A 57,089-nucleotide genomic window follows, 5' to 3' on the forward strand; every position below is an offset into this window, starting at 1 on the left:
GGCCTGCTGAGAGCAACAGTGAGGTCAAAGCAAGAGTTCGTTTCATCGTCAGCTCCATTTCACATATATCCGGTATCCGCCGGGCAATCCTTCGCAAATAAACTCCCTTCCATTGACGCGGGCATGGAGTTTATTGTGGACAGGAAAATGTCTATGGACGCAAAGCAGTGTAAATCTCGTTCAAAGGTAAACCATTATTTCCGGTACAAAATGGCCTGTGAATACCACTGTCCCGTTATGATGGTTTCGTCGATCATAATGATGACGTAATAATCTGCTTTGGCAGCGACGGCCTGTGCTTTTATTGCCGCTTCTGCGTCATCCGGAGAGCCGCGAACCAGCGCGGAGATGGTGCCCATTCGTTGTAATCCTTCCGTCTGATTACGACGAATCTCCTGTGGATGATCGGCGACCGGTGGAGCGGGTTGCGGCGTTCCCTGCAGCGCGCTACAGCCACTGAGCAGAAACACCAGCAATAAAGCAGCAAACCTGCGCATAACCATATCTCGTTTCCTGATAGCCATAGTGTAGTTGTCTGTGAATTTAGTTTTGGGGGAATGTTCCCGAAGTGTTATCTGGGACGTATATTTCGAATGAAAATGACGTGAAAGCGTAACCCAGTTCTCAACATTATGAATCATACATTCGCACAGGGTCGACAATGATTGAAATTGAAATACGCCACCTCGGCGACCATGAAATTTTACACGCGATGCCAGCGGGTAAACGTGATAAACCGCTGCCTGTTGTGGTTTTTTATCATGGGTTTACCTCATCGAAGATGGTTTACAGTTATTTTGCGGTCGCGCTGGCGCAGGCGGGTTTCCGCGTGGTGATGCCGGATGCACCCGACCACGGCGCACGCTTTTTGGGTAACGAACAGGCGCGTCTTGGGCAGTTCTGGCAGATTCTGCACGGGAGTCTGACCGAGTTTGCCGGGCTACGCGATGCGCTGTATGAGGCAGGGCTGGTGGCCGACAATCGTCTGGCCGTGGCTGGAGCGTCGATGGGCGGTATGACGGCGCTGGGGATTATGACGCATCATCCTGAAGTGAAGTCTGTCGCCTGCCTGATGGGCTCGGGCTATTTTACGTCGCTGGCGAAGACGCTCTTTCCCCCTCAGGATTTAGCGGAAATCACCGCGACGCTCGAAGAGTGGGAAGTGACCCGGGCATTGCCGCGCCTGGCCGATCGCCCGCTGCTGCTGTGGCACGGTGACGCGGATGATGTGGTCCCGCCCGAGGGAACCTTCCGCCTGCAGCAGGCGTTAATGAATGCAGGACTGGACGGTAATCTGACCTGTCTGTGGGAACCGGGCGTCCGTCACCGCATCACGCCAACGGCGCTGGATGCCACGGTAGCGTTTTTCCGCCAGCACCTTTAAACGCGCAGCACTTTTACGCCCTGATCTTCCAGCTTCTGGAGGATCTCAGGGTTGGCGCCTTTGCCGGTGATCACCATGTCGATCTGTTCGGCACGGCTGAATAACATCCCTGCGCGCTCGCCCACTTTGCTGCTGTCGACCAGCACAACGAGCTTGCCCACAACGTTAAGCATGTTTTGCTCCGCCATCGCGGTCAGCATATCGGTTTTATACAGGCCATCTGCCGTCAGGCCTTTGCCGCTGGTAAACATCCAGTGCCCGGCATAGAGACTGTTTTCGCTGTCCTGAGGGCTAAGGGTGATGGACTGGCTTTTGTTGTACTGCCCGCCCATGATCACCACGCTCTCATGCTCCTGGTCGATGAGATAGTTCGCGAGCGGTAAGTAGTTGGTGATGATTTGCACCGGCTTGCCGCACATTTCACGGCCCAGCAGAAACGCCGTGGAGCCGCAGTTGATGACCACGCTCTCGCCGGGATTCACCAGCTGCGATGCGGCTCTGGCAATCCGCACTTTTTCATCATGATTCTGCGCCTGATGAATATTCATCGGAGACCAGCGAGGGCGCTGCTGGCTGATCGCTTCCGCGCCGTTGCGGACCTTTTTCAGCTTGCCGCTTTCATCCAGCTTGTTGATATCCCGCCGCGCCGTTGCCGGGGAGATGCCTAAACGTTCGATCACTTTCTCGACGGTGATAAACCCGGTTTGCGCCAGGAGTTCCAGGAGAATTTGATGCCGTTGCGCTTCCGTCATGAGCTATTCCGATAAGAATTGATTTGAAAAGATGATATTTGAAATAGCGTGAAATTACTAAAAGAAATATGACTTCGCCAGACATCATGTCTGGCGATGCGGCTGCACAATCAGAGGAAGGACTTGAACGGCAGGTCTGGCTCAATGGTGAAGCAATCATCGAAACCACGTGGGTAGTGATATTCGAAATTATCTTTGTCCAGTGGCCAGGTGAACTTGCCGCCGACCTGCCAGATGAACGGCTTGAAGCCATACTTCAGGCGGTCTTTTTTCATTTCCCACAGTACGCGGATCTCCTGCGGATCGGCCTGGAAGTTTGACCAGATATCGTGGTGGAACGGAATCACCACTTTGGTATTCAGCGCTTCCGCCATGCGCAGCATGTCGGCGCTGGTCATTTTGTCGGTAATACCGCGCGGGTTCTCGCCGTAGGAGCCCAGCGCCACGTCAATCTGATGCTCGTTACCGTGCTTCGCGTAGTAGTTGGAGTAGTGAGAGTCGCCGCTGTGATACAGGGAGCCGCCAGGGGTTTTAAACAGATAGTTAACCGCGCGCTCATCCATACCGTCCGGCAGTACACCCGCGGCTTTCTGATCGGCAGGCAGGGTGATCAGTGCTGTACGGTCAAAGGCGTCCAGCGCGTGAATTTCAATATCTTTAATTTTCACCACGTCCCCAGGCTTCATCACGATGCAGCGCTCTTTCGGCACGCCCCAGCCGATCCACAGATCCACGCAGGTCTGTGGCCCGATAAACGGCACATCGTCAGCACAGTTTTGCATCACCGCAGCCGCCACGTTCACGTCGATATGATCGTTGTGATCGTGAGTAGAAAGGACGGCGTCGATCTGGCGAATGGCAAACGGATCGAGCACAAACGGTGTGGTACGCAGGTTCGGCTGCAGTTTTTCTACGCCCGCCATGCGCTGCATCTGATGGCCTTTTTTCATCAGCGGGTTGCCGTGGCTCTGCTTGCCGGTGCCGCACCAGAAATCGACGCAGATGTTGGCACCACCTTCTGATTTCAGCCAGATACCGGTACAGCCCAGCCACCACATTGCAAAGGTACCAGGAGCAACCTGTTCCTGCTCGATCTCTTCATTCAGCCAGCTGCCCCACTCCGGGAAGGTGCTCAGAATCCATGACTCACGGGTGATGGTGTTCACTTTACTCATCGTTTTGGCTCCTTATTTAATCAAAAGTAATCACATTGTGATTTGTTGTGATTAATGCTGGCACCATTTGATGCGCTTTGCAATGGCAAAAATGCGGAATTTTATCTGCGCAACTTCACGTACTCTGCACTTATTCCTTGTTAGACTATCCAGTATTAAACATTAATTGCATGAATTATAAAGGTTAATTTATTTCTCATGTACGGTAGTGAAAATCATTACTAACACCATGGAAATAAATTGCGTGATACGTCACAAATAATCAAATGCAATCTTGTGGTGATTATTTGTGATTAATAGAGTGATGACACCAACCACACAGGGATTGCCCCTCGTGTTCTCATTTCTGGAGAGAGTTATGGAGATCCTCTACAACGTCTTTACCGTGTTCTTTAATCAGGTAATGACCAACGCCCCGCTGCTGCTGGGTATCGTGACGTGTCTGGGTTATATCCTGCTGCGCAAAAGCGTCAGCGTGATTATTAAAGGCACCATCAAAACCATTATCGGTTTCATGCTGTTGCAGGCGGGGTCAGGCATTCTGACCAGCACCTTTAAGCCGGTCGTCGCCAAAATGTCGGAAGTGTATGGCATCAACGGTGCCATCTCTGACACATACGCCTCAATGATGGCGACCATTGAACGCATGGGTGATGCCTATAGCTGGGTGGGGTATGCGGTGCTGCTCGCCCTGGCGCTGAACATCATTTACGTGCTTCTGCGCCGTATTACCGGTATTCGCACCATCATGCTCACCGGCCACATCATGTTCCAGCAGGCGGGGCTGATCGCGGTTTCTCTCTATATCTTCGGCTACCCAATGTGGACCACGATTATCTGCACCGCGGTGCTGGTCTCGCTCTACTGGGGTATCACCTCCAACATGATGTACAAGCCTACTCAGGAAGTGACTGACGGCTGCGGTTTCTCCATCGGCCATCAGCAGCAGTTTGCCTCCTGGATTGCCTATAAAGTTGCACCGTACCTGGGCAAAAAAGAAGAGAGCGTTGAAGACCTCAAGCTGCCGGGCTGGCTGAATATTTTCCATGACAACATCGTTTCAACCGCGATTGTGATGACCATCTTCTTCGGCGCCATTTTGCTCTCCTTCGGTATTGACGTTGTTCAGGCGATGGCGGGTAAAACGCACTGGACGGTTTATATCCTGCAGACCGGCTTCTCCTTCGCGGTGGCCATTTTCATCATCACTCAGGGCGTGCGTATGTTTGTCGCCGAACTGTCGGAAGCCTTCAACGGTATTTCCCAGCGCCTGATCCCAGGCGCGGTGCTGGCGATTGACTGTGCCGCTATCTACAGCTTCGCGCCAAACGCGGTGGTCTGGGGCTTTATGTGGGGCACCATCGGCCAGCTGATTGCGGTGGGCATCCTGGTCGGCTGCGGCTCCTCAATCCTGATTATTCCTGGCTTTATCCCGATGTTCTTCTCCAACGCCACCATCGGCGTCTTCGCTAACCACTTCGGCGGCTGGCGCGCGGCGCTCAAGATCTGCCTGGTCATGGGCATGGTGGAAATCTTTGGTTGCGTGTGGGCGGTGAAGCTCACCGGTATGAGTGCCTGGATGGGCATGGCGGACTGGTCAATTCTGGCACCGCCGATGATGCAGGGCTTTGCCTCCGTCGGGGTGGTCTTTATGGCCGTCATCATCCTGATTGCTCTGGCTTATATGTTCTTCGCTGGCCGTTCGCTGCGAGCTGAAGAAGATGCGGAAAAACAAACAGCAGAAGTCTCTGCTCATTAAGGAGTTTCGATTATGACCGTACGTATCCTGGCTGTGTGTGGCAATGGGCAAGGCAGCTCCATGATCATGAAGATGAAAGTGGACCAGTTTTTAACCCAGTCAAACATCGACCACACGGTGAACAGCTGCGCGGTGGGTGAATACAAAAGTGAACTCAACGGCGCGGACATCATCATCGCCTCTACCCATATCGCCGGCGAAATTAGCGTGTCGGGCAATAAATATGTGGTGGGCGTGCGCAACATGCTGTCGCCTGCGGATTTCGGACCAAAACTGCTGGAAGTGATCAAAGAGCACTTCCCACAAGACGTGAAGTAAGGACGCCACATGAAACTACGTGATTCGCTGGCAGAGAATAACTCCATCCTTTTACAGGCTGAGGCCAGCACCTGGCAGGAAGCGGTGAAGCTGAGCGTGGATCTGCTGGTTAAGGCTGACGTTGTCGAGCCGCGTTACTACCAGGCCATTCTTGATGGCGTGGCGCAGCACGGCCCTTACTTTGTGATTGCGCCAGGGCTGGCAATGCCGCATGGGCGTCCTGAAGAGGGCGTGAAGAAAACCGGCTTCGCGCTGGTGACGCTGAAAACGCCACTGGTGTTCAACCACGAAGATAACGATCCGGTCGATATCCTGATCACCATGGCCGCGGTCGATGCTAACACCCACCAGGAGGTCGGCATCATGCAGATCGTCAATCTGTTTGATGACGAAGCTAATTTCGACCGTTTACGCGCCTGCCGTACCGAGCAGGACGTGCTGGATTTAATTGATAACGCCACAGCGGCGGCAGTCTAAGAGGAATTGAACATGTCATTACCTATGTTGCAGGTTGCGCTGGATAACCAAACTCTGTCCCACGCTTACGAAACCACCCGCCTGATCGCGGAAGAAGTCGATATCATCGAAGTGGGCACCATTCTCTGCGTAGGCGAGGGCGTGCGCGCCGTTCGCGATCTGAAGGCGCTCTATCCGCATAAAATCGTGCTGGCAGATGCCAAAATTGCCGACGCAGGTAAAATCCTCTCCCGCATGTGCTTCGAAGCGAATGCTGACTGGGTCACCGTGATCTGCTGTGCGGATATCAACACCGCCAAAGGCGCGCTGGACGTGGCAAAAGAGTTTAACGGCGACGTGCAGATTGAGTTGACCGGCTTCTGGACCTGGGAGCAGGCGCAGGAGTGGCGCGATGCGGGCATTCAGCAGGTGGTGTACCACCGCAGCCGCGATGCGCAGGCCGCAGGCGTGGCGTGGGGCGAAGCGGATATCAGCGCGATCAAACGTCTGGCCGATATGGGCTTCAAAGTCACCGTCACCGGCGGTCTGGCGCTGGAAGATCTGCCGCTGTTCAAGGGAATCCCGATTCACGTCTTTATTGCCGGTCGCAGCATTCGTGATGCGGCGTCTCCGGTGGAAGCGGCGCGTCAGTTCAAACGCTCAATCGCTCAGCTTTGGGGCTAAGGAGCGGGTATGTTGTCAAAACAGGTCCCGCTTGGCATCTATGAAAAGGCACTCCCTGCGGGGGAGTGCTGGCTGGAGCGGTTACAGCTGGCAAAACAGCTGGGTTTCGATTTTGTCGAAATGTCCGTGGATGAGACGGACGAGCGTCTCTCTCGCCTCGACTGGAGCCGCGAACAGCGCCTGGCGCTGGTGAGCGCCGTTGCTGAAACGGGTGTGCGCGTGCCGTCCATGTGCCTGAGCGCCCACCGTCGTTTTCCGCTCGGCAGCGAAGACGATGCTATACGTGCGCAGGGGCTGGAGATCATGCGTAAAGCCATTCGCTTTGCGCAGGATGTCGGTATCCGCGTGATCCAGCTGGCGGGTTATGACGTTTACTATCAGGAAGCCAACGATGAAACGCGCCGTCGTTTCCGTGACGGCCTGAAAGAGAGCGTTGAGATGGCCAGCCGCGCGCAGGTCACGCTGGCGATGGAGATCATGGACTACCCGTTAATGAACTCCATCAGCAAGGCGCTGGGCTACGCGCACTATCTGAATAACCCGTGGTTCCAGCTTTATCCCGATATCGGCAACCTGTCAGCATGGGATAACGACGTGCAGATGGAGCTGCAGGCAGGCATGGGGCATATCGTGGCGGTGCACGTCAAAGATACCCGTCCTGGAGTGTTTAAAAACGTACCGTTCGGCACCGGGGTGGTGGATTTTGAACGGTGCTTCGAAACGCTCAAAGAGACAGGCTATTGCGGGCCTTACCTGATTGAGATGTGGAGCGAGACGTCGGACAACCCGGCAGCGGAAGTGGCGAAGGCGCGGGACTGGGTGCGCGAACGTATGGCGCGGGCAGGGTTGCTGGAGGCTGAACATGCTTAAGCTTAAACAGCAGGTCTTTGAAGCCAATATGGATCTGCCGCGCTATGGCCTGGTCACCTTCACCTGGGGCAACGTCAGTGCTATCGATCGCGAGCAGGGGCTAATCGTGATTAAGCCGAGCGGTGTGGCGTATGACACCATGAAAGCAGACGATATGGTGGTGGTGGATCTCGACGGAAACGTCGTGGAGGGAAAATGGCGTCCCTCTTCAGATACCGCAACCCATCTGGCGCTGTACCAGCGCTATCCGTCCCTTGGCGGCGTGGTGCATACCCACTCCACGCACGCGACGGCCTGGGCCCAGGCCGGGCTGCCCATCCCGGCGCTGGGCACGACCCACGCGGACTACTTCTTTGGCGACATCCCCTGCACGCGGGCATTAACGCAGGATGAAGTGGAAGGTGAATACGAGCTCAACACCGGAAAGGTGATTATCGATACGCTGGGAGAATGTGAGCCGCTGCATACGCCGGGTATTGTGGTCTATCAGCACGGCCCGTTCGCCTGGGGAAAAGATGCCCACGACGCCGTCCATAATGCGGTCGTCATGGAGGAGGTGGCACGCATGGCGTGGATTGCCCGTGGCATCAACCCACAGCTTCAGGGCATGGATGATTACCTGATGAACAAGCATTTCATGCGCAAGCACGGCCCGAATGCCTACTACGGGCAGAAGTGAATAAGCGCTCTGGAATACCTAAAAACAGTTGTAACCGGTGGTATTCCGGAGCCATTCACAAAAAAAAGCCCCCGGGCAGGGGGCAACGTCAACTATGGCTATGTTCTCGTTGTTGGCTTTCCTGGTGCTAGCGTTAATGCGTTATCGGTAAATATCTGCACTGGCGTGCATGTTGCCGTTGCTGCCGGGCTCACGGGTTAACATCACGTGGTAATAGGTTGCGCCCTGCGCATCGGTTTCTTCATTAAGGGCCTGATCTGCTTCACTTTCCGTGGCGAAATTATGATTGATGTAAATGACGCCCAAGCTTTGCACATCATCCATGTTTCTGGCCTGTCGGCTGTCTATCTTGATGGCTGCCATCGCGTTTGCACTGAGCAAAAGCGCCGCCACTATGGCTAATGCGATTTTTTTCATGATATGCGCTCCACGACTGCGTGCTGCGAGAGGGGGGATGCTCCTTCTTTAATTCAGGTGATCTCTGATTAAAGTGTAATCACTCATCCGGCGGGGATGCGTGACCATTTCTGATGCAGTTGTTCAAAAAAACAACGCTTCCGGGTGTGACCAATTTTAAATCACCCACTTAGACCCGCTTCGCGCTTTGTGCGAATTATTTGTGCAATCAGCTTGAGTTTCCAGGGGCGCGCAAGTATTATGACGCGTCAATTTTTCAGCCGACCTTTAACACGTTCCTTGCCTCCCCGGGCCTCGGCTGACCCAGACAGGAGGCTGAATAATCCGTAAGGAGCAATTCGATGCGTCATTACGAAATCGTTTTTATGGTCCATCCTGACCAGAGCGAACAGGTTCCGGGTATGATCGAGCGTTACTCTGCTGCCATCACTGGTGCAGAAGGTACGATCCACCGTCTGGAAGACTGGGGCCGCCGTCAGCTGGCTTACCCGATCAACAAACTGCACAAAGCACACTACGTTCTGATGAACGTTGAAGCGCCGCAGGAAGTGATCGATGAGCTGGAAACTACCTTCCGCTTCAACGATGCCGTTATCCGCAGCATGGTTATGCGTACCAAAAACGCAGTTACCGAAGCATCTCCGATGGTTAAAGCGAAAGACGAGCGCCGTGAGCGTCGCGATGATTTCGCAAACGAAACCGCAGATGATTCTGATGCTGGGGATTCTGAAGAGTAATTTCTGATGACCAACCGTCTGGCGTTGTCCGGCATCGTATGCAGGGCTCCCCTTCGAAAGGTCAGTCCATCAGGAATTCCGCATTGCCAGTTCGTGCTTGAGCATCGTTCTGTGCAAGAGGAAGCCGGGTTTCACCGGCAGGCGTGGTGCCAAATGCCCGTTATTATTAGCGGACACGAAAACCAGGCCATTACTCACAGTTTAACGGTCGGTAGCGCAGTAATCGTTCAGGGGTTCATCTCTTGCCACAAGGCAAAGAACGGCCTGAGCAAAATGGTTCTGCATGCCGAGCAGATTGATTTGATAGATTCTGGAGACTAGCCATATGGCACGTTATTTCCGTCGTCGCAAGTTCTGCCGTTTCACCGCGGAAGGCGTTCAAGAGATCGACTATAAAGATATCGCAACGCTGAAAAACTACATCACCGAAAGCGGTAAGATTGTCCCAAGCCGTATCACCGGTACTCGTGCAAAATACCAGCGTCAGCTGGCTCGCGCTATCAAACGCGCTCGCTACCTGTCCCTGCTGCCGTACACTGATCGTCATCAGTAATCGGGCACGGTCCATTAATACGACTTTAAGAGGATAAGGTAATGCAAGTTATTCTGCTTGATAAAGTAGCAAACCTGGGCAGCCTGGGTGATCAGGTTAACGTTAAAGCGGGTTACGCACGTAACTTCCTGGTTCCACAGGGTAAAGCTGTTCCAGCTACCAAGAAAAACGTAGAGTTTTTCGAAGCACGTCGCGCTGAACTGGAAGCCAAACTGGCTGACGTTCTGGCGGCTGCTAACGCTCGCGCTGAAGCAATCAACGCACTGGGCACCGTTACCATCGCGTCTAAATCTGGCGACGAAGGTAAACTGTTCGGTTCCATCGGTACCCGCGATATCGCTGATGCAGTATCTGCTGCAGGCGTTAAAGTGGCTAAGAGCGAAGTTCGTCTGCCGAACGGCGTTCTGCGTACCACTGGTGAGCACGAAGTTGACTTCCAGGTTCACAGCGAAGTGTTCGCTAAACTGGTTGTTAACGTTGTAGCTGAGTAATTTTTTACTCTGCTCACGTTGAAACGCCGGCCTTGTGCCGGCGTTTTGCGTTTTAGAGATCCGGGCTCTTAACGCGCCCTGATAAAACTGCCGTCTGGCTGGCGGGTAAACAGTACCTGTTGTCCACTTCCCGTATCAATCGTTAACCCTGTCACCACCCCGCTGGCATTCTGGCGAATCTGTACCATCTGACCATTCTGCAGGTTACTGAGCGGTTTACCCGCACCTTCCACCTTCGCCATGGCATACACGTCGGTTGGCGGCAGGTTGTGGTCGCGGAACAGCTGTGCCAGGGTTTTGCCCGGCTCTACGCGATAGGAGCGCCACTGTTGCTCAATGCCGGTGGGCTGCTGCGTCTGAGGCTGAGACGGGGCGGCGGCTTGATCCTGCGGCTGTTCATCCTGAATGGGCTCTGGCTCAACCGGCGCAACCTGACCCGGATCGTTAGACGGGGAGACGAGCTGCGTCTGCATCGGCTGTGCGTCAGGCTGCGGCCGCGTCTGCGACTGAATGTCCAGTTGGGCATTGCGGGTGACGGGTGCGGTATCGACATCATCGCCCCCGGAAGGAAGCAGGAAGCCCACAATCACCATCAGCGCACCAATGATGATCCCTCTGCGATGCAGAGGAGGCAGCGGGTCCATGATGCGAAAATTGTCCGGCGCCTGCCAGATTTTCGCCAGGGTAGGTTTCAGTTCAAATCGCCCGGGCATGGCACTCCTCCTGCTCCGCGTATTTTTTATCCTGTGCCCCGAAGTATAGTTTGCTAACTGCCTGAACGGCGTAGTAAACCCGACATCCGTGACATCAGTTCGGGATTAATCCTGGTTATCTCTATTGTTTCTGTTTCGTCGCGGTTTGTCACCTTAACTTCAGACAAAGTTTTACCCATAAGGGCATGGCTGATATGCTGCCCGCTACTTTAAATGTGATGGAAGGAAAACCCATGACCACCCCGACTTTTGACACTATCGAAGCGCAGGCAAGTTACGGTATCGGCTTGCAGGTAGGACAGCAGCTGAGCGAATCCGGCCTGGAAGGTCTGTTACCAGAAGCGCTGGTGGCGGGTATCGCTGACGCGCTGGAAGGCAAACAGCCTGCCGTTCCGGTTGACGTCGTGCACCGTGCGCTGCGTGAAATCCACGAACGTGCTGACGCCGTGCGTCGTGCGCGCTTTGAAGAGATGGCCGCCGAAGGTGTGAAATATCTGGAAGAGAACCGCGAGCGTGAAGGCGTGAACAGCACCGAGTCTGGTCTGCAGTTCCGCGTGATCAATCAGGGCGACGGCGCAATCCCGGCGCGTACCGACCACGTTCGCGTGCACTACACCGGTAAGCTGATCGACGGTACCGTCTTCGACAGCTCCGTGGCGCGCGGCGAACCGGCTGAGTTCCCGGTAAATGGCGTTATCGCAGGCTGGATCGAAGCCCTGACCCTGATGCCAGTGGGTTCCAAATGGGAACTGACTATCCCGCATAACCTGGCCTACGGCGAGCGCGGCGCTGGCGCGTCCATCCCGCCATTCAGCACCCTGGTCTTTGAAGTCGAGCTGCTGGAAATTCTGTAATCGAATTTTCTTATTTCCTCTCCCCGGTTGGGGAGAGGAAAATAGTGTAAAAACCTATAGTTACGGTGCTATCAACATTTTATCTTGCAAACGAAACTGTTGCGTGTATTTTTGTGAGCTGTTTCGCGCTGTATGAGTGATATGACACTCACTTTCAACATATTATTAACATAATATCTAAATCATAGTATTCATCCCGCCGATTCTTACCTAATATCGATTAGCCCTTACAAGGGAACGTCATCTTTTGACGTATTTAAAGGCCAGAAGAGCCTTAACAACACAGACAGGCATAAACAGGAAAATATCACATGGTAGATCAGGTCAAAGTCGTCGCCGACGAAGAGGCGTCGTCCGAACAGTCGCTACGGCGCAATCTCACAAACCGTCATATTCAGCTCATTGCGATTGGGGGTGCCATCGGTACCGGGCTGTTTATGGGGTCAGGCAAAACCATCAGTCTCGCCGGACCGTCAATCATATTCGTTTATATGATTATCGGTTTTATGCTGTTCTTCGTGATGCGTGCAATGGGTGAACTGCTGCTCTCGAACCTTGAATACAAATCCTTCAGCGACTTCGCTTCAGACCTGCTCGGGCCATGGGCGGGCTATTTTACCGGCTGGACCTACTGGTTCTGCTGGGTCGTCACCGGTATGGCGGACGTCGTAGCGATTACCGCCTATGCGCAGTTCTGGTTCCCGGGGCTGTCGGACTGGGTGGCCTCGCTGGCGGTTATTGTGCTGCTGCTGAGCCTGAACCTCGCCACCGTCAAAATGTTCGGTGAGATGGAGTTCTGGTTTGCGATGATCAAAATCGTGGCCATTGTCGGGCTCATCGTGGTGGGTCTGGTAATGGTACTTACCCACTTCCAGTCACCAACCGGCGTTCAGGCGTCGTTTACCCATCTGTGGAATGACGGCGGCTGGTTCCCGAAAGGCATCAGCGGCTTCTTTGCTGGTTTCCAGATTGCGGTGTTCGCGTTTGTGGGCATTGAACTGGTGGGCACCACGGCAGCGGAGACCAAAGATCCCGAGAAGTCTCTCCCGCGCGCCATCAACTCCATTCCGGTGCGTATCATCATGTTCTACGTCTTCGCGCTGGTCATCATTATGTCCGTGACGCCGTGGAGCTCCGTGGTACCTACCAAGAGCCCGTTCGTTGAGCTGTTCGTGCTGGTAGGCCTGCCTGCTGCCGCGAGCCTGATTAACTTCGTGGTGCTGACCTCTGCTGCCTCGTCTGCCAACAGCGGCGTATTCTCCACCAGCCGTATGCTGTTTGGTCTGGCGCAGGAAGGCGTGGCACCGAGCGCGTTCGCCAAGCTCTCTAAGCGTGCGGTACCGGCAAAAGGGTTGACCTTCTCCTGCATGTGCCTGCTGGGCGGTGTGGTGATGCTCTACGTGAACCCAAGCGTGATTGGCGCGTTCACCATGATCACCACGGTCTCTGCGATCCTGTTTATGTTCGTCTGGACCATCATCCTCTGTTCATACCTTGTGTACCGCAAGCAGCGTCCACACCTGCATGAAAAATCGATCTACAAGATGCCGCTGGGCAAGCTAATGTGCTGGGTGTGCATGGCGTTCTTCGTCTTCGTGCTGGTTCTGCTGACGCTGGAAGATGATACCCGCCAGGCACTCATCGTCACGCCGCTGTGGTTTATCGCGCTGGGGCTGGGCTGGGTGTTTATCGGTAAGAAACGGATGGCAGGCGTAAGGTAAAAGCAAAACGGCAACGTCAGTTGCCGTTTTTAGTTTTTGCACCCTCTCCCTGTGGGAGAGGGTCGGGGTGAGGGCATCAGGCCGCAGCGGCCTTTTTTATTCCCCCGCTAAAGCCCGCGGGAACAAAACGTTGTTCTCAAGACTGATGTGTTCCATCAGGTCGTCGATCGTTTCGTTAATGCCGTTGTACATCGCTTTCCACGTTGTGCACGCTTCTGGCGGCGGCGTGACGTTGTGGGTGGTGTGTTTGATCACTTCCAGCAGTTCACCCGCGTCATCGTGCTCGCTTTCCATCACGCTGATGGGTCCCATCGCCTGGCTTCCCATTCCCTGTTTAATCATCGGGAAGAGGATCTGCTCTTCTTTCATCATGTGGCTGGAAAGCTCTTCGTGCAGCAGGGTCAGGTACTTTGCCAGACCGCGCGGTACGGAAGGTTTGTCGGCATGGACGCGCTCGACTTTGGTCGCCTGCAGGATCAGCTCCGGCAGCTGTTCACGGTGACGGTCATGGTATCGCACGAGGATATGGTCGATGATTTCCGCGAGCGGAGCGGTTCGCCAGTCTTTGTCGACGGGCTGCTCGGCCAGCTGCGCCAGTTCTGCTTCAATCACCTCAACGTCCAGCTCTTTGCGTGAAGCCGCACGCGCCAGGGTTTGCTTACCGCCGCAGCAGTAATCCATATCGTATTTACGGAACAGCGCAGAAGCGCGAGGAATGGAGAGCGCCAGCTCGCCAAGGGGTTGGTCGCGAAAGGCCATAGCAGTTACCTCGTCATCAATAATATAAGATGCATATTAAATGCATCTTTAAGCCGGCGCTATAACCCTTTAGAGGGACGGGAAAAAGTGAGATGCAGATCACAAAAAAATATCCGATTTAACTCTCTGAATGGGCTCAGGAAAGTGGTTTCGAAACTTTTTAAAGGTGGAGAAACAGTAAACAACCCGCTGCGCCTGCCGATATATCCACGTCAGACAAACCTGCATATAACAAAGGCAACGCATGTTTAAACGTATAAAAGTCATTACCCTTTTGATTTCGGTGCTGCTCGTGCTCGGCATCATGCAAGTGATTTCCGCCGGTATCTTTATCAACGCCCTGAACAACGATAAAGACAACTTCACCGTGGCGCAGCTCTCCAGCAAGAACGTGGCGGAGTTTACCGATGCGTGGATCAGTCTGAACCAGGCGCGCGTCACCCTGAACCGCGGGATGCTGCGCCTGCAAAGCAGCATGGCCTCTCAAATTAACGGCGGTCAGCTGAATGAGCTGGTGACCACGGCGAAAAATCTGCTGACTGAAGCGCAGGTTCATTACGATAAATACTATGCCTTGCCGAATACGCCAGGCCTGGATGAGAACCTGACTAATCGCCTTGAGGAGCAGTACCGTAATTACTCTACAACGCTGACGCAAATGAACGTTCTGCTGAGCCAGGGTAATCTGGAAGATATGTTCAAGCAGAATGCCGAACAAAAACAAAACGCGATGCAGGCGGTTTATCGTGAATGGCGTGAAGCGCAGGCCGCGCTCACCGATAAAGGCATTCAGGATAACGAAAGTGATTACAAGCACATCCTGTGGATCCTCTCTGCGGTCATGCTGCTGGTGATTGTGGTGATTATCTCCAGCTGGATTGCTATGCGCCGCGTGCTGCTGCTGCCGCTGGAAGAGGTGATTAACCATATTCGCGCCATTGCGGCAGGGGATTTAACCCAGCCGATTCAGGCTGACGGTAAAAATGAGATGGCCATCCTGGCGCGCAACGTTCAGGAGATGCAAACCTCGCTGGCGAACACGGTGGGCGTGGTGCGTGAAGGCGCAGATACGATTTACACCGGTGCAGGCGAAATCTCTGCGGGCAGTAACGATCTCTCTTCCCGTACCGAGCAGCAGGCCGCTTCTCTTGAAGAAACGGCAGCCAGCATGGAACAGCTGACAGCAACCGTGAAGCAGAACGCCGATAACGCGCGTCAGGCGTCCCGTCTGGCGCTGGACGCCTCCTCAACGGCGAAGAAGGGCGGTAACGTGGTTGAAGGCGTCGTACGTACGATGGATGAGATCGCCACCAGTTCCAGCAAAATCGCGCAAATTACTAACGTGATCGACGGTATTGCCTTCCAGACGAACATTCTGGCGTTGAACGCGGCGGTGGAAGCGGCGCGCGCGGGCGAGCAGGGCCGCGGTTTTGCGGTGGTGGCAGGGGAAGTGCGTACCCTCGCGCAGCGCAGCGCTCAGGCGGCGAAAGAGATCAAAGCGCTTATTGATGATTCCGGTGAGCGCGTGAACGCGGGCTCGCAGCTGGTTAACGAAGCCGGCGCCACGATGGCCGAGATCGTCAATGCGGTTACCCGCGTCACCGACATCATGGGCGAAATTGCCTCGGCCTCTGACGAGCAGAGCCGCGGTATCGACCAGGTGGGCCAGGCGGTAGCCGAGATGGACCGCGTGACCCAGCAGAACGCCTCGCTGGTGGAGGAGTCTGCGGCCGCAGCGGCTGCGCTGGAAGATCAGGCTGCACGCCTGAACGAAGCGGTAGCGGTGTTCAAAATCACCCGCAATCAGATGGTTAAAGCGGCACCGGTGAAAACCTATGTGCCAAAATCGCAGCCTGTAGCCGCGGCGTCAGAAGGGAACTGGGAAACGTTTTAAGGGCTTGCCCGGTGGCGGCTAGCCACCCGGCAAAATCACATCTCCGACGCCGGAACAACCCTCGGTTTTTCCGGCTTCGCTCTCACTGCCATCACCACCCCCACGACCAACAGCGCGATCCCGCAGGCCGTGAATAACGGCGGCACGCTCTGGCGCATCAGGAAGGTATAAAGCAGTCCGGCCAGGGTTTCGAAGACAATCAGCGGCCCTAAGATCACCGTCGGCAGCTTCTGGCTGGCAATGTTCCAGCACAGCGCGCCCACCCATGAACACAGCACCGCAATCGCCACCATCAGGCCGATAAACACCCACGGTCTTGGCCCGAAGGGCTGGGTGAAGTCCGGCTGCTGATGGCCCAGCCAGAGGCATGCGCCGAGATATCCCACGACGGATACGGGCAGCGTGACCAGCGCCTGCGCCGTTGCCCACATCATCGGATGCTTGTCCGGATTCTCACGCAGCCAGCGCGCATTGCGCAGGGCATACCATGCCCAGCACGCCACGGAAATGAACGCCAGCAGAATGCCAGAACCGTAACGCCACAGGTCAACATCCGCCTGCCCATGACGCAGCTCGGCAATATTGACGCATATCAGCCCCAGGGCGGTGCAGATCAGCGCCGGTGCCATTTTTGACCACGCCAGTTTGCCATCGCGGTGGCTGTAGAGCAGGTTAGCAAAGACGGGGATGACGACCGGCAGCGTGCCGATAATCATGGTCGATACCGGCGCACCGGTACGCTGAATGGCACTCGCGAGGCATACGTAATAGATGAGATTGCCCATCATGGTCAGCGCCAGCGCGGTCCCCCAGTCCTGACGGCTGAGCTGACGCAAGCGCGCCCGTCCCAGCCACGCCAGGGGCAGGGCAATCAGCCCCAGCGCCAGATAACGGCCGGTCGACTGCAGTATTGCCGGATACTCGGGTACGATCAGCGGGCCGACAAAAATCAGCCCCCACATCATCCCGGCCAGCAGGGCATACAACACTCCACTAATCATTTTTCCATCCACAGGTATTTACGCTGTTCTCAGTGTAGGTGGGGCAAATGCGCGCGTATTGTATGAGGTTGCGCATTAGCGCCGGGTGACCTGCTTCTGGTAGCGCACGGGGGTAATGCCGTAGCGGTGGGTAAACGCGCGGGTGAGATGCGACTGATCGGTCAGCCCGGTTGCGGCGGCGACCTCTGCCGCGGGCATGCCGTGCGTGAGGAACGCTTTGGCGCGCCAGAGGCGAATGGCCATCAGCATCTGATGTGGCGTCACGTGAAAATGGGCTTTGAACTGGCGCTGGAAATGATACGGGCTGAGTGAAACGACGCTGGCGAGCTCGTCCAGCGTCAGAGCGCGCATATAGTTGTCATGCAGATACTCGCGTACCCGTTCAAAGCGGTGCGCACCTTCCTGAACCCGCGGCGCGTGATGAGCAAACGGCTGGAAGGTTTCAATCAGATCCAGCAGTAATCCTTTTTGCGCAAGCGGATCGTCCGTGTGCCACAGGCCGTAAATGAGCCTGCCGATTTGCTGCGAGCGCAGCGGGTCATGACGCGTTACGTCGCTAAACCACCAGTGCCGGAGGCCGGTCACCTCTTCCAGCAGGTCGGGTTCGATATAGACCATCCGGTAGCGCCAGCCGCCCTCGGTGGCGGATTCGCCGGTGTGGATCTCGTCCGGGTTCATGGTAACGACGGATTTTTCCGCCGCGAGATGCTGTGTCCCGCGATAGCGAAAGCGCTCGGCACCGGTTTCAATCGTACCGATCCCGAAGGCTTCATGGGTGTGAGGCTCAAAGGCGTAGTCAGAAATATGGGCATGATAAAGCTCCAGGCCCGGCAGCTGCGCCAGATGGCGAAAGCGCGCGCTGTCTCTTTCATCATTAAACTGTTCCGGTACGCCTTGCACGGTGAGCCTCCTCGCGGTCATCTATTTTATTATCAGAGATGACCGGAGTTTATGCACTAAACATCTTTGCCCGGACCGTCTTACGATAATCCCCCGGTGACACCGTGGTTTTATGCTTAAACTGGCGGTTAAAGTGCGCAATATCCTGATATCCAACCGCATTGGCGATCTCCTGAATGCTCAAATTGGTGGATTGCAGCATCGTCATGGCGGATTCAATTCTGGCGGTTAATAAATACTGCAGGGGGGACATGTCGGTGGCATTTTTAAAGCGACGGTTGAAGTTGCGCAAACTCATGCCAGCCATATCGGCAAGATTTTGCATGGATATATCCGAGGCGCAGTTTGCTTTTATCCAGATTTGAATTTGAACAATATCTTCATCCGGATGCGGTTTGTTTTCTTCACTGTAACACTGGCGATCGAACTGACTTCGAATTTCATGGAAAAAGGTCCGCTGGGTATGGGTGGCTACGCGTTTCCCGTATATCGTTTCGATGAAATGGATGGTCAGATCTGAGAGGGCTTTGACGCTGGCGGCACAGTAAATATTATCGGCCTGCGTGAGAAAATGTTTGGTTTGTAATTTTACGTTGGGGTAGTCGCGCGAGAACTGTTTGAAGTAGTGCCAGTGGGTGGTGGCAGGTTTCCCGTTGAGCAATCCCGACTCCGCCAGGAAACAGCAGCCCGTTCCGACGGCCGCGATGCGGGTTCCTCGCGCCGCCTGCTCGGTCAGCCATGCCAGGAGTTCAGGCTGTTGTCTGACCACCGCGCGAGGATTGCGCCACAGGGCGGGAAGATAGATAACGTCATAGTGCCTGTCTGCGGCAAGGGTAGTATCGGCGGTAATGCTGAAGCCACTGTGCGTCAGGATGGGCTCGTTATTTATGCCAATAGTATGAACTTTCAGTATATTCTCCGGACGACAGAGCCTGAATGAAGACGTCTCCGGTTTGTGCGTGTCTGCGTGGGATGTTGTTTTTTGCTCGGCTAAATAGCTACTGGCTGCGGCTTTCCACATTTCAATCGGAAGACTGAGACCGGAACTTAGCATGCGTTCACATAACACAAATCCTATTTGTGTATTTGTCATTTTTGATTAATACCTGTTTTGACTATTATTTTTGGTAGCTCATCGTTGTCCTGGCCAAAAAAGTCAGCATTTTGGCTGGATTTTCATATTAGCTTTTGTTGGTAATTTGTAAACTAATATCTGAAATTATCGCACTTACTTAACAAAATAAATCCACGACCACTACAGGATGAATTATGGCGAAATTACCCGTAATAACGGCTTTTGGCGGCTATGGTCCAGCTGGTCGTAGTTCTTCACATCATGCATTTCGTCGAATGATTATTGAGTCATTATCGGAAGAGGAAAGGCAAGCGACGTTATTATCGTTAGCCATTCTGATGGGCGTGCTTAAATATGATGAGGGCGGATATTGCGACATTTCCGGTAAAAGATTTACACCTGCTCAGGCTGCCGCGAAGATAAAAGACGAGGCGCTTGAGGGAACCCTTATCCGAAAAATTACGCGCGACTATTTTGATGTCGATGCTATCGTCAGCCATGCAAAATTGAATATGGTTTCAGGCGAAGAGGGATTCAGTTTTAATATATCTTCCAGACAATTACCTCAACCCTTACCGGCGGGATGGCACGTTGAAGAATTAGCGGATCAGCGTGTGCGTATTACCGTTAAGGGAGAGATGGACTGTAAAATTGAGGCATTGTTGCGCACGGAGGTTCAGGCTGCAGGTTTGCTGCCGCAGGGATTCCGCCCGGGTGACCATTACAATTCGCAGTTCCATCCGCGGGCGCTACAAATGGCGATTGTCGGAGCGTCAGACGCCATCAACGCCCTGGGGATCCCGTGGCGAGAGATACAGGCCAACATCACGCCGGATCAGCTCGGGGTCTATTCGGGCAATATCATGGGACAGCTCGACGATTATGGCTTTGGCGGTATGCTGCAGTCGCGCCTGAAAGGCCATCGCGTCAGCGCCAAACAGTGTCCGCTGGGCCTGAACAGCATGTGCGCCGATTTCCTCAATGCGTATGTGCTGGGGAGCGTCGGTCATACCAGCGCCACGCTGGGGGCATGCGCCACGTTTCTGTATAACCTGAATGCGGCAGTTGAAGATATTAAAGCGGGGCGCATTCGCGTTGCCGTTGTGGGCAGCGCCGAAGCGCCGGTCACCTCAGAGGTGATTGAAGGATTCGATGCCATGGGCGCCCTGGCAACGGAGAGCAAGCTTAAGCATATTGATGAAACGGATACGGCCGACTGGCGCAACAGCAGCCGCCCGTTTGGCAACAGCTGCGGTTTTGTGATCGCAGAATCCAGCCAGTACGTCGTGTTAATGGACGACGAGCTGGCGCTGCAGCTTGGGGCAGAGATCCACGGTTCGGTGGGGAATGTCTTCATCAACGCTGACGGCTTTAAGCGTTCTATCGCGTCACCGGGGCCGGGGAACTACATCACCATGGCGAAAGCGGTAGCCTCTGCGGTATCGATGGCGGGGATAGAGACGGTGCAGAAGGGATCGTTTATTCAGGCGCACGGTTCAAGCACGCCGAAGAATTGCGTCTCCGAGGCGGATATTTTTGACCGCGTTGCGCAAGCCTTTTCGATTCGCGACTGGCCGGTGACGGCGGTGAAATCGTATCTTGGTCACTCCCTGGGGCCCGCCAGCGGCGACCAGCTCATCAGCTGCCTCGGCGTCTTCCGCTATGGTATTTTGCCAGGAATTAAAAGCGTGTCGCACATTGCGCCACAGGTGAACAACGCACGCTTAACCATACCTGTTCAGGACTGCAAATTAGAGGAAGGCCAGGGGCAGATTGCCTTTATAAATTCAAAAGGCTTTGGCGGTAATAATGCCACGGGGGTGGTTTACTCGCCAAAGCTTACCCATCAATGGTTGCGCAAACGCTATGGGGAAGCGGTGTTTGCGGAGTATCAGCAGCGTAACCGCCAGGTGCGACGTCAGGCTAACGCGTATGATGAGGCGGCTTCGCAGGGTGAACTCAATGTCATTTATCTGTTTGGCCAGCAGGGGATAAATGAGGAAGATATTAAGATTGATATGAATGGCATCACCATTCCTGGATTTGAAAAACCGATTACATACGCGACGGCTAAAGAATACCCGGATTTTTAATCGTTATATTTGATTTTATTTTTAATAAATAAAGGTGCTTGTATTTTCTCAGGCGCCTTACCTTTGTGCACCACTAAACAGGAGAAAGAAAGTGGCTAATCTCAGTGCAATACTGATTGCCTTTGGCTGGAGCGGTATTGTCGTCGGCATAATGATGGGTGGGTTAATGGGGATGTACGCTTTTAAGGGACCGTTTCGCGCCCCCAAAGGACATGAAAACTATACCGATTTAAATCGCAGAATGTTAAGGCTGGCACATATTGCCTTTATTATGCTGCCGTTAATATCCATGCTCTATGGCATGTGTATTGATGACCTCGCCGTGTCTTATACCTATAAATATTATGCCGTTATTTGCATGATGATACTTTCGGTGGGTATTCCGGTGCTGCTGATTGCATCGTGTTTTTATCTGCCATTTAAATATGTGCAGGTTATACCGTTTAGCTGTGGAATGTATGCGTTAGTTGTAATGGCAATTGGCAGGGTTTCCGCCCTGTAAACTATCACCTACCTGAGAAATAAAAATGAAAACGTTACTGAATACCCGCCAGCTGGGTCGGGACGCTATTGTCGCGACCGTAGATAAGCACGTTTATACCGAAAACCGCGCCTTTGCCAACAGGCTTATTGACCGGATTGAATCCCATCCGCTGATGCGCAGCCCTATTTTGGCAAAAATGAACAGCGGCGAAGTTGATATTCAACAGATGCGCGTATTCCATCTGGAATTTTATCACGCGTTTGCGCAAGTCTTTACCGATGCCGTTATTGAAGCGTTAAGCGCGGCGAAACAGCTGGAAGCGCCGCTGGGCGCGCAGGCGAAAATGGCGGCCCGTTTTCTGCTGCAAATCAACCTGCTGGATGAGCTGGGCTTCCACCCTGGCGAAGACGCCGAGGGCAATTACAACGGCCAGCCCGCGCTGGCGCACTACGTGCAGTTCTTTACGACCATCCAGCAGCTGGGGATGACGGAGCACGAGGTGAAATCCTGGCTGCCGATGTCCAGCTCTCTGGCCTGCCGCGCAACCTTCGAGAATGCCTATGGCGACTATACCCAGCTGGTGGGTTTGCTGGCCGTGGCCGAGACCGTCTTCCATGACTTTGCCACGCCGTGGGCAAAAGGTGTTGATAAAGCAACGGATATTGACGTCACGAAGGGCTATCACAGCATCCATGTAGAAAGCGAAACGGGAGAGTCCATTGAAGATGGTCACTCCGAAGATGCATGGATCCTGTTCTGCCAGGCGCTGACGGAAGACCGCTACGCCGAGATGGAACAGCGCGTCGATCTGTGGCTGAAGGTCTGGAACGACTTCTGTAACGATCTGCTGGCTGGCCGCGCCGGAAAATAATCTTTTCACCCTCATTACATTTGAAAATATAGAGCGAATTATGATGCCGTCTCATCAGTTGTTTAACAGGGGATATCATTCCTTCAACCAGCTTTTGCCCGAACTTGCTGTTCAACAGACTACTCAGACGGCATTTGAATTCGTCCGCAGCGCCAGTGAAATTCACAGCCAAAGCTATGACCAGCTACACCAGCGCGCCGCGTCGCTTGCAGAGGCTTTAATGCAGTACGGGCAGCGGGGCGACAGGGTCATATTGCTTTATCCGGATGGTGAAGATTTTATTGGCGCTTTTTTTGGCTGTCTTTACGCCGGCAGAGTGGCGGTTCCCGTCCCGATGCCCGCAAAATCGTCAGGAAGCGCGTGGGAGCGTTTTGCCGGCGTATTACGTAATGCGCAAACGGACTGTATTGTTACGACAGCCAGGGGGGCAGAAACGCTAGGCCAGCTATCACTTCCATTATCCCCGCTTATTTTTACCTTCGACAAACCAGACACAGCTGCGCTACCTGCGGGTTATCGTCTGCATCATCTTGAACGCACCTTCTCCGGGGCATTTCACCCCGTTCCGGTAGCAGACAACGATCTGGCTTTTTTACAGTACACCTCGGGTTCGACGGGCTCCCCGAAAGGCGTGATGGTGACCCATGGCAACCTGTGGGCTAACTCACATGCCATTCACCGCTTTTTCGGCCACCACAGCGAAAGCCGGGGCACGATCTGGCTGCCGCATTTTCATGATATGGGGCTTATTGGCGGTCTACTGCAGCCCGTGTTCGGCGCCTTCCCCTGTCGGGTGATGTCGCCGATGATGTTAATGAAAAACCCCCTTAACTGGCTCAAACAGATTTCCGACTATCAGGCCACGACCTCCGGCGGCCCTAATTTCGCCTACGATCTGTGCGTGCGTAAGATTGGCCGAGAGCAGGTTGAGGTACTGGATCTTTCGCGCTGGGACGTGGCTTTCTGTGGCGCAGAGCCGATTCGGCCCGCCACGCTCAAGCAGTTTAGCGAACACTTTGCGCCCGCAGGGTTCCGGCCCGGCGCGTTCCTGCCCTGCTACGGCATGGCGGAAACCACGCTCATCGTCACCGGAATGGACAAAGGGCAGGGGCTCCGCGTGTCGGACGAGGTCGGTGCGGTGAGCTGCGGGCAGGCTCTGACTGATACCGAGGTGCGTATTGTCGATCCTGACCACCATCAGCCGCTTGCTGACGGTGAGAGCGGAGAAATATGGCTGCGTGGTCCGAGCGTTGCCGCCGGATACTGGGCCAATGATGCCGCCACGCGCGAAACCTTCCGGGCGTCTCTGGCAGGCGATCCGCACCCGTGGCTGCGCAGCGGCGATATGGGTTTTCTCCAGTCCGGCCATTTGTACGTCACCGGACGGCTCAAAGAGCTGCTGATTATCAACGGCCAGAACCACTACCCGACGGATATTGAAGAGACGATCCGCCAGTCCGCTCCCGCGCTGGCGGAAGCGACGGTCTGCGTGTTTGCCAGTGAAGACGAGCGCCCGGTAGCGCTGCTTGAGCTGATGACGCGCCATAAAAATGATCTCGATATGGCGACGCTGGCACCGTCCGTGACCGCGGCGGTGGCGGAGCGTCACGGCATTACGCTGGATGAACTGCTCCTTGTCGAACGAAGGGCAATCCCCCGCACCACCAGCGGGAAATTACAGCGCACCCGCGCGAAGATGATGTATCAGCAGGGGACCCTGGACGTGGCCTGGCGCAGCCGCCAGGACGCGTCAAAACCGGTTGAATACGCGGGGGAAACCCCTCCCGCGCTGGCGGCGCTGATTGCCGGGATAATCGGCAACACGCTGAACACGACGATCGGCGAATCCCGGTGGGATGACGCGTTTACCGGCTTTGGCTTGAGCTCTTTGCAGGCGGTGGGCGTCATTGGCGAACTTGAACAGCGGCTGGGCCGCGAGCTCTCTCCCGCGCTGATTTACGACTATCCCACCATCAATCAGCTGGCGGTCGCGCTGGGAGAACCGGCTGCGGTCCGGCCGGTCAGCGCCGCCGTCGCGGAAAGCGCCATTGCGGTGATTGGTATCGGCGTGGAGCTGCCGGGGCATAGCGGCGTGGAGGCGCTGTGGTCGCTGCTGCAGCAGGGCCACAGCACGACCGGCGAGATCCCGGCGCAGCGCTGGCGTACCTCTTCCCTTGACGGTTTTAACCGTAAAGGCAGTTTCTTTGACGAGGTCGACGCCTTCGATGCAGGCTACTTCGGCATCTCTCCCCGCGAAGCCGTCTATATCGATCCGCAGCATCGTCTGCTGTTAGAAACCGTTCAACAGGCGCTCACCGATGCCGGCCTTAAGGCATCCTCCCTGCGCGGTAGCGATACGGCGGTTTATGTCGGGATCAGCGCCAGCGACTATGCCCTGGCCTGCGGCGATAACGTCTCGGCCTACAGCGGCTTAGGCAACGCGCACAGCATCGCGGCCAACCGAATTTCTTATCTTTATGATTTAAAAGGGCCAAGCGTCGCCGTCGACACGGCATGCTCTTCCTCGCTGGTGGCGATAGAGGGGGCAATGCAAAGCCTGCGGGCCGGACGGAGTTCTCTGGCCATTGCCGGAGGCGTTAATCTGGCGCTGACGCCGCATTTGCAAAAAGTCTTCACCGATGCCCAGATGCTGGCCCCCGACGGCCGGTGTAAAACCTTTGACGCCCGCGCCGATGGTTACGTTCGTGGCGAAGGGTGTGGCGTTGTGGTGCTTAAGCCGCTTTCGCAGGCGCTGGCGGATGGCGATCGGGTTTATGCCACGCTGGTGGCGAGCGCCGTGAACCAGGACGGCCGCAGCAACGGCATTACCGCGCCAAATGGCCCATCGCAGCAGGCGGTCATCCGGCAGGCAATGGCGTATGCCGGAGTGGACAGCGATAGCATTGACTATATCGAAGCGCACGGGACGGGAACGGCGCTGGGCGATCTGATTGAATATCAGGCGCTGGAAGCGGTATTTGCGGACCGGAAAAAAAACGCACCTGTCCAGGTGGGGTCGATTAAAACCAACATTGGCCACCTGGAGGCGGCGGCGGGCGTGCTGGGCGTGGTGAAAACGTCTCTGATGTTGCACTACCGACAATATGTGCCGCACCTCAACTTCCAGCATAAAAACCCGCATATTGCGGCGATTAGCCGTCATATTGAGGTAAGCGGTGCGCAGCCTGCCTCATGGCATGCCGATGGTGACGTACGCTACGCGGGTGTAAGCAGCTTTGGCTTCGGCGGCACCAACGGTCACGTGATTTTGCGCAGCGCGCCAGCGGTGGAAAAACGCCAGGAGCCCGCTGCGCCCCACGGCCTGCTTCTGATCGGTTCACATGATGAAGGGGCGTTTCCCCTTCAGCGGGAGGCGGTCAAAAAAGGGTTATCGACATGTCAGGAGAGCGATATCGCCACCTGGTGTCGGCTGGTGAACACCCGCTACGATGCGGCCCGCTATCGCGGCGTGGCGTATGGCGCGGACCGCGCCCAGCTGGCGGACAGCCTTGCGCAGCTCACGGCCTGCAAAGCAGGTAAAGCCCAGCCTCAGGTCTGGCTCTTCCCGGGGCAGGGCACCCAGCAAATCGGCATGGGGGCCGAGCTGTATCACCATCTGCCGCACTATCGCGCCCAGTTTGACGCGCTGGCGACGACCATCCGGCAGCGTTATCAGATTGATATCACGCAGGCGCTGTTTGCCCGTGACGATAGCTGGCAGCGCTGCGCCAGAACCTGCCAGCTCTCCTTATTTGCCTGTAGCTACGCGCTTGCTCAGAGCGTGATGCAGTTTGGACCCCGTCCGGCAGCCGTGATGGGGCACAGCCTGGGAGAGTACTGCGCGGCGGTCATCGCAGGCTATCTCTCGCTCGACGACGGGCTGGCTATGGTTCATCAGCGCGCGCTGTTGATGTCAGCCCTGACGCAGGAAGGGGCGATGGCGGTTGTCTTCAGCGGTGAAGCCGAGGTGTGCCAGCTGATTTCACCCTGGGCGGGTGACATTGATATTGCCGCATTCAACACCCCGACGCTGACCACCATCGCAGGCAGCCAGACGGCGATTGACGCCTGTCTCCAGGCCATTTCTGCTCAGGGTGGCCACGCCAGAAAAATTAAAACCGCCAGCGCATTTCACTCCTCGATGATGGATCCGATCCTCGGTGCCTGGCGCGAGTGGCTGGTCAACAACGTCACCTTCACCCGCGGGACGATCCCGTTTTACAGCAACCTGAACGGCGAGGCGCGCGACCAAACCGACGCCGACTACTGGACCCGGCAAATTCGCCAGCCCGTTCGTTTCCTTCAGGGCGTGCAAAACGTGCTTGCGCAGGGTGAGTTCACCTTTATCGATCTGAGCGCGGACAGTTCGCTGGGCAAATTTGTGACCGCCACCGACCGCCGTCACCGGGTGCTGGCCGCAGGCGATCGGCGACATGAGTACAAATCACTGCTGACGCTGCTGGGAACGCTGTGGCAGCACGGGCACGACATCAACTGGAGCGGGCTGTACCACGCGACCACGCGGGAGGCGTTAAACCTGCCCGCCATCCAGTTCTGCCGCAAACGTTACTGGCTGGCGGATGAGACGCCAGCGCAGACCCCATCTGCAAAAGAGGACGCTATGTCAAATCAACACCATTTAGCCGCTGAAATAAAAGCGATTATTGCCGGTTTTCTTGAGGCGGATCCCGCCACGCTTGACGACGAACTGCCCTTCCTGGAAATGGGGGCGGACTCGCTGGTGCTGCTGGATGCCATCAATACCATTAAGGACCGCTACGGCGTGGCCATCCCGGTACGCGCGCTGTTTGAAGAGCTCAATACGCTGGACGCGGTGATCGGTTATGTGGTGGAGCACGCGCAGCCAGCGGCGGCTGCGGCTCCGCTCAGCACCCCGGAAACCGCCGGGCAGGCGGCGCAGCCTGTCGTGGCCATGCCGGGAACCAGCAAGCCGGTGCCTGGCGCGGTTCAGGATCTGATTGCCCGCCAGCTGGAGCTTATGTCCCAGCAGCTCACGCTGCTCAACGGCACGGCGCAGACTCTCCCGATGCCCGTCGCGCCAACGATGCCGGACGTCATCGCGCCAGCGCCTGTCGCCACCCCGGCCGCACCGGTGAAGGCCAGCGCGCACAGCAGCTGGTTTAAAAAAGAGACGAAAAAGGTCTCCCTGGGCACCGAGCGCGACCAGCATCTGGCGCAGCTCACCCAGCGGTTTGTCGATAAAACAGGCGGGTCGAAACGCAATGCCCAGCAGTACCGCGCCGTGCTGGCGGATAACCGGGCCTCTGCGGGCTTTCGTTTATCCACCAAGGAGATGCTTTACCCCTTAGTGGGGGAACGCTCTCAGGGATCGCGCATCTGGGACGTTGATGGCAACGAGTATATTGATTTTACGATGGGGTTTGGCGCCAACCTGCTGGGGCATGCACCGGACTGCGTACAGCAGGCGGTTGCCGACCAGCTGGCGCGGGGCATGCAGATCGGGCCGCAAAGCGCGCTGGCGGGCGAGGTGGCAACGCTTATCAGCGAGCTGACCGGCCAGCAGCGGGTGGCATTTTGTAACTCCGGCTCTGAAGCGGTAATGAGCGCCGTGCGCCTGGCGCGCGCCGTGACGGGGAAAAATAAAGTCGCGCTGTTTAGCGGCTCATATCACGGCGTGTTTGACGGCATTCTGGGGCGGCAGCAGGGCGGAGAAACCCCCGAGCGCGCCACGCCGATTGCCGCCGGTACGCCGCCATCGCTGGTGGACGACCTGCTGGTGCTCGATTACGGCAGCGAAGAGAGCCTGGCGCTTATCGCCCGCTATGCCGCCGAGCTGGCGGTGGTGATCGTCGAACCGGTGCAGAGCCGTTATCCCGATCATCAGCCGCGCGAATACCTGCATACCCTGCGTGAGCTGACGACGACCCACAATATTGCGCTGATGTTTGACGAGGTGATCACCGGTTTCCGTCTGGCGGCCGGCGGCGCGCAGGCGTATTACGGCGTTCAGGCGGATATCGCCTCCTACGGTAAGATCGTCGGCGGCGGTATGCCGATCGGCGTGATTGCAGGCTCCAGCCGCTTTATGGACAGTATCGACGGCGGATTCTGGCAGTATGGCGATGACTCCTGGCCGCAGGCTGAACTGATCTTCTTTGCCGGTACCTTCTCCAAGCATCCGCTGACCATGGCGGCAAGCAAAGCCGTGCTGGAGTACATCAAAGCCCATCCGGCGCTGTATGACGACATCAACCAAAAAACCGCGCGTCTGACGATGTCGCTAAATACCTGGTTCTCTGCAACCGGTACGCCGATTGAGATCGTCTCTGCCGGCAGCCTGTTCCGTTTCAAATTCAACGGCAACTACGACATCCTCTTCCACCACCTGATGCTGCGCGGCATTTTCATCTGGGAAGGGCGTAACTGCTTTGTCTCGGTCGCGCACACGGACGAGGATATCGACCGCTTTATTGCGGCAGTGAAAGAGAGCGTTAACGCTATGCGCGTGGACGGCTTCTTTGGACTGGCCGGATTGCGCCCCGACACGCGCTATGCCGTTGCAGACAGCCAGCAGCGTTTTCTGCAGCTGGCCGCGCGGGATGAAAGCGGGCGGTTGGCCGGGACGATCGGCGGCGTCATTGAAACGCCGCGCAACGTAGACAGCGAGATCATGCGCGCCGCCTGGCAACTGCTGTGCGAGCGCCATGACGCGATGCGTATGCAGTTCACTGACGCAGGCGAACTTCAGGTGGCCCTGGCGCCCACCGTCGATATCAGCGAGGAATACGCGGCGCCTGCCGCCTGTCTCGCTGAGTTTGCCGCGCGTCCCTTTGACCTGACCGCCGCGCCGCTGGCCCGACTGCTGCTGGTCCGCCATGAGGGGAAAACCACGCTCGCCATCGCGGCACATCATTCGGTGGCGGACGGCTGGTCGTTCATGGTGATGCTGCGCGAGCTGCTGCATCTTTACGATGCCCTGGCGTCGGGTAAACGCCCTGACCTGGCGGCTGCGGCAAGCTATCTGCAGGCTATCCGTGCGCAGAACATCGTCAGCGAGGCAGCGCTACCTGCGCGTCTTGCGGCGCTTCCTGCCCGCCGGGCAACGCCAGACGTCCTTACCGTGCTGGCACCTTCCCGGACGTATCAGGGGCAGCGGCTGGTACAGCGCTTGTCGTATCCGGGCCTGACCGCGCAGCTGCGCAAAGCCTCCGCTGAGCTGCGGGTGACCCGCTTCGCGATGCTGAATGCGCTCTTTACCCTGACGCTTGAGAAGGTGGTCGGTCATTCTCCGGTGCCGGTCGGCGTGCCGGATGCCGGGCGGGATTTCGGGCAGGGCGATGCGCTTGTCGGCCAGTGCGTCCGGCTGTTGCCGCTGTGTATCGACAGCGCCGCCTGTGCGTCGTTATCTGATGTCGCCAGGGCAATCCATGACGGCATCCTCGCGCAGCGCGACGAGCCCGCCCTGCCGTCACGCTGCTTCCACGGTCAGGATGCGCCGCTTCCGCTGCTGGCGACCTTTAACGTCGAGCCGCATGCTCCGCTGGCAGAGCTGCGGCAGTGGGAGGCCAGCCTGTCTCTCCTCCCGATCGGCGCTGTCGAATTCCCGCTGATGGTTAACATTCTCGAGACGAAAGAGGGGCTGTCCGTCGAGCTGGATTACCAGATGCGCTATTTCACCGAGGCGAGCGCCCGTGCGTTGCTGGAGCACTTCCTGAAGGCGATCGCTGTGCTGGCCGAGCAGGGCGAAGAGGCAGCCGAAGCATTGTTCTCGTCATCAGAGGCGCTGGCCGCATCATGAAAAAGCTGACGATTATCGTCCTCGCGGGCGCCGTGCTGGCGTTCGTGGTTAATCTGCTGATCGATGCCGGACTGTTTTATCAGGTGCAGGAGCGCGGCGGTGAACAGTGCCAAAAAATCACCGGCATTGAGGGCGCGGAGGATATCGCGCCCTTATCGGATGGCGGGGCAATAGCCAGCAGCCTCAACCGACACGGCAGCGCGCCCGGGGCGCTCTATTACCTCAACGGCAGCGACAGGCCGCAGCGATTAGCCGGTGACTATCCGGATGCCTTCTTCCCGCACGGTATCGATGTCTGGCAGCAGGAGGGCGAGACGTGGATCTACGTGGTGAACCACCGTCCCCAGGAGGACAGCATTGATGTGTTTCGCTTTAATCGCGCGCAGATGCGTCTTGAGTATCAGCCCGCCCTGTCGCGCGCGGTCGGAAACAACATCAATGATATCAGCGTCATTGATAAAACCCGCTGGCTGCTGACGCGGGACCACCGGTGGAAGGGCTTCGCGGGACGCGTGGAGGACTATCTGCGACTGCCGCTCTCCAGCGTCCTGCTGGCAGACGAGGCGGGGCTGCATACCCTGATCGATGACCTGCATTTTGCGAACGGCATTTATTACAACCGACAATTGGGGCGTCTGTACGTGGCGGAAACCACCCGCGGCGCGGTGAGCAGCTGGGCGTGGCAGCCGAATGAGGCTGCGCCCGTCCTGCTGGGGCGCTTCAGCGGTCTGCATGGCGTCGACAATATCCTGCCGGACGGGCAGGGAATGCTGGTGGCGGCGCACCCGCAGCTTCTGAAGCTGGCCGCCTATCAGAAAGATGCCCAGGCGCGTTCACCGTCCATGGTGTGGCGGCTGACAACCGGTGCACAGGGTGAAATCAGTCAGGCCACTATTTTCTATCAAAGCCACGGTGCGTCGCTGGCGGCAGTCAGCGTTGCCGCGCCCATGGGTGGAAAAGTGATGATGGGCAGCGTCTTTGACGACGGGCTGCTGCTGTGCGGGGAGCAATAAGATGCTGAAGAGATGGTTTTCCCGACGTGGTCATTTTCAGGGGACGCTTGAGGGACATGAATTCCCCCTGCCGTCCGGCCATACGCTTCTCGAAAGCGCGCTCAACGCCGGCGTTTCCCTGCCGTATAACTGCCAGGTCGGCTCGTGTAAATCCTGTCTTTGCCGGGTAACGAGCGGCAAGGTGCGTTCGCTTGTCGACCTGAGCTATTTGCTCAGCCAGGAGGAGATTGCCGCCGGCCACGTGCTGGCATGCCAGTGCCTGCCAGAATCGGATTTAACGCTGGCCGCGGCATCCGCGTCCTGGACGCCTGCGCGAGTTAAGCGGGCTGTTGCGCTCTCATCCACGGTATGGCGCGTGACGCTGCTGGCGGAGCAGACGTTGTCCTTTCAGCCAGGACAATACGTTCAGGTCGGTCTCGAAAAGGATAAGGATATCCGGAGCTTTTCCGTGAGCTGGCCGAGCCAGGGGCGAGAGATTGTTCTGGATATCACGCGCCGTGAAGAGGGGCGGTTATCCCCACTGCTGTGTGATGAACAGGCGGCTGGGCGGAAGGTGTGGCTCTCAGACTGCCGGGGGCAGTTCGGCCAGCGGGATGACGGTAACGGTCCTCTGCTGGCTATCGCCAGTGGATCGGGACTCGGAACGACGCTGGGTCTGGTCCGCGCCGCGCTGGCGCGTCATCCCCACCGCGAGGTCATGCTGATCCACGCGGTTCGCAGGCGGCAGGACACATTCGACCTGCAGGAACTGCAGCGTCTGCGTCAGCACTATCCCGGTTTTCACTATCTGCACGCGTTATCCCGGGAGCGTGAGGTTCATCAGGCGCTGGAGCTGGCAGGACGCATTACCTGCTGGCTTGACGACTGGCGCGCCCTCTATCCCCGCCGGACGGCGGTAGCCGAATGGCGCGTCGTGATTTGCGGCAATCCCGCGCTGGCGCAGGCGTGCCGGCAAAGGCTGCTTGCCGGAGGGGTGATGAGCCACCTGCTTGAAATGGACTGCTTCTCCCCGCCGGTCGGTGCAAAAAACAGTCATAACAATAAGGAGCCCGTATGTTGAGTTACCTGAGATTTGCCCTTGTCCCCTGCGTTTTTTTTCCGCTGACCGCGCTCACAACCGTGCTCGGTGGCGTGTGGATCGTCGTCTCCATGCTCTGCGTGACGCTGAGCTATCTCCTTTTCGATAACGCAACCACGCACGACACCGCCGATCGCCACTACCGGCTGCCGGCGCTGCTGGAAATCATCCCGTATTTACAGCTCCCGGCCGCGCTGCTGGCGTTGTTCGCCCTTATCTGGCAGGCCGCGCCGGGCGATCTGCTCGGGTTTGGCGCATGGCTTTCCGCCCTGACGGGTCACAACTTTATGGCGTTGCATCACCTTACCCAGCCTGAGCTGCTGCTTGCGGCGGCCTCCACCGGCTATACCATGAGCACCAATACCGTGGTGGCCCATGAGCTTATCCACAAAACCCACAGCCTGGCGGCGATGATGGTCGGGCGCTGGCTTCTGGCGCTGGTCGGCGATGCACAGTTTTCGATTTCACACGTCTATTCGCATCATCCTAACGTGGCGACCCCGGCGGACGGCGCGACGGCGCGTCGTGGGGAGAGTGTGTATCGCTTCTTTATCCGTTCTTCTCTGTCGCAGTATGTTGAATCCTGGCAGGTGGAAGCGCAGCGGCTGTCGCTTCAGAACCGAGGCGGGGCCATGCTGGTGAACCGGGTGGTGAGCGGGGTTCTGATGAGCCTGCTGATCGTGGCGGTCTGCTTTACAGCGGCGGGCGTCCGGGGCGCGCTGGCGTGCCTGGTGACCATGCTGGTCTCTAAGTTCCTGTTTGAAACGGTGAATTATATCCAACACTACGGTCTGGTTCGTCTGCCCGGCACGCGCGTGGAGCCGCGACACAGCTGGGATTGCAATAACCGGGCCTCGTCGGCCGGTCTGCTGAACCTGACGCGCCACTCCGATCATCACACCCATCCGCGTCGTGAATACTGGAATTTGCAGGCGCACAGCTACGCGGTGGGAATCGAAAAAGGGTATGTCGCCCATATTTTTTACGCGCTGATCCCGCCGCTGTGGTTTAAGCGAATGGAAGCAAAACTCGCGTACTGGGACGAACACGTTGCCAGTGACGCAGAGCGTGCCCTGATCCGTCAGTCTGAATCATCCGCGGTTAAGTCCACTGTTCCCTGTGTTTCCGGAGAGTCCCATGAGTGAGCAATTTGATCGACTGATTGAGCAAGCCTACCAGCAGTATCGTGGCCCCGCCTACCTGCGCTCGCCGATGGTGTCATGCGTGAAGGCCGGTATCCGCCTGATGGATCGGGTTGTGCCGGGGGCGACCGCCGACTGGCTGGGCAATCGGTTTTTTACGCCGCGCCGGGTGCCGACGCGTGCAGGCGATAAAGAGATGACGGCACTGGCGAGCCGCATTGAGTCTCTCCCTTTAAGTAATGGTAAACATGCGGTGGTGTACCGCTGGGGCAGCGAGGGACCTACCGTGCTGTTAGCCCACGGCTGGGAGTCGAGGGCTTCCCACTTTGGCAGGCTGATCAAGACGCTGGTCGAAAAGGGCTTTCAGGTCATCGGGTTTGACGCCCCCGCACATGGCAACGCGGCTGGACGTCAGAGCAGCATCGTCGAGTTCATTGAAATCATTGAACAGCTGGCGCAGCAGGAAGGGGGTTTTGACGCGATTGTGGCGCACTCGTTTGGCGGGTTATCCGTTATTAATGCGGTAAAGGCGGGATTGCGGACCCGCGCGCTGGTTATCGTGGGGGCGCCGACGCACTTTAGCGGGCTGGTCACCAAATATGCCGCGATCCTGAATCTCCCGGGTCGTCAGCAGCAAAGGCTACGACGGTATATTGAAGGGTACTTTGGTATTGGCGAGGCGGTCTGGCAGCGCTTTAACGCCTATGAGGGGCTGCAGCAGGTCGATCAGCCCGCCCTTGTTATTCACGACAGCAGCGATGACATCGTATTGCGGGTCGAAGCGGAATGCCTGGTCAACGCCTGGCCTGGCGCGAGGCTGGCAGAGACCCACGGTCAGGGGCATAACCCGCTGCGCCGTCCGGGGGAGGGCATCGACATGGTGATGGCGTATCTGGCTCCCTTGCTGGCGTCAGGCAATGATCGTGATAACCCTGTCGCCTGAGAGCTGATAATAGCCCTGGATCCGGCTGCCCTTTACGCGTTGAGGTGACAGCGTCTGGGTCAGCTCCAGGGTGATCCTCTGCTGTTCAGGCGCGATGTGGCACACGCGGGCTGCGTCAAAATCGAGGGCGCGGCCAACCTCAGGATAGAGCGCCTTATAGAGACTCTCTTTCGCGGAAAAGGTGATGAGTAGCGCGCTGGCCTCGTCGATCTGGCTGGCGGCAAGACATTCCCGCTCCTGCGGTGTGGTAAACAGGTGCGCTGTCCGCTGCATCATCCCGGGGGCTAAAAACTCAATGTCGACGCCCGGCGTCAGGCCAGACGCCTCTGGCGCGATGACCGCCAGCGCCCACTCATGAGAATGTGACAGGCTTCCCCGCCAGCCGGAAGGCCACACCGGAGAACGATCCGGCGCGCTGCCCGGCGTAGCGTCACAGCCGAAGGATCTCAGCACCCGCTGCGCGGCGTAACGTGCCGCAAGATACTCCGCCCTGCGTTTTACCACGGCGCTGTTGAGCGGAACGGGAAAAGGGATGCCCCATTTATCAAAGAGCCCGTCATGGTACTCGTGCACGGTGAATGAGACCAGGCAGTAGCGCAGTGCGGGGAAAGGGGCGACGTTGCCCATCTCAACGGAGTGAATAAAAGGGGGCGCGGAATCCGTGTTTATCGCAGTAAACATAGCAGGGTTTCGGTATCTGTCGGGAGGACAGAATGCCATATAAGTGCGTGCCGGGTAAGGGGAATCACCCGGCCGCGGGAGAAAACGGTCAGGCCGTTACAGAATGGCTTTGATGCTCTGCGCCAGCGGCGTCGTTGCGCGCCCGATCAGTTTGCTCAGCGTATGGCTATCGTCAAAAAGTCCCCCTTTGGAGGCACCGACATCGGAGTCCGCCAGCATATCTGCCAGCCCGGCAGGCAGGCCGACGCTTTTCAGCGCGGCGGCAAAATCCGCTTCACTGAGATTCTGATAGGTGACCGGCTTCCCGCTCTGTTTGCTGAGTTCAGCCGCCAGTTCGCTCAGCGTCCAGCCTTGGTCGCCCGCCAGTTCATACACCTTGCCCGCGTGGCCCTCTTCAGCAATCACTTTGGCTGCCGCCGCGGCATAGTCTGCGCGGGTGGCAGAGGCAATTTTGCCTTCGCCTGCCGCACCAATAAACACGCCGTGTTCCAGCGCAGGCGGCGCGCTCGCCAGATAGTTTTCGGTATACCAGCCGTTGCGCAGCAGGGCATAAGGAATGCCGGACGCCGCCAGCGCTTTTTCAGTGGCAACGTGTTCAACGTGCAGACCGAGCGGTGATTTGTCCGCGTGCAGCAGGCTGGTGTAGGCTATAAATTTCACTCCTGCCGTTTTGGCGGCGTTAATCACGTTCTGGTGCTGGGTTGCGCGCTGGCCGACTTCACTGGAAGAGATCAGCAGCAGTTTATCCACGCCGCTCAGCGCGGCGGCGAAGGCGGCTTCGTCCGTGTAGTCTGCCTGACGCACCACTATCCCCTGCTGGCTTAAGGCTTGCGCTTTCGCCGGGTTACGTACGATAGCCACAATCTGGCTGGCCGGTACGGTTTTCAACAGCTGTTCGATAACGAGATGGCCAAGCTGGCCTGTAGCGCCGGTAATCGCGATCATGGTGAATCTCCTTCGTGTTTGTCTGATGTTGTGGCACACTAGCACCATAACTAACTTTTAGTAAGTACGTACAAAAAGGTAAGTATGAAAACAACAATACCGACGCTCAGCGAACAAATGCGCGATGGCAATCTTTTCGCGGAGCAGTGCCCTTCACGCGAGGTGCTCAAACACGTGACCAGCCGCTGGGGTGTCCTGATTCTGCTGGCCCTGCGCCAGGGAACGCATCGCTTTAGCGATCTGCGCCGTAAAATGGGCGGGGTGAGCGAAAAGATGCTGTCCCAGTCGCTCCAGGCGCTGGAGCTGGACGGGTTTGTCGATCGCGTGTCGTATCCGGTGGTGCCGCCGCACGTAGAGTATAGCCTGACGCCGCTGGGCGTTGAGGCGAGCGAGAAGGTCGCCGCGCTGGCGGACTGGATTGAGGTAAATACGCCGAAGGTGATGGCGAACAGGGACGATCGCGCGGCGTAAAAGCCGGGTATGTGCGGCCTGATGCCCTCACCCTGGCCCTCTCCCACAGGGAGAGGGAACAAACACCAAAAACGGCAACGTGCGTTGCCGTTTTGCTTTTACTTGCTCAAATCCACCTGATAAATCGCGAACCCGATATCATCCGTCGCGACCTGTTTCATCGGATACTGCGCCTTCTGCTTAATAAACGCGGCTGCCTTATCGGACGGTGACGTTTCAAAACGGATATCCAGCGGCGTATCGCTGTGGATCGGCGCGAGACGCCAGTTGTTATCCACTGCCGGATGAATTTCTCCCGCTTTTTTCGACTCCGCGCTGATCCACGCCGCCAGCACCGAGCGGTTCTCATCTGGAGAAGCAAAGGCGATGTGGCTATCGCCCGTACCGGCAAACTTACCGCCGTAGGCACGGTAGTTATTGGTCACCACCAGGAAAGTGGCATTCGGGTCGATCGCCTTGCCGTTGAAGGTCAGGTTTTTGATGCGCTCCGCCTGCGGGTTGATCGCCTGACACTCGCCGTCATATTTCGCCGGCTGGGTGACGTCAATCTGGTAGTTCACGCCGTCGATCACGTCGAAGTTGTAGGTACGGAAGCCGTCCCAGTTAATCAGCGACTGCGGCTTGCTGCTGTGCGGATCAATCTGGTTAAACTGTCCGGCAGAGCACTCCAGCCACTCTTTCACCTCTTTCCCGGTGGCTTTAACCACCACCAAAGTATTCGGATAGAGGTAGAGATCGGCGGCGTTACGGAAGGTCAACTGGCCCTTTTCGACCTCCACATAGCTTGCCGGGTCATTCTTACGTCCGCCCACTTTGAATGGCGCTGCGGCGGACAGGACCGGCAGTTTTGCCAGATCCGGATCGCCCTGCACAAAGTGTTCGGCATAGGCTTTCTGCGCCATATTGACGACCTGAACGGTCGGGTCATCCTGCACCAGCGCCAGGAAGCTGTACATGTTGTCGGCGGATTTGCCGATCGGCTTGCTGACGAATTCGCGCGTGGCGTCGTGATCGTGCTTCAGCACGTCGACCAGTTTTTTATCTTCAGCCGCCAGTGATTTTTTAGCCGCAGCGTCGTAAATCGGGCGCGCTTCGGCTTTTGACTGCGTCACCTTCCAGCTGCCGCTGTCGTTATTCAGCACCAGGTCCACCACGCCCAGATGGTCGCCCCACATGCCCGGCATCACCGACGGCACGCCGTTGAGCGTGCCTTTCTCAATGTCCGCCCCTTTGATGCTGGCGAAATCTTTGCCAGGGAAGACCGCGTGGGCGTGGCCGAAGAGGATCGCGTCGACACCCGGGACCTCACTGAGGTAGTAAACGGAGTTTTCTGCCATGGCCTGGTACGGATCGGCGGAGAGACCCGAATGGGCGACAACGACCACCAGATCGGCGCCTTTTTTACGCATTTCCGGCACGTATTTGCGCGCGGTTTCGGTGATGTCATTCACGGTCACTTTACCGTCGAGGTTGGCTTTATCCCACGTCATGATCTGCGGTGGGACAAAACCGATATAGCCGATTTTTAGCGTCTGTTTTTTACCTTCCTTGTCGACGACGCTTGTCTCTTTAATCAGGTAAGGGGTAAAGAGCGGCTTTTGGGTCTTAACGTCGATGATATTGGCATTAACGTACGGGAATTTCGCGCCGGCCAGGGCGTCATGGAGGTATTTCAGACCGTAGTTGAATTCATGGTTGCCAAGGTTGCCGACGGTATAATCCAGAGTGTTCATCGCTTTATAAACAGGATGGATCTCGCCTTTTTTCAGCCCCTTGGTCGCCATGTAATCTCCGAGCGGACTGCCCTGAATGAGATCGCCATTGTCGACCAGCACGCTGTTTTTCACTTCGCCACGCGCCGCATTGATCAAACTTGCCGTACGTACCAGTCCGAATTTTTCCGTCGGGGTATCTTTGTAGTAATCGAAGTCCATCATGTTGCTGTGCAGATCGGTCGTTTCCAGAATACGCAGATCTACCGTCGCCGCCTGAACGCTCGCTGCAATCAGCGTCGCCAGAAGCGTTGCACTAAACTTAATCATCAGAGGAGTCCTTTTTTCGATGCAGACCACAAAAGAGTATGTATCTATAGCTTGTTGCTTACAGAAATGTGAATCCTGACAGAAAAATGTAACCTGAAACCGGAATTGCTTCACAGATAGCGGAATTGTTCACATTACGATATAACTAAAACAAAGAGTTAACCTCACTGCGTTAACAAAGAGGTGGAAAATGCTAGATAAAATTTGTCAGCTCGCACGGGATGCGGGAGATGCCATCATGCAGGTGTATGACGGTAGTAAACCTATGGAGGTGGTCAGCAAAGCCGACGACTCTCCGGTCACGGCGGCGGATATTGCGGCACATAAGGTTATCCTGAAAGGGTTACAGGCCTTGACGCCGGACATCCCCGTCCTGTCAGAAGAAGCGCCGCAAAGCTGGGAGGAGCGTCAGCACTGGCAGCGCTACTGGCTGGTCGATCCGCTGGACGGGACAAAAGAGTTCATCAAGCGCAACGGTGAATTCACCGTCAATATCGCCCTGATTGAAAAGGGAAAAGCGGTGCTGGGCGTGGTCTATGCGCCGGTCATGAAAGTGATGTACAGCGCCGCAGAAGGGAAGGCGTGGAAGGAAGAGTGCGGCGTGCGCAAGCAGATCCAGGTGCGCGATGCGCGTCCACCGCTGGTGGTGATTAGCCGCTCGCACAGCGACAGCGAGCTGCAGGAGTATCTGCAACAGCTGGGTGAACACCAGACCACCTCGATTGGCTCATCGCTGAAATTCTGCCTGGTAGCGGAAGGCCATGCGCAGCTCTACCCCCGCTTCGGGCCAACCAACGTCTGGGATACCGCTGCCGGGCATGCCGTTGCAGCGGCAGCCGGGGCACACGTTCATGACTGGCAGGGCAAGCCGCTGGACTATACCCCGCGCGAATCCTTCCTCAACCCCGGCTTCCGCGTCTCGATTTATTGAGCCAGCAGCTTATGCAGCAGGTCGACAACCTGCTGCACCTCTTCCTGGGTTAACGCCCCGTCTTTCACCCACTGAACGCGACCTTCTTTATCCAGCACGATAATGGCGGAGCTCTCTTCTTCCAGTTGCCAGGCCTTACGGGTGACGCCGTTGCTGTCGACGATAAACTGCGACCACGGGTAGAGCTTTTTATTGCTCTCAAGGCTTGAGCGCACAAACATCCCGGAGCCCGGAATGGCGTCATCGGTATTCACGATCGTGGTGGTCTGGTAGCGGTCGTGAGGGAATTTTGCGGCCTTGATCGCTTCCACCAGGTTGGCATTTTTCTCTTTTGCAGATGTACGACCGGCAATATGTTGTACAACTCTCACTTTACCCGCGAGCTGCGCGCTATTCCAGGCTTTGTAGCTAAACTTATCATTGTCGAGAATCAATTCTCCCCGGTCAGCAATGCCGACTGGCGGTACACGTTGTCCTTTTTCAATGCTGTGAGCGGAAGCCCACAGGGGCAGCAGCAGGCAGGCTGCTGCAAGGATATTACGTAGGGTCATGGCGTTTCCTTATTGTTTGCAGGTGATCCGACCACTTGGTCTTGCGCTTTTAATGATAAGTGCGATCAATGTGGTTTTCCCGCAATCCCGATGCCAGTTTGCGGGTGAACGCACATATCCATGAAAAAACGACGGCTTATACTGCTCTCAGTCACGCTTTGCAAAGATTATTCTGAATAATTGTAATCAAACGGTAAATAAACTTATGCACACTGGGTAACACCGTAGTTCTGGTCTATAGTCATTGGGCATTAAAATTTGCGCTCAGGACAGTCGGGCCGATTGTGGCACCGCAAGAGCGTATGATTCGCAGGAGATACAAGAATGAAAATTTTCCAACGCTACAACCCGCTTCAGGTGGCGAAGTACGTGAAGATCCTGTTCCGTGGACGGTTGTATATCAAGGATGTTGGCGCTTTTGAGTTTGATAAGGGCAAGATCCTTGTCCCAAAAGTGAAGGACAAACAGCACCTGTCTGTGATGTCCGAAGTCAACCGTCAGGTTATGCGTCTGCAGACTGAGATGGCTTAACCAACGTGCTATGCAGTAGTTAAAAAGACGGCTCCCGATGGGAGCCGTTGATGTTTGTAGGGGCTGGAACGTTACGCCGACACCTTCTCTTCCGCGTCCGGCAGCTTCGGTACCAGTACGGTCGGTTTGTTGTCGATGCGCGTCACCAGCAGCTGGTCGATGCGGTAGTTATCAATATCCACCACCTCAAACTTGTAGCCGGAGAACTTCACCGAGTCGGTACGTTTCGGGATCTTACGCAGCATAAACATCATAAAGCCGCCGATGGTCTCGTAGTTGCCGGACTGCGGGAACTCGTCGATATCCAGCACGCGCATCACGTCTTCAATCGGCGTGCCGCCATCAATCAGCCATGAATTATCGTCACGCTGAACAATCTGCTCTTCCAGCCCCTGGCCAACCAGGTCGCCCATCAGCGTGGTCATCACGTCGTTCAGGGTGATAATACCCACCACCAGCGCGTATTCGTTCATGATAACCGCGAAGTCTTCCCCGGCGGTTTTGAAACTTTCCAGCGCTTCGGAGAGCGTCAGGGTGTCCGGCACAATCAGGGTATTGCGGATCTGCACGCCGCTGTTGAGCGCCAGGCTCTGGTTCGCCAGCACGCGGTTCAGCAGGTCTTTGGAGTCGACGTAACCGATGATGTGGTCGATATCTTCATTACAGACCAAGAACTTGGAGTGCGGATGCTGCGCCACTTTGTTCTTCAGGCTCTGCTCATCTTCATGTAAATCGAACCAGATAATGCTTTCACGGCCCGTCATGGAAGACGGCACGGTACGGGATTCCAGTTCAAATACGTTCTCAATCAGCTCGTGCTCCTGCTTGCGCAGTACCCCGGCCAGCGCGCCGGCTTCTACGACCGCATAGATGTCGTCAGAGGTGATGTCGTCTTTACGCACCATCGGCAGCTTAAAGATGCGGAAAATCACGTTCGCCAGGCCGTTGAAGAACCACACCAGCGGACGAAACACGTACAGACAGAAGCGCATCGGGTTGATGATACGCAAAGCCACAGCTTCTGGCGCAATCATACCGATGCGTTTCGGGGTCAGGTCGGCAAAGAGGATAAACAGGCCGGTGACCAGCGAGAAGGAGAGGATAAAGCTCAGCTGTTCGGCCAGCTCAACGGACATGTACTTAACAAAGAGGCTATAAAACGCCGGGGAAAACGCCGCATCGCCCACGATACCGCCGAGAATGGCGACCGCGTTGAGGCCGATCTGCACCACGGTGAAGAACATGCCGGGGTTTTCCTGCATTTTCAGGATGCGGGTGGCATTGATGTTGCCTTCATCGGCAAGCAGCTTCAGTTTGATTTTACGGGACGCGGCCAGCGAGATCTCAGATATCGAGAAAAATGCACTGACGGCAATCAGACAAAGTATTACTAAAATACTGTTTAACATAGTTTATCCGGCTTCTCGCCAGATCCTCAGAAGGGGAATTGATACCATTTGTGTGAAAACACATTGAACGTCAGCTCGTAGCGTTGAGCCGATTATTTCAGCGGGTAGTATAGCGTAAAGAGATGTAAATCTGCCAGAGGTCACATTTTTGGCATAAAACAGACCGGACAGCGGGCGCTGTCCGGTACATCGCGTTATTTCACGGTAGACAGGCGGACATCGCCCACCGCCCGACGGGTGGCATCGCCTCCCCATACCTGATCGTATTCATAGCCCGTGAGCTGCTTAATCACCACGCGGGTCCCGGCGTCGCAGTCGCGGTAATCGCCACCCAGCTTACGGCGCGCAATCTCCTTCAGAAGCAGCTTGTGCGTCTCACGGGTGAGCTTGAACCTGTAGGTGGTGAAGAAGCTGACCGCCAGCAGGGCTGCCGTTGCGAAGATCATCAGGCCGATAATTGCCCCCAGCGCGCTTTCAGGCTGCGCGCCGCTGCCCTTCACAAAGCCGGACTCCTGCAGCACCAGGCCAATGATCATGATGGCAATCGCCACTGTGCTCTTGCGGGTCAGGACCATCACGCCGGCAAAAATCCCTTCGCGGCGCTGCTGGGTCACCATCTCGTCAATATCCGGAATGAAGCTGTAGATATTCCACGGAATATAGTAGAGGCCAGAGCGGGCGGCACCGAGCAAAATAAAGACCGCGGAGAACAGCAGCGTCGGTACCTGCGTTTTAGTGAGGTAAACCGTAAACAGGAAGGCCAGCACCAGGAAGATACAGCCGTAAGCGAGCCGCAGGGCGGCAGACGGCGTCATATTCAGACGGTTCAATAGCAGCATAAATCCATAGGTACCCGGTACTGAGGCAAAGGCGGCAATACTCAGCCAGCCGGAAACCGCCGAGGCATCCTGGCTCAGGCAATACACGACGTAATAGGTAAAGACCGAGCCGAATACGTCCATCGCCGTGAACGAAAAGATGTAAATAATGATATGCAGGCGAAACGCGCGAATACGGAATGAAGAAAAGAGATCCAGCACCAGATATTTCAGGTGATTGAGTATCCCGCTGCTGCGCTGGTTGTCCACTCTAAAATCTGACTCTTGATGCACATCCTTTGCTTCCCAGGTGGTGTACCAGGTAATAAACACCGCAAGACAGAACACGCAGGAAAATATCAGCCCGGTGAGGGTATAGGTAAACGGATTATCTTTACCCGTAAACTGCATAATCACGCCGGGAACGGAAACCGCAAGAAAACCGCCCAGTTGGGAGCAGATCATCCGCACGCCTGAGAGGCGGCTACGCTCTTCATACCGGTTCGTCATCTCAGCCGCCAGGGTCTCCCAGGGGACCAGCACCATCGCCGACAGCAGCTCAATAGAGAGGTAAGTGCCCAGGTAGTACCAGTAACCCATGTCCGTCATCCACAGCAGGGCATACAAAAACATGAGCGGTGAGCTGAGTAATAAAAAGAAGCGGCGACGGCCAAATTTACGCCCGAGCCAGGTATCCCCGAAGTTATCGGTGATATAGCCCATAATCGGGCTTAATAGCGCATCAATCACGCGGGCAATAGCGAATATAGATCCCGCTTCAATGACTGAGAGTCCGCAATAGGTGGTGTAAAAAAATAACAGCCAGGTGCCGATAATGGTAAACGCACCCCCGCCAAAAAGATCGGTTACGCCGTAGCCGAGCGCCACGCCATAACCCACTCTACGTTCAGTTGGTTTGACCATAATAATATCCAGTGTAGGGTAATGATTAACCCGTTTTCTCGGGTCGTTTTTTATTAAGTGCTGGAATACAAATTACGTTCTAGTTATTGATATCTATCCATTGTCTTAACTGAGATGAGCGGTAAATAGCCTCCACAAGCTTGAGTGAATGTCCGGCTTCACGGATGTCGGTGTAATCCATGTTTCCCGGGTGGGGGATAGCGTGATAAAACCGGCGGATCGCCTGCTCGTGCCCCAGACCCCAGTAGCTTTTGACCGAGCCGTCGGGAGAGTCATCGCTGGCCAGCCTGAGCCGCTCGCCGCGGGCGATGCACCAGAGCACGTTGTTATGCAGCAGCAGCGAGCCCTGTTCACAGTGGATCTCCATCAGAAGCGGGGAATCGGTGGTATTGCAGTTGCTGGCGTAAAACAGGCCGCGGGCGCCGTTGGCAAAGTGCAGCGTGGCCATCGCGCTGTCTTCCCCTTCGGTCACGTCCGCCAGCTCGCCGCTGTCCACCACGCCTTTCACGCGCGTTACGCCGCCTGCGAACCACTGCATCAGGTCGAGGGTATGAATGGCCTGGTTGATCAGCAGGCTGCCCCCTTCCGTTGCCAGCCGCCCGCGCCACGGGCTTTCGGTGTAGTACGCGCCCGAGCGTGACCACGTCAGCACGGCCTTAATGCTGAGCATTTTTCCCAGCTCGCCGTCCTCCAGCATCTGGCGAATGCGCAGGCTGGTGGGGTTGAGGCGGTTCTGGTAGCACACGCCGAGCAGACCCGACGCCTGTTCGGCGGCACGGGTGATGTCCACGAGTTCGCTGCTGTTCATGCCCACCGGTTTTTCGCAGAAAACATGCTTCCCGGCGGCGAGCGCCGCCAGGATCATGTTCTTATGCTCGAAATGCGGCGTGCAGATGTGGACCACGTCGATGGCATCATCCAGCAGCATTTCCCGGTAATCCTGATAGAAGCGGCACTGATAGCGCATTGCCAGCTCCAGCCCTTTGACGCTGTCGATGTCGACCAGCGCGCGTAGCGCGACGTTGGGGAGCAGGCGCAACGCATTCACATGGCAGCCGTGGATCGCTCCGGCACCGATAACCGCCGTGTTCAGGATCGTCATTGTCGCCGCCTCCCGTTATTCCGTCGCGTTGGCCAGCATCTGGGCCTTCACGCAGAGCTCGGCCGCTTTGAAGGCGTGCGCCTGCGTCATGGCGTTTTCTGTACGATGCAGACAGTCGAGGATCAGTTCGCCAAAGAACGGGAACCCGACCTGTCCGGCGACCGGATAGCGGAATTCCCCCTCTTTATTGACGAGATAAACCACGTCCTGCTCGCCGCGGGTGAGATCGACATATTTGCGGATCTCGATATACCCGTCGGTGCCGAGCAGCGTCAGACGGCCGTCGCCCCAGGTTGAGAGCCCGTCCGGGGTGAACCAGTCGCAGCGGAAATAGCCGCTGGCGCCGTTTTCGCCTCTGATCGTCGCGTCGCCGAAATCTTCAAATGCCGGATGCTGCGGATGGTTGAAATTGCGTGCCTGGCTGGCGACCACGCATGCCTCACTGTTGCCCGTGTAAAACAGAAATTGCTCAATCTGGTGGCTGCCGATGTCGCACAGAATGCCGCCAAAATAGCGACGATCGTAGAACCAGTCCGGGCGGCCGGCCCCTTCCCGGTGCGGGCCGGTTCCCAGGGTTTGGACGACGCGGCCAATGGCCCCCTGCTGCACCAGCTGTCCGGCAAACACCGCACTCTCCACGTGGAGACGTTCGCTGTAGTACACGGCGTATTTCCGCCCGGTTTTCTCAACCATCGCTTTGGCATCCGCCAGCTGTTCGAGAGTGGTGAGCGGCGCTTTATCCGTGAAGTAGTCCTTGCCTGCGGCCATGGCTTTCAGCCCCAGCGCACAGCGCTCGGAGGGGATGGCCGCACCGGCCACCAGACGCACCTCGTCGTCGTTGAGTATCACCTCCAGCGACTCCGCCACTTTTGCCTGCGGGTACTGCTGGATAAATTTATCCACTTTGGCCGGATCGGGATCGTATACCCACTTCAGCGTGGCTCCGGCTTCTATCAGGCCGTTACTCATGCCGTAGATATGGCCGTGGTCGAGCGCGGCAGCGGCAAAAACAAATTCCCCCTCGCGGACAACCGGCTGGGGTTTACCCACCGGGGCGTAGTTCATTCCGTCATTTTTGTTCATGGTGTCACTCCTTAATCCAGATCTTTGCCAAGGGGGATCGCACCCACTTCGCTGAAGTTGGCGACGCTTGCGGATTTTTCATAAAAACGGGGAGCGAGGGTGCTCGTCCCGCCGGTACGGTAAAACGGGTCATCGCGCTGAATCGGCAGCGAGACCACGGTGCGGGTAATGGCGGATTTGTAGATCGCGGTAATCAGCTCCAGCGAGCGTTTGCCCTGCAGGCCATCCACTAACGGCGCCGTGCCGTGCTCGATGGCGGAAAGCAGGTCATTAATCTGCCCGGTGTGCAGCGTCCACTCGAGCTTCGGCGTCTCCTGAAAAACGGCGTTGAGCTGCGCTTCTCGCGTCAGATCGTTAGTCTCCTGCGGGAAGCCGTTATCGGCGCTGACGCTGGCAAAGGCCTGCCACGGCGCAGAGATACGTGCCTTGTCACCCTGAATAATGATTTTCTGGTCTTCCCCGTGGTGCACGACCGAGGCGGTAAGCTGGGTGAGCGCGCCGCTGGGGTATTTGAAGATCGCGGCGCTGAGGTCTTCGACTTCAGCGTTGTCGTGCGCCACGTTGGTCATCATCGCCACCACCTCGGACGGGAAGCCGAGCATCCACTGAATGGCGTCGATGTGGTGAACCGCGTGGTTAAGGGTGCAGCCGCCGCCCTCTTTTTCCCAGGTGCCGCGCCACCACAGGTCGTAGTAGCAGTGTCCGCGCCACCAGAAGGAGTCCACCTGCGCGTGGCAAACCTTGCCCGCAAGCTCCGAATCCAGCGCTGCTTTTAAGCGCCAGAAGGCATCGGTAAAGCGGTTTTGGGCAATGATGGAGAGCGTTTTGCCGCTGGCCTTTTGTGCGGCGATCATCGCGTCGCACTCCTCCAGCGAGGCGGCCATCGGTTTTTCGCACAGCACGTGGCAGCCCGCGTTCAGGGCATCAATGCCGATCTCTGCGTGGACGTAGGGCGGCGTGCAGACGTCGACGATATCGATATCCGGCTCTGACGCCAGCATCTGCTGGTGGCTGTCATACACCCGGGCGTCCATCAGGCCGTAGCGCGTTTTTTTCTCGTGGGCTTTTTCCGGGTAGATATCCACCAACGCGACGATCCGGCAGCGCTGACCAAACTGCAAATAGCCCTGAATATGGTTGTGCGAGATATTCCCTGTTCCCACGATAGCGACATTTAACATCGTTTCTTCTCCGGAGTTACCAGGTGCCGGAGGCATCCAGCGTGACGCTGGCTGTCTCTTTAGCCACTGAGGTGCTGATGCGCTGCTGAAGCAGGCGCAAATACTGTTTTTCGTTGAGTGGGAGTTCGACCCAGTCGTCGGTCCAGGTAGAGAGGTGCATGGCATTGGAGAGCGTCAACCCGCGGATCCCTTCCAGACCCGGCGCAATGAGCGGTTCGCCGCGCAGGATGGCGGCACAAAAGTTGGCGGTAATGACGTGGTGTTCGCTGCATTCCGGGGCCACGGGAAGCGTGACCTCCCAGCATTCAGGCTCGCCAAAACCGTTTTGCCAGCGGGCGTTGAAGGCGGTTTCAGATTCCCGCAGCCGCCAGTAGCGCAGCTTGCCCTCTTCAACGACCACCTTGCCGCGATCGCCGACGATTTCCAGCCGGTTGGTTCCCGGCGTTTCCGCCACGGTGGTGATGAACACGCCCGTCGCACCGTTGGCATACTCGGCGTAGGCGGTGACGTCGTCTTCCACTTCGATATCGCGATGCTTGCCGAACTGGCAGAACGCGCGCAGGCGGACCGGCATGCCGACCAGCCACTGCCAGAGATCGAGCTGGTGCGGGTCCTGGTTGAGCAGCACGCCGCCGCCTTCTCCTTTCCAGGTGGCGCGCCAGCCGCCGGAGTTGTAATAGCTCTGCGAGCGATACCAGTTGGTGATGATCCAGTTGGAGCGGCGGATCTCACCCAGCTCGCCGCTGTCGATCAGATCTTTCACCTTCTGATAGAGCGGGTTCGGGCGCTGGTTGTACATGATGCCGAACACCACATCGCACGCCTGGGCGCAGGCGTTCATCTCCTGTACCTGGGCGGTATACACGCCCGCCGGTTTTTCACACAGGGTGTGGATGCCGTTGCGCATCGCCAGCATCGACAGGCGCGGATGCTCGTAATGCGGCGTAGCGACAATCACCGCGTCGATAAGCCCGCTCTGGAGCATCTCCTGCGCGTCGCTGAACACGGGGAGGGTGCCGACCAGCTGGCGAATGGCCGGATGCTTTTCCGGCGCATTATCACAAACTGCGGCAAGGCAGGCGTCGCTGACCGTACCCGCCAGTAAATAACGCGCGTGGACCGTACCGATATTACCTATTCCAATAATGCCAAAACGTACCTTCTCCATGTCACACCTTAATTTCAGTTGAAATGAGTGATGACCGGAAAATAGGAAAGGGGAGCGGTAGCGACAATGTGTTTTTGTGAGAATACTCGCAAGGTGATTAAGTAATCTCCAGGCGTTTTGAAATTTGGTTTTAAAATCAAAGGACTGTTTCTGCAAATATTTGCAAAAACTGAATGAGAGCGAGGTCACACTATGCCGGGCAAGTTAAAAATGGAGGAAATTGCGGCCCTGACGGGCTATTCCGTCAGCACGGTTTCGCGGGTATTAAGCGGCAAGTCTTACACCAGCGATAAAGCCAGGGAGGCGATCGTTCGCACCGCGCGGGAGCTCGGTGTGCTGGAGTCTATGGCGAGCGGAAGACTGCTCATTAACGGTATCGCTGTTTTTGCACCGGAAAGAACCTTTCAGGGACGCGGGGATATTTTTTATCTGGAAGTGACGAAAGGAATTGCTGAAGCCTGCGCGCGGCATAATGTGTGGGTCACGTGCTGTGGTTTAGAAGAGCAGCACGCCGATGTGAAAGTCTTTATGGAAAAAGCCAGTCATAAGAATATTAACGCGATAATTATTATTGGCACTGATGATTCCACCATATTTAAACTGGCAAGCACCCTGAATAAGCCCTGCGTGTTGATTAATTCCGTCGATCGGGATCGGTTGCTGGATGCCGTGTCACCCGATCACCGGGCGATCGGCTTCACCACCATGCAGTACCTTTTCGAGCAGGGGCATCGCCGCGTGCTCACGCTCACCTGCCTGCGGCGGGATACGCTGTACGCGCGTCTGGACGGTATCAAAGAGGCGTATCGCCATTTTCACGTCGCCTTTGACCCGCAGCGCGATTTGCTCGTGACGGAGTGGTTTACCGCAGAAGAGGCCGAGCAGGCGCTGGATGCGTGGTTAGTGAATCATGACCGCTCGCAGTGGCCGGAGGTGATTTTCCCGAACAGTACCCGCATGGTGGAAGGGGTGGTGAGGGTGTTAACGCGCCACGGGCTGCGGATTCCGGAAGACATTTCGCTGATTACGACCGATTTTGCATGGAATTTAGCGCACCGTCTGGAAAAACCGGTCACCGGCGTCACGGTGCCCTGCCGCGAGCTGGGGATTGAGGCCGTTCACCTGCTGCAAACGCGGCTCAACCGACCGCAGGCAGCGGTCTTTAACCTGCTGTTACAGGGCAAAGTGATGGATTACGGTTCAGTCAGCAACGCCACGCGCCACGCGGCTCGCGTGGCGCTGGATGAGTAATCAGGCTAGCTGTGGCGGCAGGCAGACGCCGATGCCCCCGATGCCGCAGTAGCCGTACGGGTTTTTATGCAGGTACTGCTGGTGATCGTCCTCGGCGTAGTAGAACGGTTTCGCCGTCGCGATTTCCGTGGTCACCTCGCGCGTATCGCCCGCTTCACGCATGGCCTGCTGGAAACGCTCCAGGCTGGCGCGCGCGGCGGCATCCTGCTCAGGCGTGAGCGGATAGATAGCCGAACGGTACTGGGTGCCGTGGTCGTTGCCCTGACGCATGCCCTGCGCCGGGTCATGGTTTTCCCAGAAGACCTGCAGGAGCTGTTCGTAGCTGATTACCGCAGGGTCGTACACCACGCGTACCGCTTCCGCATGCCCGGTTTCGCCGGAACAGACTTCGCGATAGGTAGGATTTGGCGTGTAACCGCCCGTGTAGCCAGCCGCCGTGCTGTAAACGCCGGGCAACTGCCAGAAGAGGCGCTCAACGCCCCAGAAGCAGCCCATGGCGAACAGGGCGATTTCCATTCCCTCCGGCACGTTGGTCATGGAATGGCCATTGACGGCGTGTAAGGTCGCCACAGGCATAGGGGTATTGCGTCCCGGTAATGCATCGGTTTGTGAAACCAGATGCTTTTTGTCGAATAAACTCACGATGGGGCCTCCCGGGGTGCGATGTTTCAGTTAAGGTTGTCACGAAGCGTTTAATTGAACACAATAAATGCGCTGAATGAGTCTAGATTTAATCATAAGAAATATTTGGGTGTTACACCCATTTTCAACCCGCGATTCGGGTTTTTGGCCAACAGGCCGTATTTTGCCGCGGAGCGGCACTTCATTTGCTTCCAGGGTGGAAACAGGGATATTCAGGAGAAAACGTGACAAAAATCCGCCAGTTATGTTTAGTCAGTGTGTTGCTGACAAGCGGGATTGCCAGCGCGGCGAATGTCCGTTTGCAGGTTGAGGGGTTATCCGGGGCGCTGGAAAAAAACGTGCGTGCGCAGCTATCGACCATCCAGAGTGATGAGGTGACGCCGGACCGGCGTTTTCGCGCGCGCGTCGATGATGCGATCCGCGAGGGGCTGAAAGCGCTGGGGTATTACGAACCCACCATTGATTTTGATCTTCGCCCGCCGCCAAAGAAGGGGCGCCAGGTCCTCATTGCCCGCGTTTCGCCGGGCGAGCCGGTACTGATTGGCGGCACGAACGTCATCCTGCGCGGCGGGGCGCGTACCGATCGGGACTACCTGGACCTGCTCAGCACGCGGCCAAAAGTCGGCACCGTACTCAACCACGGTGACTACGACCATTTCAAAAAAGAGCTGACGAGCGTTTCCCTGCGTAAGGGCTACTTTGACAGCCAGTTCAACAAAAGCCAGCTGGGCATTGCGCTGGCGCGACGTCAGGCCTTCTGGGATATCGACTACGACAGCGGGGAACGCTACCGCTTTGGCGACGTGACGTTTGAAGGTTCGCAAATTCGTGAAGAGTACCTGCAAAACCTCGTGCCGTTCAAAAAAGGGGATTACTACCAGTCGAGCGATCTCGGAGAGCTGAACCGACGCCTCTCTGCTACCGGCTGGTTTAACTCCGTGGTTGTCGCGCCGGAATTTGATAAGTCTCGCAAAACCAAGGTGTTGCCGCTGCATGGCGTTGTTTCGCCGCGCACCGAGAACACCATTGAGACCGGTGTTGGTTACTCGACGGATGTGGGACCACGCGTGAAAACCTCGTGGAAAAAACCGTGGATGAACTCGTACGGTCACAGCCTGACCACCAGCCTGAGCCTCTCTGCGCCCGAGCAGCAGCTGGACTTCAGCTACAAAATGCCGCTGCTGAAAAATCCGCTTGAGCAATATTACCTTCTGCAGGGCGGTTTTAAGCGCACCGATTTAAACGACACAAAGCAGGACTCTACGACGCTTGCGGTCTCCCGCTTCTGGGATCTCTCCAGCGGCTGGCAGCGCGCCATTAACCTGCGCTGGAGCCTGGACCACTTTACCCAGGCCAACGTCACCAATACCACCATGCTGCTTTATCCGGGCGTGATGATCAGCCGTACCCGCTCGCGTGGGGGCCTGATGCCGACCTGGGGCGACTCGCAGCGCTACTCCATCGATTATTCCAACTCCGCCTGGGGCTCCGACGTGGACTTCTCCGTCATGCAGGCGCAAAACGTCTGGATCCGTACGCTGTACGACAAACATCGCTTTGTGATGCGCGGCAATCTCGGCTGGATTGAAACGGGAGACTTCGAGCGCGTTCCGCCGGACCTGCGCTTCTTCGCCGGGGGCGACCGCAGCATTCGCGGGTATAAGTACAAATCGATCTCACCTGAGAACGAAAAGGGCCAGCTGACCGGTGCGTCAAAACTGGCGACGGGCTCGCTGGAGTACCAGTACAACGTCAGCGGAAAGTGGTGGGGCGCGATGTTTGTTGACGGCGGTGAAGCGGTAAACGATATCCGCCGCAGCGACTTTAAAACCGGCGCGGGCGTCGGCGTGCGCTGGCAGTCACCCGTCGGGCCCATCAAGCTCGATTTTGCCGTGCCTGTCGGCGACAAAGATGAACACGGATTACAGTTTTACATCGGTCTGGGGCCTGAATTATGAGTTTATGGAAGAAAATAAGCCTCGGGGTGCTGATCTTTATCGTGCTGCTGCTCGGGACGGTGGCGTTTCTGGTAGGAACGACGACCGGGCTGCATCTGCTGTTTAACGCCGCGAACCGCTGGGTGCCGGGGCTGGAGATTGGTCAGGTGACGGGCGGCTGGCGCGACCTGCGCCTGAAGAACATCCGCTATGAGCAGCCGGGCGTGGCGGTCAACGCCGGGGAGTTCCATCTCGCGGTAAAGCTGGGCTGTCTGCGTGACAGCAAGCTCTGCGTCAACGATCTGTCGCTAAAAGATGTCAACGTGGCGATAGATTCAAAGAAAATGCCGAAGTCTGCGCCGGTTGAAGAAGAAGACAGCGGCCCGCTGAATCTCTCCACGCCGTACCCGATCGCGCTTTATCGGGTGGCGCTCGATAACGTCAATATCAAAATCGACGACACCACCGTGTCCGTGATGGATTTCACCTCCGGCCTGCGCTGGCAGGAGAAAAACCTCACTCTGACGCCAACGTCCCTGCAGGGCTTGCTGATCGCGCTGCCGAAAGTGGCCGACGTGGCGCAGGAAGAGATCGTCGAGCCGAAGATCCAGAACCCGCAGCCGGAAGAGAAGCCGCTGGGCGAAACGCTGAAAGACCTCTTCTCGAAGCCAGTGCTGCCGGAAATGACCGACGTTCATCTGCCGCTGAACCTTAACATCGAGGAATTCAAAGGCGAACAGCTGCGCCTGACCGGTGATACCGACCTGACGGTCTACACCATGCTGCTGAAGGTCAGCAGCATTGACGGCAACATGAAGCTCGACGCGCTGGATATCGACACCAACCAGGGCTCGGTGAATGCGTCAGGTAATGCCCTGCTGCGCGACAGCTGGCCGGTGGATATCACGCTGAATAGCACCCTGAACATTGACCCGCTGAAAGGCGAGAAAGTGAAGGTCAAGGTGGGCGGGGCGCTGCGCGATAAGCTCGATGTTGGCGTGAATCTCTCCGGCCCGGTGGATATGGCCCTGCGTGCGCAAACGCAACTGGCGGAGGCCGGGCTGCCGCTCAATCTTGAGGTTGTCAGCAAGCAGCTTTCCTGGCCGTTCACCGGTGAAAAGCAGTTCCAGGCCGATGACCTGAAGCTGAAGCTGAGCGGCAAGATGACCGACTACACGCTCTCGTTCCGCACCGCGGTGAAGGGGCAGGGCGTGCCGCCCGCGAACATCACCCTGGATGCGAAGGGCAACGAGCAGCAGGTCAACCTCGACAAGCTGACCGTCGCGGCGCTGGAGGGCAAAACCGAGCTGACCGCGCTGCTCGACTGGCAGCAGGCGATCAGCTGGCGCGGCGAGCTGAAGCTGACGGGCATTAACACCGCCAAAGAGGTGCCGGACTGGCCGTCGAAGCTGGATGGCCTGATTAAAACGCGCGGCAGCCTGTACGGCGGCACGTGGCAGATGGACGTGCCGGAGATCAAGCTCACCGGGAACGTGAAGCAGAACAAGGTAAACGTTGAAGGCTCGGTGAAAGGCAACAGCTATCTGCAGTGGGTTATCCCGGGCCTGCACGTGGCCTTGGGTCGCAACACGGCGGATATCAAAGGCGAGCTGGGGGTGAAAGATCTCAATCTGGATGCCACCATCGACGCGCCGAATCTGGATAACGCCCTGCCGGGGCTTGGCGGTACGGCGAAGGGGCTCGTGAAGGTGCGCGGCACGGTAGACGCGCCGCAGCTGCTGGCGGATATCACCGCCAATAACCTGCGCTGGCAGGAGCTGAGCGTTGCCCGGGTTCGCGTGGAGGGGGATGTGAAATCCACCGACCAGATCGGCGGTAACCTGAACCTGCGCGTGGAACGTATTTCTCAGCCGGACGTGAACATTAGCCTGGTCACCCTGGACGCTAAAGGCAACGAGAAGCAGCACGACCTGCAGCTGCGGGTGCAGGGTGAGCCGGTCTCCGGCCAGCTCCATCTGACGGGAAGTTTCGACCGCAAAGAGGAGCGCTGGAAAGGGACGCTGGATAACACCCGCTTCACTACGCCGGTCGGGCCGCTGGCGCTGTCGCGCTCGATTGCGCTGGACTACCGCAACGCCGAGCAGAAGATCAGTATTGGGCCACACTGCTGGACCAACCCGAATGCGGAACTGTGCGTGCCGCAGACCATCGATGCGGGCGCGGAAGGGCGCGCGCAGATCAACTTCAACCGCTTCGATCTGGCGATGCTAAAACCGTTTATGCCGGATACCACGCAGGCGAGCGGCGTCTTCAGCGGGAAAGCCGATGTCGCCTGGGACACCACCAAAGAGGGGCTGCCGCAGGGCAGCGTGACGCTCTCCGGGCGTAACGTGAAGGTGACGCAGGAGGTCAACGACGCGCCGCTGCCGGTGGCGTTCGACACCCTGAACCTGAGTGCCGATCTGCATAACAATCGCGCACAGCTGGGGTGGACAATCCGCCTGACCAATAACGGTCAGTTGGATGGTCAGGTCCAGATTACCGACCCGCAGGGACGGCGTAATCTGGGCGGCAACGTTAACATCCGAAACTTCAACCTGGCGATGGTGAACCCGATTTTTGCGCGCGGGGAAAAAGCCGAAGGCATGCTGAACGCTAACCTGCGCCTGGCCGGCAACGCGCAAAGCCCGCAGCTGTTCGGTCAGATGCGGCTCAGCGGCGTGGATATTGACGGCAACTTCATGCCGTTTGACATGCAGCCCAGCCAGATCGCGATGAACTTCAACGGCATGAGCTCGACGCTGAGCGGCTCGGTATTAACGCAGCAAGGGCAAATTAACCTGAGCGGCGACGCGGACTGGAGCCAGCTCGACAACTGGCGCGCCCGTATTGCCGCGAAGGGCAGTAAGGTGCGCATCACCGTACCGCCGATGGTGCGCCTGGACGTCTCGCCTGATGTGGTCTTTGAAGCCACGCCAAGCCTCTTCACGCTTGACGGTCGTGTCGACGTGCCGTGGGCGCGCATCGTGGTTCACGACGTGCCGGAAAGTGCGGTCGGCGTCTCAAGTGATGAAGTTATGCTCAATGAAAATCTGAAACCTGTCGAACAGAAGAGCGCTGGCATACCGATTAATAGTAACCTTACCGTGCACGTGGGGAATAACGTGCGGTTGAATGCGTTTGGGCTGAAGGCGAGGCTCACGGGCGACCTGAAAGTGGCGCAGGATAAACAAGGGCTTGGCCTGAACGGGCAGATCAACATTCCTGAAGGGCGTTTCCATGCCTATGGTCAGGATCTGATTGTTCGCAAAGGCGAGCTGCTGTTCTCCGGCCCACCGGATCAGCCCCTGTTGAACATCGAAGCGATTCGTAACCCGGAAGCGACGGAAAACGACGTCATTGCTGGGGTACGCGTCACCGGTTCTGCTGACGAACCGAAGGCGGAGATCTTCTCTGACCCGGCGATGTCCCAGCAGGAGGCTCTCTCTTACCTGCTGCGTGGACAAGGTCTCGACAGCGGTCAGAGCGACAGTGCGGCGATGACCTCGATGTTAGTGGGGCTGGGGGTTGCACAAAGTGGGCAGGTTGTGGGTAAAATCGGCGAGACGTTCGGCGTAAGCAATCTGGCGCTGGACACCCAGGGCGTGGGTGACTCCTCGCAGGTGGTGGTCAGCGGCTATGTACTGCCGGGTCTGCAGGTAAAATATGGTGTGGGGATCTTTGACTCACTGGCAACACTCACGTTACGCTATCGCCTGATGCCTAAGCTATATCTGGAAGCAGTGTCCGGCGTAGACCAGGCACTTGATCTGCTCTATCAGTTTGAGTTTTAGCAATGCGAATATTTGTCTACGGCAGTTTAAGAACCAGGCAAGGCAACAGTCACTGGATGACCAATGCTCTGCTGCTGGGGAATTACAATATCGAGAACTACCAGTTGTACAGCCTGGGCCACTATCCAGGCGCGGTTCCGGGCGAAGGAACAGTACAGGGTGAAGTCTATCGTATTGATAACGCGACGCTTGCCGAACTTGATGCCTTGCGCACCAGGGGCGGTGAATACGCGCGCCAGTTGATCCAGACGCCGTACGGAAGTGCGTGGATGTATGTCTACCAGCGTCCGGTCGAAGGGTTAACGCGGATTGTAAGCGGTAACTGGTTAGACAGAGACCAGTACTGAAAAACGACAACGCCACCGTGAGGTGGCGTTGTTTTTTTGTTCCTTCAACTCTCTTCCGTATCCCGGCGCCGGGTTAAAAAAAGAGGAACGAACAGCATGATGTAGGGGGCTATAAGCCATAACAAACACAGGGCGCGTGAACGGCCATAGTAGTTTATGCACCGCGTATTGCTTGAAATGACGGGCAGGAAAAACAGTAAAAACAGCAGAATCGCATAATCGCTTCGATAAGGGATCCATAAGTAAAACAAAAACCAGGCAAGCTGGAATGTCATGATGCAGAGATACTGCCATTTGCTGTCTTTGCCGTAACAGTCAAACGCCTTTATGTAGCCCATCTTGATGCTTTGAAGAAAGAAACTTAGCATGTATAACGCTCACGATCTTGATGGTCAGGAGTGTATGTCTTTTTCAAAGGCAACAAAAAGCCCCGACATGCGGGGCTTTCATCAATCAGCAGTAAGAATTACTTCTTAGCAGCGCGTTCGAAAGAGGCGATGATTTCCGCTTTCGCTGCTTCTGCGTTGTCCCAGCCGTCAACTTTAACCCACTTGCCTTTTTCGAGGTCTTTGTAATGCTCGAAGAAGTGAGTGATCTGCGCTTTCAGCAGCTCTGGCAGGTCGTTCACATCTTTGATGTGATCGTATTCTTTGCTCAGCTTGGTGTGCGGTACTGCAACCAGCTT

General features: G+C 56.8%; 52 protein-coding genes (2 of these 52 cut by a window edge). 29 read left to right on the forward strand and 23 right to left on the reverse strand.

The window, feature by feature from the left end; translation table 11 throughout:
- On the reverse strand, positions 1 to 58 hold the beginning of the coding sequence (gene yjfN / locus AC0TOY_RS19135; RefSeq protein WP_032645202.1) for a DUF1471 family protease activator YjfN. 230 nt of this gene lie to the left of the window's left edge; the window shows 58 of its 288 coding nt (coding positions 1-58); it begins with the start codon at positions 56 to 58; the stop codon falls past the left edge of the window.
- 136 nt (positions 59 to 194) lie between these two features.
- Positions 195 to 524 (reverse strand): biofilm peroxide resistance protein BsmA, encoded by a 330-nt coding sequence (gene bsmA / locus AC0TOY_RS19140; protein WP_024907326.1) that lies wholly within the window; start codon positions 522 to 524, stop codon positions 195 to 197.
- A gap of 137 nt (positions 525 to 661) precedes the next feature.
- Here bsmA and yjfP point away from each other — a divergent pair, with 137 nt between their 5' ends.
- Positions 662 to 1,384 (forward strand): esterase, encoded by a 723-nt coding sequence (gene yjfP, locus AC0TOY_RS19145; protein ID WP_090419384.1) that lies wholly within the window; start codon positions 662 to 664, stop codon positions 1,382 to 1,384.
- On the opposite strand, the gene ulaR is transcribed toward yjfP, so the two are convergent.
- Together ulaR and ulaG are read right to left on the reverse strand one after the other, a co-directional pair.
- Positions 1,381 to 2,136: an HTH-type transcriptional regulator UlaR gene (gene ulaR, locus AC0TOY_RS19150; protein ID WP_024907324.1), complete on the reverse strand. Its 756-nt coding sequence runs from the start codon at positions 2,134 to 2,136 to the stop codon at positions 1,381 to 1,383. The genes yjfP and ulaR overlap by 4 nt on opposite strands.
- A 110-nt stretch (positions 2,137 to 2,246) precedes the next feature.
- Positions 2,247 to 3,311 (reverse strand): L-ascorbate 6-phosphate lactonase, encoded by a 1,065-nt coding sequence (gene ulaG, locus AC0TOY_RS19155; protein WP_024907323.1) that lies wholly within the window; start codon positions 3,309 to 3,311, stop codon positions 2,247 to 2,249.
- Positions 3,312 to 3,669: 358 nt separating this feature from the next.
- Between ulaG and ulaA the strand changes: the two genes are divergently transcribed.
- Genes ulaA through AC0TOY_RS19185 form a run of 6 tightly spaced genes read left to right on the forward strand, consistent with a single transcriptional unit; the run spans position 3,670 to position 8,077 of the window.
- Positions 3,670 to 5,070, forward strand: a complete 1,401-nt coding sequence (gene ulaA / locus AC0TOY_RS19160; RefSeq protein WP_024907322.1) for a PTS ascorbate transporter subunit IIC — start codon at positions 3,670 to 3,672, stop codon at positions 5,068 to 5,070.
- Positions 5,071 to 5,082: 12 nt separating this feature from the next.
- Positions 5,083 to 5,388 (forward strand): PTS ascorbate transporter subunit IIB, encoded by a 306-nt coding sequence (gene ulaB, locus AC0TOY_RS19165; RefSeq protein WP_003856022.1) that lies wholly within the window; start codon positions 5,083 to 5,085, stop codon positions 5,386 to 5,388.
- Between the two features lie 9 nt (positions 5,389 to 5,397).
- Entirely contained in the window at positions 5,398 to 5,865 is a 468-nt protein-coding gene (ulaC, locus tag AC0TOY_RS19170; protein WP_024907321.1) for a PTS ascorbate transporter subunit IIA, read from the forward strand.
- 12 nt (positions 5,866 to 5,877) lie between these two features.
- Positions 5,878 to 6,528, forward strand: coding sequence for a 3-keto-L-gulonate-6-phosphate decarboxylase UlaD (ulaD, locus tag AC0TOY_RS19175; protein ID WP_008502901.1), 651 nt, complete (start codon positions 5,878 to 5,880; stop codon positions 6,526 to 6,528).
- Positions 6,529 to 6,537: 9 nt separating this feature from the next.
- Positions 6,538 to 7,398 carry an L-ribulose-5-phosphate 3-epimerase gene (locus AC0TOY_RS19180; RefSeq protein WP_061716090.1) on the forward strand — a complete coding sequence of 287 codons (861 nt, stop codon included), beginning with the start codon at positions 6,538 to 6,540 and terminating at the stop codon, positions 7,396 to 7,398.
- Positions 7,391 to 8,077, forward strand: a complete 687-nt coding sequence (locus AC0TOY_RS19185) for an L-ribulose-5-phosphate 4-epimerase (protein ID WP_473722375.1) — start codon at positions 7,391 to 7,393, stop codon at positions 8,075 to 8,077. The genes AC0TOY_RS19180 and AC0TOY_RS19185 overlap by 8 nt, the downstream gene beginning before the upstream one ends.
- A 141-nt stretch (positions 8,078 to 8,218) precedes the next feature.
- Here AC0TOY_RS19185 and yjfY read toward each other — a convergent pair whose 3' ends face one another.
- Positions 8,219 to 8,494: a DUF1471 family protein YjfY gene (gene yjfY, locus AC0TOY_RS19190; RefSeq protein ID WP_048989487.1), complete on the reverse strand. Its 276-nt coding sequence runs from the start codon at positions 8,492 to 8,494 to the stop codon at positions 8,219 to 8,221.
- A 341-nt stretch (positions 8,495 to 8,835) separates the two neighbouring features.
- Between yjfY and rpsF the strand changes: the two genes are divergently transcribed.
- From rpsF to rplI, 4 genes are read left to right on the forward strand one after another with little or no spacing between them, the layout of a single operon-like run.
- Complete coding sequence (rpsF, locus tag AC0TOY_RS19195; protein WP_014068637.1) at positions 8,836 to 9,231, forward strand: 30S ribosomal protein S6; 396 nt, start codon at positions 8,836 to 8,838, stop codon at positions 9,229 to 9,231.
- A 6-nt stretch (positions 9,232 to 9,237) separates the two neighbouring features.
- Positions 9,238 to 9,552 (forward strand): primosomal replication protein N, encoded by a 315-nt coding sequence (gene priB, locus AC0TOY_RS19200; protein ID WP_008502895.1) that lies wholly within the window; start codon positions 9,238 to 9,240, stop codon positions 9,550 to 9,552.
- A 4-nt stretch (positions 9,553 to 9,556) separates the two neighbouring features.
- Entirely contained in the window at positions 9,557 to 9,784 is a 228-nt protein-coding gene (gene rpsR, locus AC0TOY_RS19205) for a 30S ribosomal protein S18 (RefSeq protein ID WP_000135199.1), read from the forward strand.
- Positions 9,785 to 9,825: 41 nt separating this feature from the next.
- A complete protein-coding gene (rplI, locus tag AC0TOY_RS19210; RefSeq protein ID WP_023310148.1) occupies positions 9,826 to 10,275 on the forward strand; it encodes a 50S ribosomal protein L9 in 450 nt (149 codons plus the stop codon).
- Positions 10,276 to 10,343: 68 nt separating this feature from the next.
- Here rplI and AC0TOY_RS19215 read toward each other — a convergent pair whose 3' ends face one another.
- Entirely contained in the window at positions 10,344 to 10,988 is a 645-nt protein-coding gene (locus AC0TOY_RS19215; protein ID WP_048989485.1) for an OapA family protein, read from the reverse strand.
- A 233-nt stretch (positions 10,989 to 11,221) separates the two neighbouring features.
- Here AC0TOY_RS19215 and fklB point away from each other — a divergent pair, with 233 nt between their 5' ends.
- Both fklB and cycA read left to right on the forward strand, forming a co-directional pair.
- Positions 11,222 to 11,842: an FKBP-type peptidyl-prolyl cis-trans isomerase gene (gene fklB / locus AC0TOY_RS19220; RefSeq protein WP_008502892.1), complete on the forward strand. Its 621-nt coding sequence runs from the start codon at positions 11,222 to 11,224 to the stop codon at positions 11,840 to 11,842.
- Positions 11,843 to 12,153: 311 nt separating this feature from the next.
- Positions 12,154 to 13,563, forward strand: a complete 1,410-nt coding sequence (gene cycA / locus AC0TOY_RS19225) for a D-serine/D-alanine/glycine transporter (protein WP_024907315.1) — start codon at positions 12,154 to 12,156, stop codon at positions 13,561 to 13,563.
- A 96-nt stretch (positions 13,564 to 13,659) separates the two neighbouring features.
- Here the strand turns inward: cycA and ytfE are convergent, their stop codons facing one another.
- Positions 13,660 to 14,322, reverse strand: a complete 663-nt coding sequence (ytfE, locus tag AC0TOY_RS19230; RefSeq protein ID WP_024907314.1) for an iron-sulfur cluster repair protein YtfE — start codon at positions 14,320 to 14,322, stop codon at positions 13,660 to 13,662.
- A 244-nt stretch (positions 14,323 to 14,566) separates the two neighbouring features.
- On the opposite strand from ytfE, the gene AC0TOY_RS19235 reads away from it, so the two are divergent.
- Entirely contained in the window at positions 14,567 to 16,216 is a 1,650-nt protein-coding gene (locus AC0TOY_RS19235) for a methyl-accepting chemotaxis protein (protein WP_157188511.1), read from the forward strand.
- A gap of 35 nt (positions 16,217 to 16,251) precedes the next feature.
- Here AC0TOY_RS19235 and AC0TOY_RS19240 read toward each other — a convergent pair whose 3' ends face one another.
- The 3 genes from AC0TOY_RS19240 to AC0TOY_RS19250 form a co-directional block, all read right to left on the reverse strand.
- Complete coding sequence (locus AC0TOY_RS19240) at positions 16,252 to 17,217, reverse strand: DMT family transporter (RefSeq protein WP_473722376.1); 966 nt, start codon at positions 17,215 to 17,217, stop codon at positions 16,252 to 16,254.
- Positions 17,218 to 17,292: 75 nt separating this feature from the next.
- The gene (locus AC0TOY_RS19245; RefSeq protein ID WP_024907311.1) at positions 17,293 to 18,117 is read right to left on the reverse strand and encodes an AraC family transcriptional regulator; all 825 of its coding nucleotides are present in this window, start codon (positions 18,115 to 18,117) and stop codon (positions 17,293 to 17,295) included.
- A gap of 49 nt (positions 18,118 to 18,166) precedes the next feature.
- A complete protein-coding gene (locus tag AC0TOY_RS19250) occupies positions 18,167 to 19,210 on the reverse strand; it encodes a GlxA family transcriptional regulator (RefSeq protein WP_407859364.1) in 1,044 nt (347 codons plus the stop codon).
- Positions 19,211 to 19,386: 176 nt separating this feature from the next.
- On the opposite strand from AC0TOY_RS19250, the gene AC0TOY_RS19255 reads away from it, so the two are divergent.
- From AC0TOY_RS19255 to AC0TOY_RS19290, 8 genes are all read left to right on the forward strand, one after another.
- On the forward strand, positions 19,387 to 21,285 hold the full coding sequence (locus AC0TOY_RS19255) for a beta-ketoacyl synthase (protein ID WP_248272847.1): 1,899 nt from the start codon (positions 19,387 to 19,389) through the stop codon (positions 21,283 to 21,285).
- Between the two features lie 91 nt (positions 21,286 to 21,376).
- Complete coding sequence (locus AC0TOY_RS19260) at positions 21,377 to 21,787, forward strand: membrane protein (RefSeq protein ID WP_024907308.1); 411 nt, start codon at positions 21,377 to 21,379, stop codon at positions 21,785 to 21,787.
- A 25-nt stretch (positions 21,788 to 21,812) separates the two neighbouring features.
- The gene (locus AC0TOY_RS19265) at positions 21,813 to 22,640 is read left to right on the forward strand and encodes a hypothetical protein (RefSeq protein WP_032651384.1); all 828 of its coding nucleotides are present in this window, start codon (positions 21,813 to 21,815) and stop codon (positions 22,638 to 22,640) included.
- 43 nt (positions 22,641 to 22,683) lie between these two features.
- Positions 22,684 to 30,420, forward strand: a complete 7,737-nt coding sequence (locus AC0TOY_RS19270; RefSeq protein ID WP_473722508.1) for an aminotransferase class III-fold pyridoxal phosphate-dependent enzyme — start codon at positions 22,684 to 22,686, stop codon at positions 30,418 to 30,420.
- Positions 30,417 to 31,433 (forward strand): arylesterase, encoded by a 1,017-nt coding sequence (locus AC0TOY_RS19275; RefSeq protein WP_473722377.1) that lies wholly within the window; start codon positions 30,417 to 30,419, stop codon positions 31,431 to 31,433. The genes AC0TOY_RS19270 and AC0TOY_RS19275 overlap by 4 nt, the downstream gene beginning before the upstream one ends.
- 1 nt (position 31,434) lies before the next feature.
- On the forward strand, positions 31,435 to 32,493 hold the full coding sequence (locus AC0TOY_RS19280) for a 2Fe-2S iron-sulfur cluster-binding protein (protein WP_473722378.1): 1,059 nt from the start codon (positions 31,435 to 31,437) through the stop codon (positions 32,491 to 32,493).
- Positions 32,487 to 33,656 (forward strand): alkane 1-monooxygenase, encoded by a 1,170-nt coding sequence (locus tag AC0TOY_RS19285; RefSeq protein WP_473722380.1) that lies wholly within the window; start codon positions 32,487 to 32,489, stop codon positions 33,654 to 33,656. The genes AC0TOY_RS19280 and AC0TOY_RS19285 overlap by 7 nt, the downstream gene beginning before the upstream one ends.
- Positions 33,649 to 34,596 (forward strand): alpha/beta fold hydrolase, encoded by a 948-nt coding sequence (locus tag AC0TOY_RS19290; RefSeq protein ID WP_032651394.1) that lies wholly within the window; start codon positions 33,649 to 33,651, stop codon positions 34,594 to 34,596. Before AC0TOY_RS19285 ends, AC0TOY_RS19290 begins: the two co-directional genes overlap by 8 nt.
- Here the strand turns inward: AC0TOY_RS19290 and AC0TOY_RS19295 are convergent.
- Both AC0TOY_RS19295 and AC0TOY_RS19300 read right to left on the reverse strand, forming a co-directional pair.
- Positions 34,564 to 35,277: a 4'-phosphopantetheinyl transferase family protein gene (locus AC0TOY_RS19295; protein ID WP_473722381.1), complete on the reverse strand. Its 714-nt coding sequence runs from the start codon at positions 35,275 to 35,277 to the stop codon at positions 34,564 to 34,566. The two genes, AC0TOY_RS19290 and AC0TOY_RS19295, sit on opposite strands and share 33 nt — an antisense overlap.
- A gap of 96 nt (positions 35,278 to 35,373) precedes the next feature.
- Positions 35,374 to 36,222: an SDR family oxidoreductase gene (locus AC0TOY_RS19300; protein WP_267217379.1), complete on the reverse strand. Its 849-nt coding sequence runs from the start codon at positions 36,220 to 36,222 to the stop codon at positions 35,374 to 35,376.
- Positions 36,223 to 36,306: 84 nt separating this feature from the next.
- On the opposite strand from AC0TOY_RS19300, the gene AC0TOY_RS19305 reads away from it, so the two are divergent.
- The gene (locus tag AC0TOY_RS19305) at positions 36,307 to 36,693 is read left to right on the forward strand and encodes a winged helix-turn-helix transcriptional regulator (RefSeq protein WP_473722382.1); all 387 of its coding nucleotides are present in this window, start codon (positions 36,307 to 36,309) and stop codon (positions 36,691 to 36,693) included.
- 98 nt (positions 36,694 to 36,791) lie between these two features.
- On the opposite strand, the gene AC0TOY_RS19310 is transcribed toward AC0TOY_RS19305, so the two are convergent.
- Entirely contained in the window at positions 36,792 to 38,735 is a 1,944-nt protein-coding gene (locus tag AC0TOY_RS19310) for a bifunctional 2',3'-cyclic-nucleotide 2'-phosphodiesterase/3'-nucleotidase (protein ID WP_248165837.1), read from the reverse strand.
- 190 nt (positions 38,736 to 38,925) lie between these two features.
- Between AC0TOY_RS19310 and cysQ the strand changes: the two genes are divergently transcribed.
- Positions 38,926 to 39,666, forward strand: a complete 741-nt coding sequence (gene cysQ, locus AC0TOY_RS19315; RefSeq protein ID WP_024907298.1) for a 3'(2'),5'-bisphosphate nucleotidase CysQ — start codon at positions 38,926 to 38,928, stop codon at positions 39,664 to 39,666.
- On the opposite strand, the gene AC0TOY_RS19320 is transcribed toward cysQ, so the two are convergent.
- On the reverse strand, positions 39,660 to 40,217 hold the full coding sequence (locus AC0TOY_RS19320) for a YtfJ family protein (protein ID WP_032651402.1): 558 nt from the start codon (positions 40,215 to 40,217) through the stop codon (positions 39,660 to 39,662). The genes cysQ and AC0TOY_RS19320 overlap by 7 nt on opposite strands.
- A 324-nt stretch (positions 40,218 to 40,541) precedes the next feature.
- Here AC0TOY_RS19320 and AC0TOY_RS19325 point away from each other — a divergent pair, with 324 nt between their 5' ends.
- A complete protein-coding gene (locus AC0TOY_RS19325; RefSeq protein ID WP_008501430.1) occupies positions 40,542 to 40,748 on the forward strand; it encodes a DUF1107 domain-containing protein in 207 nt (68 codons plus the stop codon).
- Between the two features lie 71 nt (positions 40,749 to 40,819).
- Here the strand turns inward: AC0TOY_RS19325 and paeA are convergent, their stop codons facing one another.
- The 6 genes from paeA to AC0TOY_RS19355 all read right to left on the reverse strand — a co-directional run bounded on the left by paeA (position 40,820) and on the right by AC0TOY_RS19355 (position 48,433).
- Positions 40,820 to 42,157, reverse strand: a complete 1,338-nt coding sequence (paeA, locus tag AC0TOY_RS19330; protein ID WP_023310162.1) for a polyamine export protein PaeA — start codon at positions 42,155 to 42,157, stop codon at positions 40,820 to 40,822.
- 194 nt (positions 42,158 to 42,351) lie between these two features.
- The gene (locus AC0TOY_RS19335; RefSeq protein ID WP_473722384.1) at positions 42,352 to 43,899 is read right to left on the reverse strand and encodes an MFS transporter; all 1,548 of its coding nucleotides are present in this window, start codon (positions 43,897 to 43,899) and stop codon (positions 42,352 to 42,354) included.
- 79 nt (positions 43,900 to 43,978) lie between these two features.
- Positions 43,979 to 45,001 carry a Gfo/Idh/MocA family protein gene (locus tag AC0TOY_RS19340; protein WP_473722386.1) on the reverse strand — a complete coding sequence of 341 codons (1,023 nt, stop codon included), beginning with the start codon at positions 44,999 to 45,001 and terminating at the stop codon, positions 43,979 to 43,981.
- A gap of 15 nt (positions 45,002 to 45,016) precedes the next feature.
- Positions 45,017 to 46,084, reverse strand: coding sequence for a Gfo/Idh/MocA family protein (locus tag AC0TOY_RS19345; protein WP_473722387.1), 1,068 nt, complete (start codon positions 46,082 to 46,084; stop codon positions 45,017 to 45,019).
- Between the two features lie 11 nt (positions 46,085 to 46,095).
- Complete coding sequence (locus AC0TOY_RS19350) at positions 46,096 to 47,265, reverse strand: Gfo/Idh/MocA family protein (protein WP_473722388.1); 1,170 nt, start codon at positions 47,263 to 47,265, stop codon at positions 46,096 to 46,098.
- A 16-nt stretch (positions 47,266 to 47,281) separates the two neighbouring features.
- Positions 47,282 to 48,433 carry a Gfo/Idh/MocA family protein gene (locus AC0TOY_RS19355; protein WP_473712567.1) on the reverse strand — a complete coding sequence of 384 codons (1,152 nt, stop codon included), beginning with the start codon at positions 48,431 to 48,433 and terminating at the stop codon, positions 47,282 to 47,284.
- A gap of 192 nt (positions 48,434 to 48,625) precedes the next feature.
- Here AC0TOY_RS19355 and AC0TOY_RS19360 point away from each other — a divergent pair, with 192 nt between their 5' ends.
- Positions 48,626 to 49,684 carry a LacI family DNA-binding transcriptional regulator gene (locus AC0TOY_RS19360; RefSeq protein ID WP_473722389.1) on the forward strand — a complete coding sequence of 353 codons (1,059 nt, stop codon included), beginning with the start codon at positions 48,626 to 48,628 and terminating at the stop codon, positions 49,682 to 49,684.
- Here AC0TOY_RS19360 and msrA read toward each other — a convergent pair whose 3' ends face one another.
- Positions 49,685 to 50,326 carry a peptide-methionine (S)-S-oxide reductase MsrA gene (gene msrA / locus AC0TOY_RS19365; RefSeq protein ID WP_048989437.1) on the reverse strand — a complete coding sequence of 214 codons (642 nt, stop codon included), beginning with the start codon at positions 50,324 to 50,326 and terminating at the stop codon, positions 49,685 to 49,687.
- Positions 50,327 to 50,550: 224 nt separating this feature from the next.
- Here msrA and tamA point away from each other — a divergent pair, with 224 nt between their 5' ends.
- Genes tamA through AC0TOY_RS19380 form a run of 3 tightly spaced genes read left to right on the forward strand, consistent with a single transcriptional unit; the run spans position 50,551 to position 56,404 of the window.
- Complete coding sequence (gene tamA / locus AC0TOY_RS19370; protein ID WP_024907290.1) at positions 50,551 to 52,284, forward strand: autotransporter assembly complex protein TamA; 1,734 nt, start codon at positions 50,551 to 50,553, stop codon at positions 52,282 to 52,284.
- Positions 52,281 to 56,057 (forward strand): autotransporter assembly complex protein TamB, encoded by a 3,777-nt coding sequence (gene tamB / locus AC0TOY_RS19375; RefSeq protein ID WP_473722390.1) that lies wholly within the window; start codon positions 52,281 to 52,283, stop codon positions 56,055 to 56,057. Before tamA ends, tamB begins: the two co-directional genes overlap by 4 nt.
- Before the next feature lie 2 nt (positions 56,058 to 56,059).
- On the forward strand, positions 56,060 to 56,404 hold the full coding sequence (locus AC0TOY_RS19380) for a gamma-glutamylcyclotransferase family protein (RefSeq protein ID WP_024907288.1): 345 nt from the start codon (positions 56,060 to 56,062) through the stop codon (positions 56,402 to 56,404).
- A gap of 44 nt (positions 56,405 to 56,448) precedes the next feature.
- Here the strand turns inward: AC0TOY_RS19380 and AC0TOY_RS19385 are convergent, their stop codons facing one another.
- Positions 56,449 to 56,772 carry a hypothetical protein gene (locus AC0TOY_RS19385; RefSeq protein ID WP_023334291.1) on the reverse strand — a complete coding sequence of 108 codons (324 nt, stop codon included), beginning with the start codon at positions 56,770 to 56,772 and terminating at the stop codon, positions 56,449 to 56,451.
- Positions 56,773 to 56,870: 98 nt separating this feature from the next.
- Positions 56,871 to 57,089: the final stretch of an inorganic diphosphatase gene (gene ppa / locus AC0TOY_RS19390; RefSeq protein WP_010427397.1), read on the reverse strand. The gene runs 312 nt beyond the window's last position; only the last 219 of its 531 coding nucleotides appear in the window; its start codon lies beyond the right edge, outside the window; it ends in the stop codon at positions 56,871 to 56,873.

It is taken from the genome of Enterobacter sp. PL_is379 (genome assembly GCF_055817355.1).

Bases quoted from the DNA above. Each gene is read 5' to 3' on its own strand.
- bsmA (WP_024907326.1), bottom strand. From the start codon at position 524: ATGGCTATCAGGAAACGAGATATGGTTATGCGCAGGTTTGCTGCTTTA.
- yjfP (WP_090419384.1), top strand. From the start codon at position 662: ATGATTGAAATTGAAATACGCCACCTCGGCGACCATGAAATTTTACAC.
- ulaR (WP_024907324.1), bottom strand. From the start codon at position 2,136: ATGACGGAAGCGCAACGGCATCAAATTCTCCTGGAACTCCTGGCGCAA.
- ulaG (WP_024907323.1), bottom strand. From the start codon at position 3,311: ATGAGTAAAGTGAACACCATCACCCGTGAGTCATGGATTCTGAGCACC.
- ulaA (WP_024907322.1), top strand. From the start codon at position 3,670: ATGGAGATCCTCTACAACGTCTTTACCGTGTTCTTTAATCAGGTAATG.
- ulaB (WP_003856022.1), top strand. From the start codon at position 5,083: ATGACCGTACGTATCCTGGCTGTGTGTGGCAATGGGCAAGGCAGCTCC.
- ulaC (WP_024907321.1), top strand. From the start codon at position 5,398: ATGAAACTACGTGATTCGCTGGCAGAGAATAACTCCATCCTTTTACAG.
- ulaD (WP_008502901.1), top strand. From the start codon at position 5,878: ATGTCATTACCTATGTTGCAGGTTGCGCTGGATAACCAAACTCTGTCC.
- AC0TOY_RS19180 (WP_061716090.1), top strand. From the start codon at position 6,538: ATGTTGTCAAAACAGGTCCCGCTTGGCATCTATGAAAAGGCACTCCCT.
- AC0TOY_RS19185 (WP_473722375.1), top strand. From the start codon at position 7,391: ATGCTTAAGCTTAAACAGCAGGTCTTTGAAGCCAATATGGATCTGCCG.
- yjfY (WP_048989487.1), bottom strand. From the start codon at position 8,494: ATGAAAAAAATCGCATTAGCCATAGTGGCGGCGCTTTTGCTCAGTGCA.
- rpsF (WP_014068637.1), top strand. From the start codon at position 8,836: ATGCGTCATTACGAAATCGTTTTTATGGTCCATCCTGACCAGAGCGAA.
- priB (WP_008502895.1), top strand. From the start codon at position 9,238: ATGACCAACCGTCTGGCGTTGTCCGGCATCGTATGCAGGGCTCCCCTT.
- rpsR (WP_000135199.1), top strand. From the start codon at position 9,557: ATGGCACGTTATTTCCGTCGTCGCAAGTTCTGCCGTTTCACCGCGGAA.
- rplI (WP_023310148.1), top strand. From the start codon at position 9,826: ATGCAAGTTATTCTGCTTGATAAAGTAGCAAACCTGGGCAGCCTGGGT.
- AC0TOY_RS19215 (WP_048989485.1), bottom strand. From the start codon at position 10,988: ATGCCCGGGCGATTTGAACTGAAACCTACCCTGGCGAAAATCTGGCAG.
- fklB (WP_008502892.1), top strand. From the start codon at position 11,222: ATGACCACCCCGACTTTTGACACTATCGAAGCGCAGGCAAGTTACGGT.
- cycA (WP_024907315.1), top strand. From the start codon at position 12,154: ATGGTAGATCAGGTCAAAGTCGTCGCCGACGAAGAGGCGTCGTCCGAA.
- ytfE (WP_024907314.1), bottom strand. From the start codon at position 14,322: ATGGCCTTTCGCGACCAACCCCTTGGCGAGCTGGCGCTCTCCATTCCT.
- AC0TOY_RS19235 (WP_157188511.1), top strand. From the start codon at position 14,567: ATGTTTAAACGTATAAAAGTCATTACCCTTTTGATTTCGGTGCTGCTC.
- AC0TOY_RS19240 (WP_473722376.1), bottom strand. From the start codon at position 17,217: ATGATTAGTGGAGTGTTGTATGCCCTGCTGGCCGGGATGATGTGGGGG.
- AC0TOY_RS19250 (WP_407859364.1), bottom strand. From the start codon at position 19,210: ATGACAAATACACAAATAGGATTTGTGTTATGTGAACGCATGCTAAGT.
- AC0TOY_RS19255 (WP_248272847.1), top strand. From the start codon at position 19,387: ATGGCGAAATTACCCGTAATAACGGCTTTTGGCGGCTATGGTCCAGCT.
- AC0TOY_RS19265 (WP_032651384.1), top strand. From the start codon at position 21,813: ATGAAAACGTTACTGAATACCCGCCAGCTGGGTCGGGACGCTATTGTC.
- AC0TOY_RS19270 (WP_473722508.1), top strand. From the start codon at position 22,684: ATGCCGTCTCATCAGTTGTTTAACAGGGGATATCATTCCTTCAACCAG.
- AC0TOY_RS19275 (WP_473722377.1), top strand. From the start codon at position 30,417: ATGAAAAAGCTGACGATTATCGTCCTCGCGGGCGCCGTGCTGGCGTTC.
- AC0TOY_RS19280 (WP_473722378.1), top strand. From the start codon at position 31,435: ATGCTGAAGAGATGGTTTTCCCGACGTGGTCATTTTCAGGGGACGCTT.
- AC0TOY_RS19285 (WP_473722380.1), top strand. From the start codon at position 32,487: ATGTTGAGTTACCTGAGATTTGCCCTTGTCCCCTGCGTTTTTTTTCCG.
- AC0TOY_RS19290 (WP_032651394.1), top strand. From the start codon at position 33,649: ATGAGTGAGCAATTTGATCGACTGATTGAGCAAGCCTACCAGCAGTAT.
- AC0TOY_RS19295 (WP_473722381.1), bottom strand. From the start codon at position 35,277: ATGTTTACTGCGATAAACACGGATTCCGCGCCCCCTTTTATTCACTCC.
- AC0TOY_RS19300 (WP_267217379.1), bottom strand. From the start codon at position 36,222: ATGATCGCGATTACCGGCGCTACAGGCCAGCTTGGCCATCTCGTTATC.
- AC0TOY_RS19305 (WP_473722382.1), top strand. From the start codon at position 36,307: ATGAAAACAACAATACCGACGCTCAGCGAACAAATGCGCGATGGCAAT.
- AC0TOY_RS19310 (WP_248165837.1), bottom strand. From the start codon at position 38,735: ATGATTAAGTTTAGTGCAACGCTTCTGGCGACGCTGATTGCAGCGAGC.
- cysQ (WP_024907298.1), top strand. From the start codon at position 38,926: ATGCTAGATAAAATTTGTCAGCTCGCACGGGATGCGGGAGATGCCATC.
- AC0TOY_RS19320 (WP_032651402.1), bottom strand. From the start codon at position 40,217: ATGACCCTACGTAATATCCTTGCAGCAGCCTGCCTGCTGCTGCCCCTG.
- AC0TOY_RS19325 (WP_008501430.1), top strand. From the start codon at position 40,542: ATGAAAATTTTCCAACGCTACAACCCGCTTCAGGTGGCGAAGTACGTG.
- paeA (WP_023310162.1), bottom strand. From the start codon at position 42,157: ATGTTAAACAGTATTTTAGTAATACTTTGTCTGATTGCCGTCAGTGCA.
- AC0TOY_RS19335 (WP_473722384.1), bottom strand. From the start codon at position 43,899: ATGGTCAAACCAACTGAACGTAGAGTGGGTTATGGCGTGGCGCTCGGC.
- AC0TOY_RS19340 (WP_473722386.1), bottom strand. From the start codon at position 45,001: ATGACGATCCTGAACACGGCGGTTATCGGTGCCGGAGCGATCCACGGC.
- AC0TOY_RS19345 (WP_473722387.1), bottom strand. From the start codon at position 46,084: ATGAACAAAAATGACGGAATGAACTACGCCCCGGTGGGTAAACCCCAG.
- AC0TOY_RS19350 (WP_473722388.1), bottom strand. From the start codon at position 47,265: ATGTTAAATGTCGCTATCGTGGGAACAGGGAATATCTCGCACAACCAT.
- AC0TOY_RS19355 (WP_473712567.1), bottom strand. From the start codon at position 48,433: ATGGAGAAGGTACGTTTTGGCATTATTGGAATAGGTAATATCGGTACG.
- AC0TOY_RS19360 (WP_473722389.1), top strand. From the start codon at position 48,626: ATGCCGGGCAAGTTAAAAATGGAGGAAATTGCGGCCCTGACGGGCTAT.
- tamB (WP_473722390.1), top strand. From the start codon at position 52,281: ATGAGTTTATGGAAGAAAATAAGCCTCGGGGTGCTGATCTTTATCGTG.
- AC0TOY_RS19380 (WP_024907288.1), top strand. From the start codon at position 56,060: ATGCGAATATTTGTCTACGGCAGTTTAAGAACCAGGCAAGGCAACAGT.
- AC0TOY_RS19385 (WP_023334291.1), bottom strand. From the start codon at position 56,772: ATGCTAAGTTTCTTTCTTCAAAGCATCAAGATGGGCTACATAAAGGCG.